At 67.1% G+C, this 57,671-nt stretch carries 46 protein-coding genes, 3 tRNA genes and 2 pseudogenes (2 of these 51 running past the window's edge); 34 read left to right on the top strand and 17 right to left on the bottom strand.

Features of this window, described 5'->3' with window-relative positions:
• On the bottom strand, positions 1-329 hold the 5' portion of the coding sequence (locus AC5P78_RS11645) for a GFA family protein (RefSeq protein WP_005408774.1). The gene continues 154 nt to the left of window position 1, outside the view; only the first 329 of its 483 coding nucleotides appear in the window; it begins with the start codon at positions 327-329; its stop codon lies beyond the left edge, outside the window.
• Between the two features lie 94 nt (positions 330-423).
• A pseudogene (gene rnr / locus AC5P78_RS11640) lies at positions 424-2,652 on the bottom strand (ribonuclease R); the annotation flags it as partial.
• A gap of 359 nt (positions 2,653-3,011) precedes the next feature.
• Between rnr and AC5P78_RS11635 the strand changes: the two are divergent.
• Both AC5P78_RS11635 and AC5P78_RS11630 read left to right on the top strand, forming a co-directional pair.
• Positions 3,012-3,096 (top strand) — tRNA-Leu (locus tag AC5P78_RS11635).
• A 204-nt stretch (positions 3,097-3,300) separates the two neighbouring features.
• Positions 3,301-3,385, top strand: a tRNA-Leu gene (locus tag AC5P78_RS11630).
• Between the two features lie 56 nt (positions 3,386-3,441).
• Here the strand turns inward: AC5P78_RS11630 and AC5P78_RS11625 are convergent.
• Positions 3,442-4,188: a sulfite exporter TauE/SafE family protein gene (locus AC5P78_RS11625; RefSeq protein ID WP_033834104.1), complete on the bottom strand. Its 747-nt coding sequence runs from the start codon at positions 4,186-4,188 to the stop codon at positions 3,442-3,444.
• Between the two features lie 99 nt (positions 4,189-4,287).
• Between AC5P78_RS11625 and AC5P78_RS11620 the strand changes: the two genes are divergently transcribed.
• The 3 genes from AC5P78_RS11620 to AC5P78_RS11610 all read left to right on the top strand — a co-directional run bounded on the left by AC5P78_RS11620 (position 4,288) and on the right by AC5P78_RS11610 (position 5,925).
• The gene (locus tag AC5P78_RS11620; RefSeq protein ID WP_111197981.1) at positions 4,288-5,187 is read left to right on the top strand and encodes a LysR family transcriptional regulator; all 900 of its coding nucleotides are present in this window, start codon (positions 4,288-4,290) and stop codon (positions 5,185-5,187) included.
• Positions 5,188-5,237: 50 nt separating this feature from the next.
• Positions 5,238-5,322, top strand: a tRNA-Leu gene (locus AC5P78_RS11615).
• A 324-nt stretch (positions 5,323-5,646) separates the two neighbouring features.
• Positions 5,647-5,925 (top strand): hypothetical protein, encoded by a 279-nt coding sequence (locus AC5P78_RS11610; protein WP_049395927.1) that lies wholly within the window; start codon positions 5,647-5,649, stop codon positions 5,923-5,925.
• Between the two features lie 111 nt (positions 5,926-6,036).
• On the opposite strand, the gene emrB is transcribed toward AC5P78_RS11610, so the two are convergent.
• Genes emrB through emrR form a run of 4 tightly spaced genes read right to left on the bottom strand, consistent with a single transcriptional unit; the run spans position 6,037 to position 10,757 of the window.
• The gene (emrB, locus tag AC5P78_RS11605; protein ID WP_005408769.1) at positions 6,037-7,623 is read right to left on the bottom strand and encodes a multidrug efflux MFS transporter permease subunit EmrB; all 1,587 of its coding nucleotides are present in this window, start codon (positions 7,621-7,623) and stop codon (positions 6,037-6,039) included.
• Positions 7,624-7,630: 7 nt separating this feature from the next.
• Positions 7,631-8,812: a multidrug efflux MFS transporter periplasmic adaptor subunit EmrA gene (emrA, locus tag AC5P78_RS11600; RefSeq protein WP_005408768.1), complete on the bottom strand. Its 1,182-nt coding sequence runs from the start codon at positions 8,810-8,812 to the stop codon at positions 7,631-7,633.
• A gap of 11 nt (positions 8,813-8,823) precedes the next feature.
• On the bottom strand, positions 8,824-10,317 hold the full coding sequence (gene emrC, locus AC5P78_RS11595) for a multidrug efflux transporter outer membrane subunit EmrC (RefSeq protein WP_033834101.1): 1,494 nt from the start codon (positions 10,315-10,317) through the stop codon (positions 8,824-8,826).
• Positions 10,314-10,757: a multidrug efflux system transcriptional regulator EmrR gene (emrR, locus tag AC5P78_RS11590; RefSeq protein WP_099523437.1), complete on the bottom strand. Its 444-nt coding sequence runs from the start codon at positions 10,755-10,757 to the stop codon at positions 10,314-10,316. The genes emrC and emrR overlap by 4 nt, the downstream gene beginning before the upstream one ends.
• 172 nt (positions 10,758-10,929) lie before the next feature.
• Between emrR and AC5P78_RS11585 the strand changes: the two genes are divergently transcribed.
• Positions 10,930-11,811, top strand: coding sequence for a helix-turn-helix domain-containing protein (locus AC5P78_RS11585; RefSeq protein ID WP_005408765.1), 882 nt, complete (start codon positions 10,930-10,932; stop codon positions 11,809-11,811).
• 59 nt (positions 11,812-11,870) lie between these two features.
• A complete protein-coding gene (gene parC / locus AC5P78_RS11580) occupies positions 11,871-14,114 on the top strand; it encodes a DNA topoisomerase IV subunit A (RefSeq protein ID WP_005408764.1) in 2,244 nt (747 codons plus the stop codon).
• Positions 14,115-14,530: 416 nt separating this feature from the next.
• Here the strand turns inward: parC and bfr are convergent, their stop codons facing one another.
• Positions 14,531-15,019 carry a bacterioferritin gene (bfr, locus tag AC5P78_RS11575; protein WP_005408763.1) on the bottom strand — a complete coding sequence of 163 codons (489 nt, stop codon included), beginning with the start codon at positions 15,017-15,019 and terminating at the stop codon, positions 14,531-14,533.
• A 123-nt stretch (positions 15,020-15,142) separates the two neighbouring features.
• On the opposite strand from bfr, the gene AC5P78_RS11570 reads away from it, so the two are divergent.
• A complete protein-coding gene (locus tag AC5P78_RS11570) occupies positions 15,143-17,470 on the top strand; it encodes a penicillin acylase family protein (RefSeq protein ID WP_414498564.1) in 2,328 nt (775 codons plus the stop codon).
• A gap of 82 nt (positions 17,471-17,552) precedes the next feature.
• Here the strand turns inward: AC5P78_RS11570 and AC5P78_RS11565 are convergent, their stop codons facing one another.
• The 8 genes and pseudogenes from AC5P78_RS11565 to map all read right to left on the bottom strand — a co-directional run bounded on the left by AC5P78_RS11565 (position 17,553) and on the right by map (position 27,730).
• Positions 17,553-18,941: a cation:proton antiporter domain-containing protein gene (locus AC5P78_RS11565; protein WP_099527850.1), complete on the bottom strand. Its 1,389-nt coding sequence runs from the start codon at positions 18,939-18,941 to the stop codon at positions 17,553-17,555.
• 99 nt (positions 18,942-19,040) lie between these two features.
• A complete protein-coding gene (gene asnB / locus AC5P78_RS11560) occupies positions 19,041-20,732 on the bottom strand; it encodes an asparagine synthase B (RefSeq protein ID WP_099527849.1) in 1,692 nt (563 codons plus the stop codon).
• 534 nt (positions 20,733-21,266) lie between these two features.
• Entirely contained in the window at positions 21,267-22,394 is a 1,128-nt protein-coding gene (dapE, locus tag AC5P78_RS11555; protein WP_111189014.1) for a succinyl-diaminopimelate desuccinylase, read from the bottom strand.
• Positions 22,391-22,762, bottom strand: a complete 372-nt coding sequence (locus AC5P78_RS11550) for an arsenate reductase (protein WP_005412750.1) — start codon at positions 22,760-22,762, stop codon at positions 22,391-22,393. Before AC5P78_RS11550 ends, dapE begins: the two co-directional genes overlap by 4 nt.
• A gap of 31 nt (positions 22,763-22,793) precedes the next feature.
• A pseudogene (locus AC5P78_RS11545) lies at positions 22,794-23,057 on the bottom strand (hypothetical protein); the annotation flags it as partial.
• A 139-nt stretch (positions 23,058-23,196) separates the two neighbouring features.
• Entirely contained in the window at positions 23,197-24,258 is a 1,062-nt protein-coding gene (dapD, locus tag AC5P78_RS11540; protein WP_138969726.1) for a 2,3,4,5-tetrahydropyridine-2,6-dicarboxylate N-succinyltransferase, read from the bottom strand.
• Entirely contained in the window at positions 24,258-26,867 is a 2,610-nt protein-coding gene (locus AC5P78_RS11535) for a [protein-PII] uridylyltransferase (protein ID WP_462364133.1), read from the bottom strand. The genes dapD and AC5P78_RS11535 overlap by 1 nt, the downstream gene beginning before the upstream one ends.
• Positions 26,868-26,887: 20 nt before the next feature.
• A complete protein-coding gene (map, locus tag AC5P78_RS11530) occupies positions 26,888-27,730 on the bottom strand; it encodes a type I methionyl aminopeptidase (RefSeq protein ID WP_005408754.1) in 843 nt (280 codons plus the stop codon).
• A 173-nt stretch (positions 27,731-27,903) separates the two neighbouring features.
• Here map and AC5P78_RS11525 point away from each other — a divergent pair, with 173 nt between their 5' ends.
• The 24 genes from AC5P78_RS11525 to AC5P78_RS11410 all read left to right on the top strand — a co-directional run bounded on the left by AC5P78_RS11525 (position 27,904) and on the right by AC5P78_RS11410 (position 56,164).
• On the top strand, positions 27,904-28,434 hold the full coding sequence (locus AC5P78_RS11525; RefSeq protein ID WP_005412747.1) for a Csu type fimbrial protein: 531 nt from the start codon (positions 27,904-27,906) through the stop codon (positions 28,432-28,434).
• The gene (locus tag AC5P78_RS11520; protein ID WP_414498565.1) at positions 28,434-29,183 is read left to right on the top strand and encodes a fimbrial biogenesis chaperone; all 750 of its coding nucleotides are present in this window, start codon (positions 28,434-28,436) and stop codon (positions 29,181-29,183) included. Before AC5P78_RS11525 ends, AC5P78_RS11520 begins: the two co-directional genes overlap by 1 nt.
• A gap of 7 nt (positions 29,184-29,190) precedes the next feature.
• Positions 29,191-31,569: a fimbria/pilus outer membrane usher protein gene (locus AC5P78_RS11515; protein WP_414498566.1), complete on the top strand. Its 2,379-nt coding sequence runs from the start codon at positions 29,191-29,193 to the stop codon at positions 31,567-31,569.
• Positions 31,566-32,600 (top strand): Csu type fimbrial protein, encoded by a 1,035-nt coding sequence (locus AC5P78_RS11510; protein WP_033834090.1) that lies wholly within the window; start codon positions 31,566-31,568, stop codon positions 32,598-32,600. The genes AC5P78_RS11515 and AC5P78_RS11510 overlap by 4 nt, the downstream gene beginning before the upstream one ends.
• A gap of 203 nt (positions 32,601-32,803) precedes the next feature.
• The gene (locus AC5P78_RS11505; protein WP_012479612.1) at positions 32,804-33,049 is read left to right on the top strand and encodes a hypothetical protein; all 246 of its coding nucleotides are present in this window, start codon (positions 32,804-32,806) and stop codon (positions 33,047-33,049) included.
• A complete protein-coding gene (locus AC5P78_RS11500; RefSeq protein ID WP_414498567.1) occupies positions 33,049-33,747 on the top strand; it encodes a fimbrial biogenesis chaperone in 699 nt (232 codons plus the stop codon). The genes AC5P78_RS11505 and AC5P78_RS11500 overlap by 1 nt, the downstream gene beginning before the upstream one ends.
• A gap of 220 nt (positions 33,748-33,967) precedes the next feature.
• On the top strand, positions 33,968-34,774 hold the full coding sequence (gene rpsB / locus AC5P78_RS11495) for a 30S ribosomal protein S2 (RefSeq protein WP_005408748.1): 807 nt from the start codon (positions 33,968-33,970) through the stop codon (positions 34,772-34,774).
• A 125-nt stretch (positions 34,775-34,899) separates the two neighbouring features.
• Positions 34,900-35,775 (top strand): translation elongation factor Ts, encoded by an 876-nt coding sequence (gene tsf, locus AC5P78_RS11490; RefSeq protein WP_005408747.1) that lies wholly within the window; start codon positions 34,900-34,902, stop codon positions 35,773-35,775.
• 224 nt (positions 35,776-35,999) lie between these two features.
• A complete protein-coding gene (locus AC5P78_RS11485) occupies positions 36,000-37,538 on the top strand; it encodes a GGDEF domain-containing protein (RefSeq protein ID WP_005412741.1) in 1,539 nt (512 codons plus the stop codon).
• A 121-nt stretch (positions 37,539-37,659) separates the two neighbouring features.
• A complete protein-coding gene (gene pyrH / locus AC5P78_RS11480; RefSeq protein ID WP_005408745.1) occupies positions 37,660-38,388 on the top strand; it encodes a UMP kinase in 729 nt (242 codons plus the stop codon).
• A 96-nt stretch (positions 38,389-38,484) separates the two neighbouring features.
• Positions 38,485-39,039, top strand: a complete 555-nt coding sequence (frr, locus tag AC5P78_RS11475) for a ribosome recycling factor (protein WP_005408744.1) — start codon at positions 38,485-38,487, stop codon at positions 39,037-39,039.
• A gap of 5 nt (positions 39,040-39,044) precedes the next feature.
• Positions 39,045-39,812: a polyprenyl diphosphate synthase gene (uppS, locus tag AC5P78_RS11470; RefSeq protein WP_005408743.1), complete on the top strand. Its 768-nt coding sequence runs from the start codon at positions 39,045-39,047 to the stop codon at positions 39,810-39,812.
• On the top strand, positions 39,809-40,645 hold the full coding sequence (locus AC5P78_RS11465) for a phosphatidate cytidylyltransferase (RefSeq protein ID WP_005408742.1): 837 nt from the start codon (positions 39,809-39,811) through the stop codon (positions 40,643-40,645). Before uppS ends, AC5P78_RS11465 begins: the two co-directional genes overlap by 4 nt.
• Before the next feature lie 2 nt (positions 40,646-40,647).
• On the top strand, positions 40,648-41,838 hold the full coding sequence (locus AC5P78_RS11460; protein WP_005408741.1) for a 1-deoxy-D-xylulose-5-phosphate reductoisomerase: 1,191 nt from the start codon (positions 40,648-40,650) through the stop codon (positions 41,836-41,838).
• Between the two features lie 55 nt (positions 41,839-41,893).
• A complete protein-coding gene (gene rseP, locus AC5P78_RS11455; RefSeq protein ID WP_099562088.1) occupies positions 41,894-43,252 on the top strand; it encodes an RIP metalloprotease RseP in 1,359 nt (452 codons plus the stop codon).
• 74 nt (positions 43,253-43,326) lie between these two features.
• A complete protein-coding gene (gene bamA / locus AC5P78_RS11450) occupies positions 43,327-45,690 on the top strand; it encodes an outer membrane protein assembly factor BamA (RefSeq protein WP_024956313.1) in 2,364 nt (787 codons plus the stop codon).
• Positions 45,691-46,130: 440 nt separating this feature from the next.
• Positions 46,131-47,153 (top strand): UDP-3-O-(3-hydroxymyristoyl)glucosamine N-acyltransferase, encoded by a 1,023-nt coding sequence (gene lpxD / locus AC5P78_RS11445; protein WP_100438038.1) that lies wholly within the window; start codon positions 46,131-46,133, stop codon positions 47,151-47,153.
• Positions 47,150-47,608 (top strand): 3-hydroxyacyl-ACP dehydratase FabZ, encoded by a 459-nt coding sequence (gene fabZ / locus AC5P78_RS11440; protein ID WP_005408737.1) that lies wholly within the window; start codon positions 47,150-47,152, stop codon positions 47,606-47,608. Before lpxD ends, fabZ begins: the two co-directional genes overlap by 4 nt.
• Positions 47,609-47,624: 16 nt before the next feature.
• Positions 47,625-48,416, top strand: a complete 792-nt coding sequence (lpxA, locus tag AC5P78_RS11435) for an acyl-ACP--UDP-N-acetylglucosamine O-acyltransferase (protein WP_005412736.1) — start codon at positions 47,625-47,627, stop codon at positions 48,414-48,416.
• A 53-nt stretch (positions 48,417-48,469) separates the two neighbouring features.
• A complete protein-coding gene (gene lpxB / locus AC5P78_RS11430) occupies positions 48,470-49,672 on the top strand; it encodes a lipid-A-disaccharide synthase (RefSeq protein WP_043034888.1) in 1,203 nt (400 codons plus the stop codon).
• Positions 49,669-50,340: a ribonuclease HII gene (gene rnhB, locus AC5P78_RS11425; RefSeq protein WP_111197964.1), complete on the top strand. Its 672-nt coding sequence runs from the start codon at positions 49,669-49,671 to the stop codon at positions 50,338-50,340. Before lpxB ends, rnhB begins: the two co-directional genes overlap by 4 nt.
• Before the next feature lie 228 nt (positions 50,341-50,568).
• Positions 50,569-54,159 (top strand): DNA polymerase III subunit alpha, encoded by a 3,591-nt coding sequence (gene dnaE / locus AC5P78_RS11420; protein WP_005412734.1) that lies wholly within the window; start codon positions 50,569-50,571, stop codon positions 54,157-54,159.
• 62 nt (positions 54,160-54,221) lie between these two features.
• Positions 54,222-55,091, top strand: coding sequence for a hypothetical protein (locus AC5P78_RS11415; protein ID WP_414498350.1), 870 nt, complete (start codon positions 54,222-54,224; stop codon positions 55,089-55,091).
• Positions 55,092-55,204: 113 nt separating this feature from the next.
• Positions 55,205-56,164, top strand: a complete 960-nt coding sequence (locus AC5P78_RS11410) for an acetyl-CoA carboxylase carboxyltransferase subunit alpha (protein WP_005408731.1) — start codon at positions 55,205-55,207, stop codon at positions 56,162-56,164.
• A 173-nt stretch (positions 56,165-56,337) separates the two neighbouring features.
• Here AC5P78_RS11410 and AC5P78_RS11405 read toward each other — a convergent pair whose 3' ends face one another.
• The gene (locus AC5P78_RS11405) at positions 56,338-56,793 is read right to left on the bottom strand and encodes a CopD family protein (RefSeq protein WP_414498351.1); all 456 of its coding nucleotides are present in this window, start codon (positions 56,791-56,793) and stop codon (positions 56,338-56,340) included.
• A gap of 187 nt (positions 56,794-56,980) precedes the next feature.
• On the opposite strand from AC5P78_RS11405, the gene AC5P78_RS11400 reads away from it, so the two are divergent.
• Both AC5P78_RS11400 and AC5P78_RS11395 read left to right on the top strand, forming a co-directional pair.
• Positions 56,981-57,571 carry a class I SAM-dependent DNA methyltransferase gene (locus tag AC5P78_RS11400; RefSeq protein WP_414498352.1) on the top strand — a complete coding sequence of 197 codons (591 nt, stop codon included), beginning with the start codon at positions 56,981-56,983 and terminating at the stop codon, positions 57,569-57,571.
• 93 nt (positions 57,572-57,664) lie between these two features.
• Positions 57,665-57,671: the 5' end (the start) of a polyhydroxyalkanoate depolymerase gene (locus tag AC5P78_RS11395; RefSeq protein ID WP_005408728.1), read on the top strand. The gene runs 1,301 nt beyond the window's last position; only the first 7 of its 1,308 coding nucleotides appear in the window; the start codon lies at positions 57,665-57,667; its stop codon lies beyond the right edge, outside the window.

Raw genomic sequence — 57,671 nt, 5'->3', positions numbered from 1 at the left:
CCGTACTGGATCGTCGGCGGCAGGCGCTCGGGTTCGTCAAAGGCGCCGGCCGCCACCGCCACGCCGTCCGGCGCCTCGTAGCTCAGCGGCGTACCGCAGTCGGCACAGAAGCCCCGGCGCACCACGTTGGAGGACTGGAAATAGCGCGGCTGGCCACGGGTCCAGCTGAACTGCACGCCACGCACCGACACCAGCGGTGCGTAGTAGGCACCGAAGGCCTTCTGGCACATCCGGCAATGACAGATCGAACTGTCGGTCAGCGCGCCACGCACCTGGAAGCGGATCGCGCCGCACTGGCAGCCGCCACTGTATTCGGGTTGGCCTTGCATGCGATGTCTCCTGGTGGTGCCGGCCGCTGGCCGGCAACCCGTCGGTGCCGAGGGTGCCATGGATGCCGGCCAGCGGCCGGCACTACCACGGTCATCAGTATTTCTCTTTCTTCCGCTTGGCCGGCTTGCCACGCTCCGGCAGCGGCGGCAGGCCATCGCCTTCGTCCTCGCCCTTGTGTTCGACCAGGCGGAAGTCGATCTTGCGCTCTTCCATGCTGGCCTTCAGTACCAGGATCCGCACGCGGTCACCCAGCCGGTAGCTGCTGCCGCGGCGCTCGCCGGTCAGCGTCTTGCGCGTGGCGTCGAACTTGTAATAGTCCTGCGGCAGCTGGGTCACGTGCACCAGGCCCTGCACCTTCGACTCGTCCAGCTCCACGAACAGGCCGAAGCTGGTCACGCCGCTGATCACGCCATCGAACTGGCCACCCACGTGCTTTTCCATCCACGCCGCGCGGTAACGCTCGTCGACCTCGCGCTCGGCTTCATCGGCACGGCGCTCGCGCTCGGAGCACTGCAGCGCCAGCGCGGCCATTTCGCGCGCGTTGTAGGTGAACTTGTCCAGCGGCTTGCCGGACAGCGCGTGCTTGATCGCGCGGTGCACCAGCAGGTCGGGGTAACGGCGGATCGGCGAGGTGAAGTGCGCGTACGCCTCCAGCGCCAGGCCGAAGTGACCGTGGTTTTCCGGGCTGTAGATCGCCAGACTCTGGCTGCGCAGCAGCACCGATTCCAGCAGCGTGGCATCGGGGCGGTCGCGGATCTTCTTCAGCAGCTTGGTGTAATCGCCCGGGCGCACCTTCGACCACGGCGGCAGGCTCAGCTTGAACTCCTTGAGGAATTCCAGCAGGTCGGCGTACTTGGTTTCCGGCGGCTTCTCGTGGATGCGGTACGGGGCCGGCACATGGCGCGACAGCAGGTACTTCGCCGCCTCCACATTGGCCGCGATCATGCATTCCTCGATCAGCTTGTGCGCGTCATTGCGCACCAGCATGCCGGCCTGGGTCACTTCACCGCGGTTGTCCAGCACGAAGCGCACTTCGCTGCTTTCGAACTCGATGGCGCCACGCTTGGCACGCGCCTTGGACAGGACCTTGTACAGCTGGTGCAGGCGCTGCACCTGCGGCAGCAGGTCGCCCATCCAGGCCTTGGTATCGGCATCGTCCTCGCCCACCGCCTTCCACACCTGGGTGTAGGTCAGGCGCGCATGCGAGTTCATCACCGCTTCGTAGAAGCGCGAATGCGTGACCAGGCCGTCGCGGTCGATCTGCATGTCGCAGACGAAGCACATGCGGTCGACCTTCGGCATCAGCGAACAGATGCCGTTGGAGAGCGTCTCCGGCAGCATCGGCACCACGAAGCCCGGGAAGTACACCGAGGTGGCACGCTTCTGCGCCTCTTCGTCCAGTGGCGTGCCGGGCCGGACGTAGTTGGAGACATCGGCAATCGCCACCACCAGCCGGAAGCCATCGGCATTCGGCTCGCAGTACACCGCGTCGTCGAAGTCCTTGGCATCCTCGCCATCGATGGTGACCAGCGGCATGCTGCGCAGGTCCACGCGGTCGCCGATCATCGCCGGCTCAACCACCAGCGGCACCGAGGCGGCTTCGTCCAGCACTTCCTGCGGGAACTCGAATGGCAGTTCATGGCCGTGGATGGCGGTCTCCACCACCAGCGAAGCGGTCAGCTTGTCGCCGAGCACGGCGATGATGCGGCCGATCGGCGGGCGACGGCTGTCCGGCGCCTGGGTCAGTTCGCAGACCACCAACTGGCCGTCGCGCGCACCACCGGTCTGGTCCGGCGGCACCTGCACGTTGCGCTGCACGCGCTTGTCGTCGGGCACCACGTAGTTGATGCCCATCTCGATGCTGAAGCGACCGATCAGGCGGGTCATGCCGCGCTCCAGCACGCGGGCGATGCTGCCTTCGCGGCGGCCACGGTGGTCGATGCCGGTCACGCGGGCCAGCACCTTGTCGCCGTGCATGACCTTGCGCATTTCATACGGCGGCAGGAACAGGTCGTCGCCGCCCTCGACCGGGCGCAGGAAGCCGAACCCCTCCGGGTTGGCGATCACCACGCCGGTGACCAGGTTCAGGGTCTGGATCGGGGCGAAGCCGCCGCGGCGGTTCTGCACCAGCTGGCCGTCGCGGACCATGGCGCCGAGCCGGCGCGACAGTGCTTCGGCACGGTCCGGGGCGGTCAGGCCCAGGCGTGCGCCCAGTTCCTCTGCCGTCTGCGGCCCTTCGCAACGCTCCAGCAGGGCCAGGATGGCTTCGCGGCTCGCGATGGGCTGTTCGTACTTCTCTGCTTCGCGGGCGGCATAGGGATCGTCGATCACCTTGCCGGTCGGCGGCAACTTGCGGCCCGGGGCCGGGCCAGGTGCGTCGCTGCTGCGGACCTTGCGGCCACGCGGCGGTGCACCGCCTTCATTCAATTCAGGGAACCAGCCCGGCAACGGCTTGCCCGGCTTGGTGGCGCGGGCCGTGCCCGCCTTGGCGCCCTTCTTCGGGGCCTGGCTGCGGGAGGTGCTCCCGCCCTTGCTTGGTTTTTTGGTAGTCATCGCCCTACATGGTAGCCGTTGACGGCGTGCAGAACGGGTCAGTGGCCGTCTTGAAGGCCTTGCGTGAAAAATATTCAGGAAGTCGTTGACAGCCTGCGGATTCATCTTCACAATTGCGCCTCTGGAACGCCCAGGTGGCGGAATTGGTAGACGCACTAGTTTCAGGTACTAGCGGGTAAAACCGTGGAGGTTCGAGTCCTCTCCTGGGCACCAACAAAAAACTCCTCGCTTCGGCGGGGATTTTTTTTGCCTGCAATCCAGCAGCGGGGCCGAATGCCTTTCCGAAGGGAAGGGCTCCGACCCCAAGCGAGTGAGATGGGGTCAGCGCCCGCTCCGCACGCGAAACGGGATCCGACACCGGATCCAGAAAAAGTGTTGACACCCCCGTAACAACACCCCATAATTTCGCTCCTCGACGCCCAGGTGGCGGAATTGGTAGACGCACTAGTTTCAGGTACTAGCGGGTAAAACCGTGGAGGTTCGAGTCCTCTCCTGGGCACCACGTCGAGAATGAGAAAAACCCGCGAGAGCGGGTTTTTTCATGCCCGGAATCCGGCATCAGAGCAGCGGCCGCAGCACCAGTTCCAGCCCGAGCAGCAGCAGGAAACCCAGGAAGCAGCCCCGGAACACCCGCGCACTGATGCGCTGCCGGATCACCTGCCCCAGCCACATGCCCAGCAATGCCGGCAGCACCGCCAGCGCACTCAGCCCCAGCTGCTGGATGCCGAATGCGCCGTGCAGCACCAGACCGGCGGTCAGCGAAATCGTTGACACCGTGAACGCCAGCCCCAGCGCCTGCACCAGCTCCTCGCGCTGCAACCCCAGCGACTGCAGGTACGGCACCGCCGGCATCACGAACACGCCGGTGGCGCCGGTCACCACGCCCGACAACGCCCCCACCAGCGGCCCCAGCCAACGCTCGCGCCGCTGCTGCACGCGGAACACCGGCGCAAGCAACGCATAGGCGGCATAGACCACCAATGCCACGCCCAACGCAACGCGCGACCAAGTGCGATCGACCCGCACCAGCAGCGCCGCCGAGCCCAGCGTCACCACCACCACGGCCAGCATCATCGGCCACAGGCGCCGCACGATACGGTCCAGTGACGGCCCGGACAACAGCTGCCACGCATTGGTGACGAAAGTGGGAATGAACAGCATCGACGCTGCCGCCACCGGCGACAGCGTGCTGCCCAGCAGCCCCATCGCCACCGTCGGCAACCCCATGCCAGTCACACCCTTGACCACACCGGCCAGCACGAACACCGCCACCAGCAGCACGTAGAAGTACATTGATTCATTCATGCCTTCATTGGATCGGCCGGCCGCTCGGCGCACAATGCGGTGTTTCCGGCCTTGCCTTCGGCTGATCCGAAGGCGCAGCCGTTGCGATGAGGGCATCACATGCGGATGGATATCGCCGACCTGCGCCTGTTCCTGGCGATTGCCGAGGCGGGCAGCATCACGGCCGGCGCAGCGCAGGCAAACCTGGCACTGGCGTCGGCCAGCGAACGCCTGCGCACGATCGAAGCCGATGCCGGCACCGCGTTGGTGAACCGGCACCCCCGCGGCGTCAGCCTGACCGAAGCCGGCGCCGCCCTCGCCCACCATGCACGATTGATCCTGCAGCAGCAGGCGCAGCTGCGCGGTGAACTGCAGGCGTTCGCGCACGGCGCGCGCGGCACCCTGCATCTGTATGCCAACACCGCAGCACTGACCAACTACCTGCCTTCGCGGCTGGCACCGTGGCTGGCCGAACGCCCGCGCCTGCACGTGGAACTGCTGGAGCGCACCAGCCCCGAAGTCGTGCGTGCGATCAACGCTGGCCAGGCCGAAGCCGGCATCATCAGTGATGCGGTCGACGCTGCCGGCCTGCAGCAGCACGTGGTCGCCGAAGATCCACTGGTGATGCTGCTGCCCGCGGAACACCGCTTCGCATCGCGGCGCAGCGTGGCCTTCGCGGATGTTTCCGGCGAGACCTTCGTCGCGCTGGCCGACGGCAATGCACTGCAGGCCTACATCGAAGACCAGGCACGCGACATCGGGCGACGCCTGGACGTGCGCATCCGCATGAAGACGTTCGAAGGCGTGTGCATCATGGTCGGCCACGGCATTGGTGTCGGCATCGTGCCGCGTACCATCGCCCGCCAGCATCGACGCAATACGCGTACTGTTGCGGTTCCGCTTGCAGATGCTTGGGCACAGCGACGCCTGTGCGCCTGTTTCGCCGGATGGGCGCAGCTGTCACCGGCGATGCGCAGCCTGCTGCTTCACCTGGGCGTGCAGCCGCAGAAAAATGTGTGAAATGTTGTTGACACACTCTCTGCCGTCCCGCACAATTCATCTCCTGAGTCGCCCAGGTGGCGGAATTGGTAGACGCACTAGTTTCAGGTACTAGCGGGTAAAACCGTGGAGGTTCGAGTCCTCTCCTGGGCACCACGACTCAAGATGATCAAACCCGCGAAAGCGGGTTTTTTCGTTTCCGGGGTTTGGCGATCCTGGCATCGCAACCGCCACTCGGACTGTCGTATCTCGCACCGTCAGGGCGTCGTCTGCGGGTGCATACCTCCTCCCGGCGCGTCGTCACCGGACCTTGAACGGCCCCCTTTTGGGGCGCATTTCACGTTCCCCGTTCAATTCGTACTTTTCCTAGTCGAGATCCACCCGATTCCTTTTCGGTGGGAGGCAGATTTGCGGGAGCCGGTTGCAGGTGTATCGCCACGACCTGACCAGCGCCCCTCCTCTCCCCCAAAGGACGCACCAATGCAGCGCAGCATCATCTGCCCACACTGCCATACCGGCTCGAACCACGGCGTAAGCGTATGCGTGGGATGCCAGGCCGAGGTCCATTACGGCGCATCAAAGGAGGCCGTAATGCTTGTCTTTGTCGCCGCCATCATCTGCGGCGCACTTGTCGGCAGCCGATTTCAGGCCACTGCCGGCTGGCTCGCATGCGGCGCCGTACTTGCGGCGGGGATCTGGGCCATTTCCCGATTGTCTTCCGACCGGGTGGTGTTCAAACGCGTCTATCGCACGCGCTGAACCTGCGCCGTTGCACCACCCCGAGGGCAATGCCCGCGCGACCAGCGTCGCCCCAACAAAAACCCCGCCTCGCGGCGGGGTCAAAATACAGCACGGTGTTTCCAGGGAGTTTCAGTGTCCACCACCGGCGGCTGCACCCGCACCTGCGCCGAATGGCGGCTTGGCCAGCCACAGGAACGTAATGATCGCCAGGAAGATCCAGCCCAGCAGGAAGAAGATGTCGTTGAAGCCCATCTGCGATGCCTGGTGGTTGATCATGTTGTTCAGTACCGCTGCGCCGTGCTGCAGGTCGCCCTGCCCCATCGCCGTGACCTGGTCCTGCATGCCCGGCTGATAGGCCGAGATATGCTCGGTCAGGTCGGCATGGTGCACCTGGGTGCGCCGCGCCCACAGCCACGTCGTCAGCGACGCCGCGAAACTGCCACCCAGCGTACGCAGGAACGTGGCCAGGCCGGAGCCCGCCGCGATCTCGCGTCCATCCAGGTCCGACAGCAGGATCTGCAGCACCGGCATGAAGAACAGCGCGACGCCGATGCCCATGATCAGCTGTACGCCGGCCACGTGCATGTAGTCCACCTGCAGGTTGAAGTTCGAACGCAGGAAACTGGTCATCGACAACACGATGAACGCGACCGTGGCCAGCATGCGCATATCGAAGCGCGACGCATACTTGCCCACGAACGGGGTCATGATCACCGGCAGGATGCCGATCGGCGCCGTCGCCAGGCCCGCCCAGATCGCGGTGTAGCCCATGTCACGCTGCAGCCACTGCGGGATCAGCAGCGCCACGCTGAAGAACGCCGCGTAGGCCACCACCATCGCCAGCGTACCGGCGCGGAAGTTACGGTGCCGGAACAGCTTCAGGTCAACGATCGGATCCTTGTCGGTCAGCTCCCAGATCAGGAACACCGTCAGCGTCACCACCGCCACGCAGGCCAGCACCACGATCTTCATCGACGAGAACCAGTCCTCGTCGTTGCCCAGGTCGAGGACCAGCTGAAGCGCACCGACGCCGATCACCAGGGTGACCAGGCCGACGTAGTCCATCTTCGGCTTCTCGATCTGCTCCGGGCGCCCCTTCAGCTGGTTGCCCACCACCAGCGCAGCGAAGATGCCCAGCGGCACGTTGATCAGAAAGATCCACTCCCAGCTGTAGTTGTCGGTGATCCAGCCACCGAGGATCGGGCCACAGATCGGCGCAACCACCGTGATCATCGCCAGCAGTGCCAATGCCTGCCCGCGTTTCTCGCGCGGATAGATCGAGACCAGCAGCGACTGCGTGATCGGGTACATCGGGCCGGCCACGAACCCCTGCAGCGCACGCGACAGCACCAGCATGCCCATGCTCTGCGCCAGGCCGCACAGCAGCGAGGTGATGACGAAGGCCAGCGTGGCCCAGACGAACAGCTTGCGTTCGCCGAAACGGCGGCTGAGCCAGCCGGTCAGCGGCAGCGCGATGGCCGTGCTGACCGCGAACGAGGTGATGACCCAGGTCGCCTGCTGCGAACTGGCGCCGAGATTGCCGGCGATGGTCGGCAGCGAGACGTTGGCGATGGTGGTGTCGAGCACCTGCATGAACGAGGCCATCGCCAGGCCCACAGTGCACAGTGCGACGCTGGGCGGCAGGAACCCGGAGGCCGCACCCGGCGCCGCCGGTGCGCCCGGAGCGCCGGGCGCGGCTGGAGCTTGTGCGGACATGGCGACCTCAGCCCACCTTCGCCTGCTGCTGCGGCAAGTTGCCCTGGATGATCGTGTGGATCACCTCGTCGGCATCATGCAGCTGCTTGGCATACACGTCGGTGTCGAACACCGTGCCCTTGGCCGGAGTGCTCGGCAGCACTTCGCCCTTCTGGTCGCGCAGGCTCACTTCAGCCTTCATGGACAGGCCGATGCGCAGCGGGTGTTCAGCCAGCTGCTTGGCATCGATGGCGATGCGCACCGGCACGCGCTGCACGATCTTGATCCAGTTGCCGCTGGCGTTCTGCGCCGGCAGCAGCGAGAAGGCCGAGCCGGTGCCCAGGCCCAGGCTCTGGATGCGGCCCTTGTACTTCACGTCACCGGCATACAGGTCCGACTTCAGCTCCACTTCCTGGCCCAGGCGCATGTGGCGCAGCTGGGTTTCCTTGAAGTTGGCCTCGACCCACATCTGCTCGGTCGGCACCACGGCCATCAGGGCATTGCCCGGCTGCACGCGCTGGCCGACCTGCACCGAACGACGGGCAACGTAGCCGGTGACCGGCGCGACGATGCCAGCGCGGGCGTTGTTGAGGAAGGCCTGGCGCAGCTGCGCGGCGGCGGCCTGCACATCCGGCTGGGTGGCAATGACGGTGTCGTCGACCAGCGCGCGGTTGCGCTCGACGGTCTCGCGCGAACCGGCCACGGCCGCTTCGGCGGCGGCCAGCTCGTCACGGGCGTGGGCCAGTTCTTCGTTGGAAATGGCGCCGGTGGCAGCCAGGTCCTTGCGGCGGGCGAAGTCTTCGCGCACGCGCTTCAGGGTCACCTGGCGGGCGTTCAGGTCCGCCTGCGCGCCTTCCACGCTGCGGTACAGGCCGCGGGTCTGGCGCACCGTCTTGGCCAGGTTGGCTTCGGCCTGCTGCAGTGCCACTGCGGTGTCGGACGGGTCCAGCTGCACCAGCAGCTGGCCGCGCTCCACACGCATGCCGTCATCGGCGTTGATGGCGACCACGGTACCGGCCACCAGCGGGGTGATCTGCACCTGGTTGCCCTGCACGTAGGCATCATCGGTCTCTTCGAACCAACGGCCGAACATGAAGTACCACAGCGCCAGTGCGGCAAGCAGCAGCACGACGATCACGAACAGGCCGCGCAGCAGGTTGCCGCGGCGGTTGGGGGCGGCCGGGGCCGCGGTGTCTTGGGTCTGGCTCATGGCGGGCGTCTTCAGGAATGCGAGGAATCGGAATGGGAGGCGATCGGTGCGCGGTCGGCGTCAGCGGGCTGGAAACCACCGCCCAGCGCCTTGCTCAGGCGCACCGAGGACTGCACCTGCTGCGACTGCAGGCCGGCCAGCTGCTGCTGCGACTGCAGCAGGGTGGACTGCGCGGTCAGCACGTCCAGGTAGCTGCCGATGCCGGCGCGGTAACGCTGCTGGGCCAGGTCGAAGGCCGAGCGTGCGGTATCCACCGCCTGCTGCTGCGAGTGCGCCTGCTGCGCCAGCGAGCGCACCGCGTTGACCTGGTCGGCGACGTCGCGCAGTGCGTCGAGCACGGCCTGGTTGTAGTTGGCCACCGCCAGGTCGTACTGCGCATCGGTGTTGGCCAGGTTGGCGCGCAGCTTGCCACCTTCGAAGATCGGCAGGCTCAGCGCCGGGCCGATGTAGGCGAAGGTGGAGCTGCTCTTCAGCAGGTCGCCCACGTTCGGAGCGACCACGCCGGCCAGCGCGGTCAGGTTGAAGCTCGGGTAGAACCTGGTCTTGGCAACCTTGATCTGCTTGTCGGCCGCTTCAACGCGCCAGCGTGCGGCAACGATGTCGGGGCGACGGCCCAGCAGTTCGCTGGGCAGCACGCCCGGCAGCTGCAGCGCCACCGGATTCAGCGGCTGCGGGCGCTGGATCGACAGGCCACGGTCCGGGCCCTTGCCGACCAGCGCGGCCAGTGCGGTGCGGGCCGCGTCGATCCGCTGCTGTGCGGCCTGCACCTGCTGCTGCGCGGCCGGTACGCGGGCCTCGGCCTGGCGCACCTGCAGATCGCTGTCGATGCCGGCGCGGCGGCGCTGGCGGGTCAGTTCCAGCGACTTCTGCGAACGGGCCAGCTCTTCCTCGGCCACATCATTGAGCTGCCATGCATAGGCGAGGTCGGCGTAGGCCTGGGTGATGCCGGTGGACAGGTTCAGGCGGGCCGCCTGCGCCTCGACAGTGGCGGCGTGCGCGCCGTCCACCGCCGCTTCCCAGGCGGCACGCTTGCCGCCCCACAGGTCCACGCCGTAGCTGAAGTCGAAGGCGACCTGGCTGCTGCCGGCGTAATGGCCACCGATCTCGCTGCCTGCCATCGACTCAGGCAGGCGCAGCCCGGTATAGCCACCGGACACCGACAGGCTGGGCAGCTCATCGGCACGTGCGGTGCCGACCTGGGCCTGGGCCTGGCGCAGGCGCGCGTCGGCGGCGTCCAGGCTCGGGTGGCCGGCCAGGCCCTCGGCGACCAGCGCGTCCAGCTGCGCATCGCCCAGCGCCTTCCACCAGTCCTGCGCCGGGAAGCCGGTGGCGCTGAGGTCGGTGTCGGCCAGAGTGCGTTCGCTGTGCAGGCTGTCCACGTCAAGCACGTGGCCCTGCGGGTTGAGACCACGACTGCTGGCGCAGGCGGCCAGGGCCAGGGCCAGCGCTGACACCAGCAGCGCGCGCCCGGACCGGCGGAGAGTGGAATGCGGGATCGGGTTCATGGGGTCGTCAGGGAATCGCGGATTCGGGTAAGGAGGGACAGCAGCAGCGTGCGCTCGTCGGCGGAAAGATCACGCAGGGCGTAATCCATCACCGCGTCGCCACGCAGCTTCAGCCGCGCCCACAGTGCGCGGCCTTCATCGGTCAGCACGATCTGCAGCGCACGCCGGTCCTGGGCATGCGGTTCGCGGCGGACGCAGCCCAGCGACTCCAGCTTGTCCAGCAGGCGGGTCACCGCACTGGGCACCTGGTCGATGGCCTGGGCCAGTTCGTTGGCCGTGCACGGGGCCATGTGCGAGAGCACCTTCAACCCGATGTAGTGGGTGAAGCCGATACCCAGGTCTTCTTCAGCCATGGACGCGTCAAGTTGCCGGACCAGGCCGTCGCGCACCTGGCGCAGCAGCAGGCCGAAACTGGGGGGAGTGGTTGCAGGACAGATCATGGGGGAGCATTCTCTTCCAAAAAAAATATTTCTCAATGGAAATATTCGATCTGGCATCGAATGCTGTGTTGCAGCAGTGGGCTGGATCAATGAAGGCGCCTACCTTAATGATCTGGTCAGGTGGCCCGGTAGTACAATTCAGCCAATGGATGACACATTTCAGCCAGCGGACATGATGAACAAGGCAGAAATTCCCGCTCCCAAGCGCCTGCTCAGGGACGACGCACTGGATTGGTTCGAGCGCAACGATGGCCCACCGGTGGTCGCTTTCCGCTTTGACAGCCCGCAGGGGCTGGTCCGGGAGGTGGACTGGCACCACCACCAGCGCGCCCAGCTGATCTGTGTCGAGCGTGGCCTGCTGACCACCCGCACCTCGCACGGGACGTGGTCGCTGGCGCCGGGTTCGGCCGGCTGGATGCCGCCGCTGGAGCCGCATACGGTGACCCTGGACGGTCCGCTGCGCGGCTGGGGCATGGCGCTGGCCGCGCCGGCCTGCGCCACCCTGCCCGCCGATCCCTGCGTACTGGGCCTGTCCAAGCTGGCGCAGGCGCTGGCCGACCGCATCTGCGAATGGCCGCTGGGCTATGACACCACGCCCGAGCGCCAGCACATCATCGAGGTGCTGCTGGACGAGATCCGCACCGCGCCGCGCCAGCGCATGCACCTGCCGATGCCGCACGACCGGCGCCTGCTGAAGATCGCCTCGCAGCTGCTGGCCGACCCGTCCGACGAGCGCAGCCTGGCCGAATGGGCGCATTGGGCCGGCCTGTCGCCGCGCAGCCTGACCCGTCACTTCCGCGACGAGACCACGCTCAGCTTCGCCCAGTGGCGGCAACAGGCCCGCCTGTCCGAAGCCCTGCGCCAGCTGACCGATGGTCGCAGCGTGGCCGACATCGCCCATGCACTGGGCTTCAGCAGCGCCAGTGCCTTCGTCACCGTGTTCCGCCGCCACTTCGGGCTGCCACCGGGGCGCTATCTGGCGCGGGCCGGGCATGGCCTCGAAACCGGGCTGGACCCTGCACGTGGCTTGGCATCCCCCGCCGCATCCGGATAATCACAGGATTGCGAGCGGCGACCGCCGTCGCCGCCTCCCGACATAGGTAACAACGCCGCATGACCGAACTTGCCCGCCCCGTGTTCCACGGATTCGAACAACTGCCGCTGCGCGAGTACGCCGAACGCGCCTACCTCGACTACTCGATGTACGTGGTCCTGGACCGCGCCCTGCCGTTCATCGGCGACGGCCTGAAGCCGGTGCAGCGCCGCATCATCTATTCGATGAGCGAGCTGGGCCTGAATGCTGCGTCCAAGCCGAAGAAGTCCGCGCGCACCGTCGGTGACGTCATCGGTAAGTACCACCCGCACGGCGACAGCGCGTGCTACGAGGCGCTGGTGCTGATGGCGCAGCCGTTCTCGTACCGCTACCCGCTGATCGAGGGCCAGGGCAACTTCGGCTCCAGCGATGACCCGAAGTCGTTCGCGGCGATGCGTTACACCGAATCCAAGCTGACCCCGATCGCCGAAGTACTGCTGGGCGAACTGGGCCAGGGCACCACCGACTGGGCACCGAACTTCGACGGCACCCTGCAGGAACCGACCTGGATGCCAGCGCGGCTGCCGCACCTGCTGCTGAACGGCACCACCGGCATCGCCGTGGGCATGGCCACCGACGTGCCGCCGCACAATCTCAACGAGATCGTCAGCGCACTGCTGCACCTGCTGGACAACCCCGATGCGACCGTGCGCGACCTGTGCGAGCACGTGCAGGGCCCGGACTACCCGTCCAGCGCCGAGATCATCACCGCCGCCAACGATCTGCGGAACATCTACGAGACCGGCAACGGCAGCGTGCGTGCGCGTGCGACCTTCAACAAGGAAGCCAACAACATCGTGGTGACGGCGCTGCCGTTCCAGGTGTCGCCGTCGAAGGTGATCGAGCAGATCGCCGCGCAGATGCGCGCCAAGAAGCTGCCGTGGCTGGAAGACATCCGCGACGAATCCGACCACGCCAACCCGGTGCGCGTGGTGCTGGTGCCACGTTCCAACCGCGTCGATGCCGACCAGCTGATGGGCCACCTGTTCGCGACCACCGACCTGGAGCGCAGCTACCGCGTCAACCTCAACGTGATCGGGCTGGACGGCCGTCCGCAGGTGAAGAACCTGAAGATGCTGCTCAGCGAATGGCTGACCTTCCGCAGCAACACCGTCACCCGCCGCCTGCAGCACCGCCTGCAGAAGGTCGAGCGCCGCCTGCACCTGCTGGAAGGCCTGCTGGTCGCCTTCCTCAACCTGGACGAGGTGATCCACATCATCCGTACCGAGGACGAACCGAAGGCGGCGCTGATCGCGCGCTTCGGCCTGTCCGAGGAACAGGCCGAGTACATCCTGGAAACCAAGCTGAAGCAGCTGGCCCGCCTGGAGGAGATGAAGATCCGCGGCGAGCAGGACGAGCTGGCCAAGGAACGCGAGAAGATCCTCGGCATCCTCGACAGCAAGGCCAAGCTGAAGAAGCTGATCCGCGACGAACTGACGGCCGACGCCAAGAAGTTCGGCGACGCGCGCCGTTCGCCGCTGGTGCAGCGCCAGGCCGCGCAGGCCATCGACGAGACCGAGCTGGTGCCGAGCGAGCCGATGACCGTGGTGCTGTCGGAAAAGGGCTGGATCCGTGCCGCCAAGGGCCACGACGTCGATGCGTCCGCCCTCTCCTACCGCGACGGTGATGCGCTGCAGGGCGCGGTGCGTGCGCGCAGCACCCAGCAGGTCGCGTTCCTCGACAGCGAGGGCCGCGCCTACTCGACGCCGGTGCACACCCTGCCCTCCGCGCGTGGCAACGGCGAGCCGCTGACCGGCCGCTTCTCGCCGGCAGCGGGTACCAGCTTCGTGACCCTGGCCAGTGCCGAGCCGGATGCCCGCTTCGTGCTGGCCTCCAGCCATGGCTACGGCTTCGTCACCCGCTTCGAGAACCTGATCGGTCGCAACAAGGCCGGCAAGGCGATGCTGAACCTGTCGTCCGGTTCGTCGGTGCTCACCCCGTCGATGGTCGCCAACGTGGCCACCGACCGCATCGTGGCGGTGACCAGTTCCGGCAACCTGCTGGCCATCGCCGCCAACGACCTGCCGGAACTGGACAAGGGCAAGGGCAACAAGATCATCGAGATCCCGAAGGCCAAGCTCGCCACTGAACGCGTGGTCGCCATCGTGGCGATCAGCCCGGGGCAGACCCTGCAGGTGCGCAGCGGCCAGCGCACGATGGGGCTGAAGTTCAACGAGCTCGACGCCTACCTCGGCGCCCGCGCCACCCGCGGCCACCTGCTGCCGCGCGGCTGGCAGAAGGTGGAAGGGCTGTCAGTGGAATAAGGGCTGGGCCCTGCCCCTGGTGGGTGTCAACCTTGGTTGAGGTGGGTGTCAACCTTGGTTGACACGCATTACCCCGGCAAACGCCAACCTCGGTTGGCGTTTTCGATCCCAATGGGGTCAGAGCCGTTTTCGTTGAAAACGGATCCGACCCCGGACACGAAAAAGCCGGGGCATTCCCCGGCTTTTTCGTTGTCGGCTGGCGGGCGATGGAGCAGCTGGCTGGCGAAGGCTGGCTGGCGGTGCTCCGGTGCTGGCGGGCGACAGAACGCTGTGCTGCTGGTAGAGCCGACCGCTGGTCGGCTGCTCTTTTGCTCCTGGTAGAGCCGACTGTCAGTCGGCTGCTCTACCGAAAAGCAGCCGACCAGCGGTCGGCTCTACCGGGTGGTCGCCGGGAATTGCCCGGCGCCACCTCCGGCTCAGTGCGCCGGGGCGCCGTTGCCGTCGATCTTGCTCAGCTGGTACAGCTCCAGGCCGATGCGCTTGATCAGGCCCAGCTGCTGCTCCAGCCACCAGGCGTGGTCTTCCTCGGTGTCCTTCAGCTGGGCCAACAGGATGTCGCGGCTCACGTAGTCACCCTTCTCCTCGCACAGCTTCATGCCGGCGGCGAGATTGTTCCGAACCGCGTATTCAGTGTCGAGATCCTTCTGCAGCATCTCTTCCACGGTCTTGCCCGGCTCGGTGGCATGCGGGCGCATGTCCGGGTCGCCGCCCAGGAACAGGATCCGGCGCAGCAGCGCATCGGCGTGCTGGGTTTCCTCTTCCATCTCGTGGTTCAGGCGTTCGTACAGCGCGAACAGGCCCTGGTCCTCGTAGCGGCGGGAATGGATGAAGTACTGGTCGCGGGCAGCAAGCTCGCCGCGCAGCAGTTCCTTCAGGCAGGCGATGACGTCCGGGTTGCCTTTCATGGGGGGCTCCTGTGAATCGATGCGGCATAGGGTGCCGCATTTCAAAATACGGTGATCTAATCGGAATCAGTCGCAGTTGCGCCTGCGGCTACAATCGGCCCACGAGTTCGGAAAGGACGTGCGATGCGACGTACATGGCGTTGGGTGCTGGGCGTGTTGGTCGCCATCGTGCTGGTCACCGCACTGGTCCTGTGGCTGCTGCTGCGCGGCAGCCTGGCCGACCTGGACGGCGAGCATGCGCTGCCCGGCCTGGCCAGGCCGGTCACCATCGAGCGCGATGCGCTGGGCGTGGTCACCATCACCGCCACCAGCCAGGCTGACGCGATGCGCGCATTGGGCCGCGTGCATGCGCAGGAACGCTATTTCGAGATGGACCTGATGCGCCGCAGCGCCGCCGGCGAACTGTCCGCACTGTTTGGCCCGAAGGCGATCGATGCCGACAAGCGCATGCGCGTGCATCGGCTGCGCGCGCGCACCGAGGCGAACATGCAGGCTGCGCTGGGCGACAACGTCGACGCCGTGAGCGCCTATGTCGGTGGGGTCAATGAGGGCCTGGCCGGCCTCTCCGTGCGGCCATGGGCCTACCTGCTGCTGCGGCAGTCGCCGCAACCGTGGCAGGCCAGCGACAGCGTGCTGACCGGGCTGGCCATGTACGCCGACCTGCAGGACCCCGGCAACCAGACCGAGCTTGCACTGAGCCGCATCCGCGCAGTGGTGCCGCCGGCGCTGTACGCATTGATCGCCCACGACGGCACCGAATGGGATGCACCGCTGTTCGGCGAACCCACCGGCAACGCCGCCCTGCCCGATGCCAGCCAGCTCGACCTGCGCACATTGAAGGGAAAATCCGCCACCGCGCAGGAAGAGGTCGATGCCGTCGGCAGCAACAACTTCGCGGTGGCCGGTGCGCTTACCGCGGACGGTCGCGCGATCGTCGCCGACGACATGCACCTGGGCCTGCGCGCGCCGGGCCTGTGGTTCCGCGTGCGCCTGCGCTACCCCGATCCACAGGCCGCTGGCGGCCAGGTCGACGTCACCGGCTTCTCGCTGCCTGGCCTGCCGGCGGTGATCGTCGGCAGCAATGGCCACGTCGCCTGGGGCTTCACCAACAGTTACATAGACACCGCCGATTACCGCACTGAACCAGCCAACGCCACGGTGACCGTGCATGAAGAACGCATCGCCGTGGCCGGCCAGGGCGATGTGCGGTTCCCGGTACGCGAAACCGCCTGGGGGCCGGTCCTGCATACCCACGCCGATGGCAGCGGCGACGCGCTGCGCTGGGTCGCCCAGCTGCCCGGCGCGGTGCGCCTGGACTTCGGTGACCTGGCCCGCGCCGGTGACCTGGACACTGCCCTGCAGTTCGCCGACCACGCCGGCATCCCCGCACAGAACCTGGTGGTCGGCGACCGCAGCGGACGCATCGCCTGGCGCCTGATCGGCGCCCGCCCCGACCGCGGTCCGGGCTGTGCACCGGCCGGCTTCACCGCCGCCAACAACCAGGACTGCGCCCCCTGGCCGATCCGCAGCGACGCCTCGCCGGCATTGATCGACCCACCCAACCATCGCCTGTGGACCGCCAACGGCCGCGTCCTCGACGGCGAGGCACTGGTCAATGTCGGCAACGGTGGTTATGACCTTGGCGCCCGCGCGCGGCAGATCCGCGATCTGCTCGCCATCCAGGACCGTTTCGACGAGCACGATCTGCTGGCGATCCAGCTCGACGATCGCGCGGTGTTCCTGCAGCGCTGGTGGGCCCTGCTGCACGACGTCATCGAGCGCAGTGACGACCCTGCACTGAAGCGTTTGAAGGAAGTCAGCCATCAATGGGGCGGTCGTGCCGCGGCCAGTTCGGTCAGCTACCGGGTAGTACGTGAATTCCGCACCCAGGTGATGGAGACGTTGTCCGATGCACTGCTGGCACCGGCCAATGCGCAGCTGGGTGATGACTACCTCGACCCGCGACTGGCGCAGCTGGAAGGCGTGGCCTGGCCGATGCTGCAACAGCGTCCGGCCCATCTGCTGCCACCGGCCTTCGACAGCTGGGATGCGCTGCTGATCGACGCGGCACGCCGTACCGAGAGCGAGCTGGCCAAGCAGGGACCGCTGTCCAAGCGCACCTGGGGCGAACGCAACACTGCGGCGATCTGCCACCCCATCGCACGGGCGCTGCCGGGCATCGCCAAGCGCTGGCTGTGCATGCCCGCCGACCAGCTGCCCGGCGACCGTGACATGCCACGCGTGCAGACGCCGAACTTCGGTGCTTCCGAGCGCATGGTGGTCTCGCCCGGCCACGAGGCCGACGGCATCGTGCACATGCCGGGCGGCCAGAGCGGCCATCCACTGTCACCCTACTGGGGCGCCGGCCACGAGGACTGGGTGCATGGACGGCCGACGCCCTTCCTGCCCGGCAAGGCACAGCACGTGATGACACTAGTGCCGGCGCGGTAGTGCCGGCCATTGGCCGGCATCCATGCAGGTGTGTCCAGCATCATGAGGTTGCCGGCCAGCGGCCGGCACCACCGTTCAACGCTCAAGCCCTGCGACGCTCGATCAGGTTCAGCAGCGGCCCGGTCATCGCCGTGGTCACCAGCGCCATGACCACCAGCACCGCGAACAGGCGGTCGCCGAGCAGGCCCAGCTCGTAACCCAGGTTGAGCACGATCAGCTCCATCAGGCCACGGGTGTTCATCAGCGCGCCCAACCGCCACGCCTCGCGCGTGGGCATGCCGGCACTGCGTGCAGCACTGAAGGTGCCCAGCAGCTTGCCGGCCGTTGCCACCACAATCACCACCCCGCACAACACGATGTCGCTGGCCTGCAGCGCATCGGCGCGCAGGCGCAGGCCGGTCATGGCGAAGAACAACGGCAGCAGCAGGGTCACCGCAAACGGTTCGACGCGGGCCATCAACAGGTCGCGCAGCTGCGCGTTGGACGATACCGCGACGCCCGCCGCGAAGGCACCGAACAGCGCGTGGATGCCCAGCATTTCGGTGATCAGGGCACTACCCAGCGACAGCAGCAGGATGCCGAGCAGCCATCGCCCTTCACGACCCGGTGCGATCTGCTGGCGGGTGAACCACGGCTTCACCAGCCCCAGCATCAGCGCCACGAAGGCGACCACGCACAGCAGGTTGAGGCTGGCCGGCAGCCATCCGCTGGCCTGTGCAGCCGCCACGATCAGCGCCAGCAGGCACCATGCGGTGGCATCGCCCAATGCCGCGCAGGCGATGGCGGTCTGCCCCAGCGGCGTCTGCGTGATGCCGCGGTCGGCAAGGATGCGCAGCAGCACGGGGAAGGCGGTGATGCTCATCGAGATGCCAACGAAAAGCGCGAATGCAGTGAAGCCCACGCCCTGCGGGCCGTGCTGCGGATACAGCCAGATCGCCAACGCGACGCCGAGCACGAACGGCACCGCGATGCCGGCATGGCTGACCGTGAAGGCGAAACGCCGGCGGCCACGCAGTGCCGCCAGGTCCAGCTCGGCACCGGCCACCAGCAGGAACATCAGCACGCCCAGCTGGCTGAGCATGCCCAGCGGGCCCAGCGAACTGGCCGGGAACAGGGCACCATGCAACTGCGGCAGCAGACTGCCGAGCACCAGCGGGCCCATCATCAGGCCGGCCGCCATCTCGCCAATCACCGCCGGCTGGCCCAGCCGCTTCAGCAATGCACCCGCCCCCTTGGCCACCAGCAGCAGCACCAGCAGCTGCAGCAGGAACAGGCCCAGCGGTGACGCCAGATGCTGCGCCCAGCTGCCTTCGGCAGCAACCGTGGCACGGGCGACCATCTCGGGCGCCGTCGGCCCGGCATACCGCGCCAGCAGCACGCCGGCCAGCAACGGCACCCCGGCCCACGCCAGATAACGCCATCCCCATTTCGTGGGCGGCGCGTTGCCGCCTGCCTGTACGTCCATGAACATTCCCCAATGCGCAGGGGGCGATCATACAAAAAGGGGACGGAGGGGATTAAGTCGTTTGTGCCACTTACGACTTAATCCCCTCCGTCCCCATTTTGGGGCTTAGGCCAGTGCCTGCTCGTGCACGCCGGCGATCGCGCGTCCGGAAGGGTCGGCAGCGGCGGCGAAGCTGGCGTCCCAGGCAATGGCCGCCGGCGACGAGCAGGCGATGGACTTGCCGCCCGGCACGGTCTCGGCGGCCGCGCGGCTCGGGAAGAACTGCTCGAACAGGTGGCGGTAGTAATACGCCTCCTTGGTCTGCGGCGGGTTGTGCAGGAAGCGCTTGTCGGCCGCCGCCAGCACGCGGTCACTCACCTGCGCCTCGGCATGCGCCTTCAGGCCGTCGATCCATCCATAGCCTACGCCATCGCTGAACTGCTCCTTCTGCCGCCACAGGATGCTGTCCGGCAGGTAGCCGTCGAATGCCTCGCGCAGCACCGCCTTCTCGATGCGGCGGCCGCCAAAGCCGGCACCGACCATCTTGTGCGCGGCATCGAAGCGCATCGCCACATCAAGGAACTCACGATCGAGGAACGGCACACGCGGCTCCACGCCCCAGGCCATCATCGACTTGTTGGCACGCAGGCAGTCGTAGTTGTGCAGCGCGTCGAGCTTGCGCACCAGCTCGTCGTGGAATTCACGCGCATCCGGCGCCTTGTGGAAGTACAGGTAGCCACCGAAGATCTCGTCGCTGCCCTCGCCGGAAAGCACCATCTTCACGCCCATCGCCTTGATCCGTCGTGCCAGCAGGAACATCGGCGTCGATGCACGGATGGTGGTGACGTCGTAGGTCTCGATGTGGCGGATCACTTCCGGCAGTGCATCAAGGCCTTCCTCGAAGGTGTATTCGAAGCCGTGATGCACGGTACCCAGCGCTTCGGCGGCGATCGCAGCGGCGGCCAGATCAGGCGAGCCCTTCAAGCCGATCGCGAACGAGTGCAGGCGCGGCCACCAGGCTTCGGTCTGCCCGCCATCCTCGATGCGGCGACGTGCATAGCGCGCGGCTACCGCCGCCACCAGCGACGAGTCCAGGCCACCGGACAGCAGCACGCCGTACGGCACGTCGCTCATCAACTGGCGTTCCACTGCATGCTCGAAGGCCTGGCGCAGTTCGGCCAGATCGGCCTGGCGACCCTGCACGTCGGCGTAGTCACGCCACGGTTGCTGGTAGTAGCGCACCAGTTCACCGCTGGCACTGTCGAAATAGTGGCCCGGCGGGAACTGCGCGACATCGGCACAGGTATCGACCAGCGCCTTCATTTCCGAGGCCACGCGCAAGCGCCCCTGGGCGTCGTGGCCCCAGTACAGCGGCACCACACCGACCGGGTCGCGCGCCACCAGCACGCGTCCACTGTCACGGTCCCACAGCGCGAAGGCGAAGATGCCGTTGAGCTGTTCCAGCCACTGCGCCGGCGCGCCGCCCTGGCGGTACAGCGCGTTGATCACCTCGCAGTCCGAGCCGGTCTGGAAGTCGTAGGTGGTGGTCAGCGCCGCCTTCAACGCCTGGTGGTTGTAGATCTCGCCGTTCACCGCCAGCGCCAGCTGGCCATCGGCCGACAGCAGCGGTTGCGAACCACCGGCCGGATCGACGATGGCCAGCCGTTCATGGACCAGCAGCGCACCTTCGTCGAGGTACACGCCGCTCCAGTCCGGGCCACGGTGGCGCTGGCGTTGCGACAGTTCCAGCGCGTGGCGGCGCAGGGTGGGAAGATCGTCACCGGCCTGCAGGCCGAAGATTCCGAAGATCGAACACATGGGGGAGCTCCTGTTGGGGAATTTCACGGGTGGGAAGGTTCGACCGGCCATCCAGGCCCGGGCAGGCTGCGCCCGGGCACAAAAAAACCCGCATCGGCTGATGCGGGTTTTCTGGTGTCCGGGCGTGTGTTGCTGTCTATCTACCCAGGGCGCAGTCCCGCATCGGCCGCGCACGATTATTCGCGCGCAGATTATTGCGGTTGTTGTTGTTGACGGCGGTGGCCAGGCGGATCGACATGGCATTGACCCTACCCCGGTTTCCAGCGCGGCGCAACAGTTGCGTCGGCAACCGAGGCACCGGGGCACTGGTTGCCCTGCCCTGCCTGGGCCTGGCGGCCTACCAGACCCTCACCCGCCTTCGGCCCTGCCAGCGGCGGCCGGCTTGTTCGCCAGGCCCCAGACGCAGCGCTTCTACATGGCCGCGCCAAGCTACTGGGAAAAGGCGATCATGCCGCCGTTACTCATCTTTTCGGACCAGGGCCCGGCTGCAGTCCTGCGGAAGGTGTGCCGACCGACGATCGGCATCCACCATCCTCACACCAGCAGCCGTTCCACCAGCCGCTGGTACAGCCCCGGCAACGCTTCCAGATCGTCCACGCGCACGTTCTCGTCCACCTGGTGGATGCTGGCATTGACCGGGCCTACTTCGATGCATTGCGCGCCCAATGGCGCGATGAAGCGTGCATCGGAGGTGCCGCCGCCGGTGCTTTCTTCTGGCGCGCGGCCGATGTGCTCGGCCAGCACCGCACGGGCGATGGCGCGCAGCGTGCCTTCCGGGGTGTAGAACGGCTCGCCGCTGCGATGCCACTTCAGCGTGTACTGCAGGCCATGCCGTTCCAGCAGTGCGGTGATCTCCGCCTCCAGCTTCGGCGCATCCCAGTGCGGGTTGTAGCGGATGTTGAAATCCACGTCGAGCTCACCGGGAATCACGTTGTTGGCACCGGTGCCGGCGTGGATGTTGGAGATCTGCAGGCTGGTCGGCGGGAAACTCTCGTAGCCTTCGTCCCAGCGCCGCGCGCATAGTTCTGCCAGGGCCGGCGCCGCCTGGTGAATCGGGTTGCGTGCCTTTTCCGGATACGCCACGTGGCCCTGCACGCCTTGGACGCGCAGTTTGGCCGACAGGCTGCCGCGACGTCCCACGCGCAGCAGATCGCCCAGCGTCGCGGTCGACGACGGCTCACCGGTGATGCACCAGTCGATGCGCTGCCCGCGTGCGGCGAACAGGCGTGCAACGTGGCGCACGCCATCGATGGCATCGCCCTCCTCGTCGCTGGTCAGCAGTACCGCCAGCGTGCCGGGATGGTCGGGATGGTCGGCGACGAACTGCTCGGCGGCCACCACGAACGCCGCCACGCTGCCTTTCATGTCGGCGGCACCGCGCCCATACAGCACGCCATCGCGGATCTGTGGGGTGAACGGGTCGCTGGTCCAGGACTCGCGCGGGCCGGTGGGCACCACGTCAGTGTGGCCCAGCAGAACCAGCACCGGCGCGCCCTGGCCATGGGTCGCCCACAGATTGTCAACGTCGCCCAGGCGCAGATGATCGCACTGGAATCCGGCCTGCTTCAGCCGCGCCGCCAACAGCGCCTGGCAACCAGCATCGTCCGGCGTTACCGAAGGTCGCGCAATCAGCTCGCAGGTCAGGTCGAGGACCGCGCTCATGCGTCGCCCACGCCGAAGCGTGCCTTGAAACCATTGTCACTGAAACCCTGGCTGGCCTTGCCATCGGCGGTGACCACCAGTGGGCGCTTGATCAGCTGCGGATACTCGCGCAGCAGCAGCTTCCATTCGGCCTCGGAGTCCGCAGCCTTGCGGTTGTCCGGCAGCTGCCGCCAGGTGGTGGAGGACTTGTTGACCATCGCCGCCAGCCCCCCCAGCTGCGCGGCCCATTCCAGCAGCATTTCCGGGCTGGGTTTGTTCTCGCGGTAGTCGACGAAGGTGTACGGCACGCCGAAGCGGTCCAGCCACTTGGTCGCCTTCTTGCAGGTATCGCAGTTCTTCAAACCGTAGACAGTGGTGCTCATGGCCATCTGTGATGCTGGAAAACAGAGGGCCAGAATCTCACAACAGGCGCTCGGACACGACCCGGAACGGCACTCTCGGCAAGCGGAAGGCCAGGCCCGATGCAAGCGCCACGCCCATCGCCTGCAGGCGCGGGCACTGCAGCTCGCGTTCCAGGCGCAGCGGCTGCAGGTTGTCGAGGTCTACCGGCAGCGCGACGCGGGTGCTGGCCCAGCGACAGTCGCAGGTGCGGGCGATGGCCTCGTCCTGGCAGGTGAGGAAACGCAGGAGGGCCTGATGGCCACCGAAGGCGGCGCCGGCATCGGCCAGCGCCGCGACAGTGCGCGGCGCAGCCGGGTCCAGCGCATGGCGTGCAGCAGGCGCGGCAGCATCCGCCCCAACAGGGTGTCGGACGGATGCCGGTAGATCGCGGACTGCGCCAGATCCTCCGGCGCAGCCACCTTCAGTCGGCCAGGCCGCGCAGCAGGTCGTTGACGCTGGTCTTGCTGCGGGTCCTGGCATCAACCTGCTTGACGATCACCGCGCAGTACAGCGAATGCGTACCGTCCTTGCTCGGCAGCGAGCCGGACACCACCACGCTGTACGGCGGGATGTAGCCGTAGGTGATCTCGCCGGTGGCACGGTTGTAGATGCGGGTGCTCTGGCTGAGGAACACGCCCATGCCGATGACGCTGTGGTGTCCGACCACCACGCCTTCCACCACTTCCGAACGCGCACCGATGAAGCAGTGGTCTTCAATGATGGTCGGGCTGGCCTGCAGGGGTTCCAGCACGCCGCCAATGCCGGCACCGCCGGACAGGTGGCAGTGCTGGCCGATCTGCGCGCACGAACCCACGGTGGCCCAGGTATCGACCATGGTGCCTTCACCGACATAGGCACCGATGTTGGTGAAGCTCGGCATCAGCACGACGTCCTTGCCGAAGTACGTACCGCGGCGGGCAATGGCGCCCGGCACCACGCGCACGCCACCACGGCGGAACTTCGCTTCGTCATAACCGGCAAAACGCGATTCGACCTTGTCCCAGAACGGCGCCGGACGTGCGTCGACCACGGCCATGTCGTTGACGCGGAAGTACAACAGCACGGCCTTCTTCAGCCACTCGTTGACCTTCCAGCCACCGTGGCCGTCCGGTTCGGCAACGCGGAATTCGCCGCTTTCCAGGCCATCGATCACACGGTTGACCAGCGGCCTGGTCGAGCCTTCCAGTTCGTGAAGGGTCAGCGTGGCGCGGCGTTCGAAGGCACTTTCGATGCCGAACTTCAGTTCTTCCACGCCCGGCGCGGCCGGCTTGCGCAGCGACTTGCGGGCGATGGTTTCGGCGCGTGCGGCTTCTGCGCTCTTGGCCGGGGCCTTCTTCGGTGCCGCCACCTTCTTCGCCGGCGCCTTCACCACCGCGGCTTTGTTCGGCGCGGCAGCCTTCTTCGCGGCCGGCACGGCGGCAGTTTTCTTGGCCGCTGCGCTCTTGGCGGTGGCAGCAGTCTTCTTAACAGGCTTGGTGGCCATCAGGCGGGGTCTCCGGCGTTTCGATCAGGGTCCAGGCAGGCCAGCATCGCGTCATGCAGCTGCTGCCGGGCAGGTTCAGTCAGGGGGAGGTCGTGTTCGTCACTGATCACGAAGGTGTCTTCGGCGCGTTCGCCGAATGTGGCAATGCGTGCATCATGCACGCGCAGGCCCTGGTTGCGCAGCACGAACGCCACGTCGGCCAGCAGGCCGGGGCGGTCGGGTGCGACCAGGGCAAAACGGGTTGCGCCCGGTTCATCGCGGAACTCGATGCGCGGCGCGAAGCGGAAATGGCGCAGCTGGCGTGGCACCACCCGACGCGACGGGCGCAGGCGCGACAGGTCACCACTGAGTGCCTCGCGCAGCGCGGCCTCCAGGTTGGCGCTGCTGCCATCGGCGAAGCTGTCGGCCGGGTTCACTTCGAAGGTATCAAAAATGGTGTCGGCCGGGCCATCCAGCACGCGCGCGCGATGGATCCCGTAGCCCTTGCGGTCCAGGGTCATCACGATGGCGGCAAACAGGCCGTCGCGGTCCGGCGAATGCACGAACACTTCCAGTGCCGGGTCGTCGACACTGATGCGGCGCACCTTCACCAGCGTCTGGCCCTGTTTCACCGGTACCAGCGCCGCGGCCTGCCAGGCCAGCTGCTCAGGGCGCAGGCGAATGAAGCCCTCATCCGGCATCACGGCGAACTGGCGGTCGATGGTGGCGTCGTCGTAACCCTGCTCGCGCACCAGTGCGCGCACGCTGTCACGCGCCTCGGCCACGCGCTCGGCCGCCGGTACCGGGTGCTCGAGCCCTTCGCGCAGCGCGCGCCGGGTGGCGAAATACAGATCGGCCAGCAGGCGGTCCTTCCACGCGTTCCACAGTTTCGGGCTGGTGCCGGCGATATCAGCGCAGGTCAGCAGGTACAGATAGTCGAGGCGGTCGCGGCTGCCCACCAGGGTGGCGAAGCGATGGATCACCACCGGGTCGGCGATGTCCTGCTTCTGCGCGGTCACCGACATGCGCAGGTGCTGTTCGACCAGCCACGCCACCAGTTCGGTATCGGACGTGCTCAGCGCATGCGCCTGGCAGAACGCGCGCGCATCGACCGCGCCCAGTTCGGAATGGTCGCCGCCGCGGCCCTTGGCAATGTCATGGAACAGGCCGGCCAGCAGCAGCAGCTCCGGCTTGCGCAGGCGCGGCCAGACTTCATGGGCGATCGAGAAGCGTTCGTCGGCACGGCTGCTGGCGAACAGGCCGATGTTGCGCAGGACCATCAGCGTGTGCTGGTCGACGGTATAGACATGGAACAGGTCGAACTGCATGCGCCCGCTGACCTGGGCGAACGCGGGAATCCACTGGCCGAGCACGCCCAGCCGCGCCATGCGCGAAAGCGTATCGACCGGGCGTTGACCACGCAGCAGGGTCATGAACTGCTCGCGCGCGTCGGCGTCGGCCTGGTCGTAGGCCGGCAGCAGCGGCAGCGATTCGGCCAGCGCGCGCGCGGTCAGCGAATGCAGGCCGCGCACCTGCGGGTTGTTGGCCCAGCTGGAGAACAGCGCGAACACCTGGCCGATATCGCCACGCGGCCAGTCGGCATCATTGGCCGCCAGGTAGCCGCGTCGCAGGGAAAAACCCACGGTCAGCGGTTCCGGCTGCGCCTCGCCATCGAACTGTTCCTCGAAGCGCTGCAGCAGGCGGTCACTGATCCGGCGCACCACCAGCGCGGCGCGGTAGAAGCCCTGCATCATCTTTTCGACACCGAGATTCTCGGCATCGTCTTCGAAGCCCAGGCGCGCGGCCAGGGTCTTCTGGTAATCGAAACGCAGGCGCTCTTCCGGGCGACGTGCTACCAGGTGCAGGCCAAAGCGTAGACGCGCCAGCACCGCACGCTCGCGCTTCAGCGCGGCCGCTTCGTCGGCACCCAGGTGGCCCAGGCCGACCAGCGCTTCCAGGTCGCGCACGCCGAAGGCGCGCAGCGCCATCCAGCCCAGCGTGTTGAGATCGCGCAGGCCGCCGGGGCCATCCTTGAGATCCGGCTCCAGGTTGTCGGCGGTGTCACCGAAACGCTGGTGGCGGTTGCGCAGCTCTTCCAGCTTGGCCAGGAAGAAGGCACGTGCAGGCCACAGCTCCCGGTCGTCGATGGCCTCGCGCAGCGCGCGTCGGGCAGCGTCCTCAGCCAGGATCGGACGCGCCTCGATCAGCGCGGTCAACACGGTCTGGTCGGCAGCAGCCTCGCGGCACTGCGCGGCACTGCGCACCGCATGGCTGACTGCCAGCCCGCAATCCCACAGCAGCGCGAACAGGCGCGCCAGTGCGGATTCGTGCGCCAATTGTGCCGGTGGATCGCCGAACACCAGCAGGTCGATGTCCGAGCGCGGGAACAGTTCACCGCGCCCATAACCACCCACTGCGAACAGCGACAGGCCGCTGTCGACCGGCAGGCAGCGCTGCCAGGCCAGGCGGATCAGATGGTCGGCGGCACGCGCGCGCAGCGCCAGCAGGCGCTCGATGTTGTCGCCCTGGTCGAAGCGGCGGTACAGGCGCGCGTCGGCCTGCTGCAGCGCCTGGCGCGCGGCAGCAGCCCAATCCGGGTCGTTGAGCGACGCGGCCGGCGTGTCCAGCAGCGAACTCGCCGGCAGCATCCTCAGGAGACCTGCGACTCGCCCGGCGACAGGGTCAGCACGTCGACGCCGGTCTCGGTGACCGCGATCATGTGCTCCCACTGCGCCGACAGCTTGCGGTCCTTGGTCACCACGGTCCAGCCATCCGGCAGCACCTTGTTGTAGCGGGTGCCCTCGTTGATCATCGGCTCGATGGTGAAGGTCATGCCGGGCTGCAGCACCAGGCCCTGGCCCGGGCGGCCGTAATGCACCACCTGCGGCTCGTCGTGGTAGACCTTGCCGATGCCGTGGCCGCAGTACTCGCGCACCACGCTGAAACGCTCGCCTTCGGCATAGCTCTGGATGGCATGGCCGATGTCACCCAGGGTTGCGCCCGGACGCACCGCACGGATGCCGCGCCACATCGCTTCGTAGGTGGTTTCCACCAGGCGGCGGGCCATCACCGACGGCGTGCCGACGAAGTACATGCGGCTGGTGTCGCCGTGCCAGCCGTCCTTGATGACGGTGACGTCGATATTGATGATGTCGCCATCCTTCAGCACCTTCCCTTCGCTGGGAATACCGTGGCAGATGACGTTGTTGACCGAGGTGCACACGGTCTTCGGGAAGCCGCGGTAGCCGACGTTGGCCGGAATCGCGCCCTGCACGTTCACGATGTGGTCGTGGCAGATGCGGTCCAGCTCCTCGGTGGTGACACCGGGCTTGACGTGGGGGGTGACGATGTCGAGCACTTCGCTGGCCAGGCGGCCGGCGATGCGCATCATCTCGATTTCCTGCGGGGTTTTCAGATTCACGCTCATGGCGCCCATTATCGCCGATCCCGCTGCAATCTGAACGAACGCCACCCAACTGGCGATCCGGGGCATGCACGGTTCCGGCAAGGAAAGTGAAAGCGTGACGATCTCCACCCTTTCGCACGCCTGTTTATCACGGATTACAGACACTTACCCGCAGAAGCTGGCCACGACCGTTGTCAAAGCGGCCCCGAACCTGCCGCCTTCGCCTTGTTCAACAGACCTTCGGGTCAGGGAGGTTGTCCATGCGATCCACGTTCCGCTCACCGCTCGCCTGGGTCCTGACCGGACTGTTGCTGGCCGGCCCCGCACTGGCCGCCGACACCACGACCTTCAACGTGACCCTGGTGGTCACCAAGGCCTGCACCATCACGGCGGCGGCGGCCACCAACGTTGACTTCGGCACGGCGGCCTCGACCACGGCGACCCCCACCCTGGGCCAGGGCACGGTGACCGCCCAATGCTCGGCCCTGACCCCGTACACGATTTCGCTGAACGCGGGCGCCAATGCCAGCACCGCCAACGACGTCACCACCCGCCGGATGAAGAACACCAACGCCGCGGTGACCGCCAACAACTTCGTTGGCTACCAGCTCTACCAGGACGCCGCACATACCCTGGTCTGGGGTGCGACCTCGGGCACCAACACCCAGGCCGGCATCGGCACTGGCCTGGCCGTGCCCTACATCGTCTACGGCCAGATCCTGAACCTGAGCACCAACAACCCGGCCACCGGCAACTACCTGGATACGGTCACCGCCACGATCACCTATTGATGGAGCACACCCGCATGGCCGGACCCCGCCCGTGGCGCGCCACCGGCGTGGCGCTGCTCGCCCTCTCCCTGCTGGCCGCAGCCCCTGCCGGTGCCACCAGCCTCCAGGTCGCCCCCACCAGCCTGCAGCTTGAGGCCCGCCAGCGCGCTGGCGAACTGTGGCTGACCAACAGTGGCACCTCGCCGGTCAGGCTGCAGGTGCGGGTCTTCCGCTGGGTACAGCAGGATGGCCAGGAACAACTGCTGCCCACCGAGGAACTGCTGGCCACCCCTCCGATGCAGGAACTGGGCGCGGGCCAGCAGCAGCTGGTACGGGTCATGCGCCCGAACCACGAACCGCCTGCGGCACAGCAGTACTACCGGCTGATCGTCGACGAGGTGCCTGATCTGGCGACCCGCGCCAACGGCATGCAGTTCGTGCTGCGCTATTCGATTCCGGTGTTCGTGCAACCCTCGGGCGGCAAGCTGGCGCCGCGCCTGCAGGCCAGCCTGGTCCGGCTGAAGGACGGACGCAACGGCGTGGAGGTGGCCAACACCGGCAACAGCTATGCACAGATCGCCGACCTGGCGCTGGGCAGCGTCCAGCGCCCGCGCATCGTGCACCCCGGTCTGCTGGGCTATGTACTGCCCGGGCAGGTGATGCGCTGGCCGATCGAGCGCACGGCCATCGACCGCGACAACGACCAGATCACGGCCAAGCTCAATGGCGAGTCGGAACAGACGCCGCTGTCGCCACCACCGGCTCGCTGAGGCGTTGATGGGCGCGCTGTTTGCTGCCCTGGCTCCTGCGGCGACCGAAGCCGCCGATGTGTCCGGCGTGGCTGCCGCCGGGGCTGCGGACGTCTCCGGGGTGTCGGCCGACGCGATCCTGCCCGCCCCCACGCCCCTGACCGCCAGCCAGACCCTGTACCTGGACGTCTCGCTCAACAGCACGCCCCGCGGCCTGCTGCCGTTCACTGAAACCCGTGGCCGGCTGCAGGCCAGTCCGGAAGTGCTGCGCCAGCTCGGCTTCAGCGCCCGCGGCGATGCGCCGGTCTATCTGGACCAGATCAGCGGGGCCGTTGTGCGCTACGACGCGCATATGCAGACCCTGGCCCTGGACGTGCCGCTGGACCAGCTGACCCTGCCGACCACCGTGCTCAGCCAGCCGCAGACCCGGGCACCGGCCAGCACCGCCTCGCCCGGCCTGCTGCTGAACTACGACCTGTATGGCAGCCGGGTCGACATGCTCGGCAACCTCAGCCTCAGCTCGGAGCTGCGCCTGTTCGGGATCGGCAACGGCACCGTCGAGAACACAGCGATCAGCCGGCGCTACCAGCAGCCCGGCGACCGTCGCTGGCGCGGTGAGAGCGTGCGCCTGGATACGCGCTGGAGCCTGGATTTCCCCGGCAGGGCGATGACGCTGGAGGTCGGCGATTTCTACAGCGGCTTCGTCGACTGGACCCGTCCGGTGCGCCTGGGCGGCCTGCAGATCGGCCGCAACTACGGCCTGCAGCCGTATCGCGTACTCACCCCCACGCCCAGCTTCCTCGGCCAGGCGGTGGTGCCGTCCACGGTCGAGCTGTACGTCGATGGCCTGCGCCAGTACAGCGGGCAGGTGCCGGTCGGTCCGTTCCAGCTGGCCGCGCAACCCGGCATCAGCGGCACCGGCAGCGCACAGGTGGTGGTGACCGATGCATTCGGGCGCATGCAGACGCTGGATTTCAGTTTCTATGGCACCCAGCAGCTGCTGGCCAAGGGCCTGTCGGACTGGTCGGCCGGCGTTGGCCGCCTGCGTGAGGATTTCGGCCAGCGTTCCTTCGCCTACGACGATCGCACCGTGGCCAGTGCCAGCTGGCGAGGCGGTATCAGCGACACATTTACCGGCGAAGCACATGCCGAAGGCGGCGGCGGCCTGGCCCACGCCGGCATCGGCGGCTGGTGGCTGCTCGGCGGCGCGGGCGTGTTCCACGCCGCCTATGCGCACAGTGACTATCACGGCCTGCAGGGCGGGCAATGGGCACTGGGCTACAGCTGGAACAACCGCCGACTCAACTTCAATCTGCGCAGCGTGCGCAGCCATGGCGATTACCGCGACCTGGGCGCACTGCAGGGCAACCTGCCGCCGAGCATCAGTGAACAGGCCACGGTCGGCGCCGATCTGCTGCGGCTGGGCACGCTCAGCGCCAGCTACCTGCGCCTGCGCTATCCCGACGGAGACGACAACCGCTACGCCAGTCTGTTCTGGTCACGCACCTGGAGCCAGCGGTGGTCGGCCTACCTGTCGGTGAACCAGAACCTGGACAAGAGCGATGACCGCAGCATCTACCTGTCGGTCACCGCCAGCCTGGGCAACAACCGCCAGGCCAGCCTCTCCAGCCAGCGCAACGGCGACAGCCAGAGCTGGGTAGCGGACGTGACCCAGCCGGTACCCGGCGACGGCAGCGCCGGCGGCGTCGGTTGGCGCGCGCAGGTGCGCCATGGCGAGGACGGCAATGGCGGCCTGGCCGAAGTCGGCATCCTCAATGACGTCGGTCGCTACTCATTCGGCGCCTCGCGCCAGGGCGGCCTGAACTATGCCTACGCCAGCGCCAGTGGCAGCCTGGTGTGGATGGGCGGGCATGCCTTCGCCACCCGCGAAGTCTCCGACGCGTTCGCAGTCATCAGCACCAACGGCGTGGGCGGCGTGCCGGTGCGGCTGGAAAACCGGCTGATCGGCGTGACCGATGATCGCGGCCTGCTGCTGGTCAGCCCACTGCTGTCCTGGCAGCGCAATCGCGTCTCCATCGACACCCTGGACCTGCCCGAGGACATGCGCGCCGATCGCATCGAAGACTGGGTGACACCCCGCCAACGCGCCGGCACCCGCGTGACCTTCGCGCTGCGTTCGCGGCCGTCGTTGAACCTGACCCTGCACGGCATGGACGGGCAACCGCTGGAGGTCGGCAGCGAGGTGCAGCTGCCGGACGGGCGACAGGCGCTGGTGGGCTATGACGGGCTGCTGTACCTGGAAGACGTGTCCGCCGGCAGCGTGCTGTACATCACCACCAGCCGCGGGCAATGCAGGGTGAAGGTACCGGACGTGCCCAAGGTGGTGGCTTCCGGCGCGCGGCCGAAGCCGGCACCGCTGGCGTGCATCCCGGAGGTAGCGCCATGAGGACGTTGCTGCTCGGCCTGCTGCTGGTCGCCGGCCTGCTGGCGGCGGCACCGGCCCGCGCCGTCGCGGTGTGCGCCGCCGTCGCCGACCCGACGCTGCCGTTTGGCAACGTCAACAGCAATGCCCCCGGTGCAACCACAGGCACGCTCAACATCACCGTGACCTGCACCACTGCCGCGCTGAGCGTGCTGGCCACTACCGGCGTGCGGGTCTGCGTGGGCATCGGCGCCGGCAGCGGCGGCGGCAGCAGCTCCAGCTGGCGGACGATGAAGACCAGCACCAGCGACAGCATGAACTTCCAGCTCTACAACACCTCCAACTTCAGCCAGGTGACCGGGTTGACCCCGCGCGGCTCGCCGCCGGCGCAGGAGCTGACCTTGACCTACAACGTGCCCCTGACCGGCGGCAGCGGCACGCAGACCACGCAGCTGTCCGCACAGATCCCCGCCAATCAGATCCTGGCGTCAGGCGCCTACAGCAGCACCTTCAACGGCGCCAACGTGGTGCTGACCTGGGCCTGGAACGAGGTCCTGCTCGGCAATGCCACGGTGCCCGCCAACTGCAACGGCGGCGCCACCGGCACCAACAGCATCAGCAACGCCTTCAGCTTCACCGCCACCGCCAACGTGTTGCCGCAGTGCGGCAGCTACGTCACCACCAACATGGACTTCGGCAACGTCACCGGCGGCATTCCCGCCAACATCGACCGGACCGCCACCCTGACCCTGACCTGCCTGAAGAACACGGCCTACCAGGTCAGCCTCAACAACGGCCAGAACAATCCCACCGCCACCAGCACGCGGCGCATGGCCACCACCATCGGCGGCAGCACCTACTACCTCACCTACGAGCTGTACCGCGATGCCGCGCGCAGCCTGCGCTGGGGCAACACCCTCAACGTCGATACCGTTGGCGGCACCGGAAGTGGCAGCGCGCAGCAGCTCACGATCCATGGCCGGGTGCCGCCGGTCACCGGCCAGCCCCCGGCCGGCATCTACAACGATGTGGTGCAGGTGACGATCACTTATTGACCTGTGTGCCGACCAACGGTCGGCACCCACCAGGCAGGTTTCGGACGATCGACGCCCACCGGGGCGGTTTCGGCAGATCCACGTCATGCGTGGATGCGCGCATCATTCCTGTGCCAGGAGCAGTCGACTGACAGTCGACGCTACAGATTCGGCCGATCCAGCCGATACCGCGCAGCGAGATCTTTCAGCACGGTGGTTGCCAGGTGGCTCGCGCATTTCTGATCGGGGCGATACTGTTCGCCAGCACATCGGCGTGGGCCGAACCCGGCCCCAGCAACCTGCAGATCCGCCTGACCGTGGTCGAAGCCTGCCGCGATGACCCAGGCAGCACCCACTGCCCCGCACCCCACCAGCGCAGCGACACACCGCAACTTCCGCCCCAGGTCCGCGAGCTCGCGCCTCCCGCCGACGACGAAGACACGACGTCCGCCGTGACCGTCATCTACTGATGCGGGCACTTCTGACCCTGCTGGCGATGCTGCTGGCGTTGCCTGCCGCGGCATTGGACCTGTTGCCGACCACACTGCAGCTGCCCGCCGAAGGTGGCCAGGGCGAACTTTGGCTCTTCAACCCCGGCCCCGGCCGCTGGCAGGGCCGGGTACAGATCCTGTCGTGGGACCAGCAGACCGACGCCGACGTGCTGCGTCCCACCGACCAGGTGCTCGCCAGCCCCACCCTGCTCGACATCCCGCCCGGCGTCCGACAGCGCATATGGCTGCTGCCACGCCAGCCGGCATCCGCTGTCGGCGAACAGGCCTATCGGGTCGTCCTGGCCCCCACTACGCCAGGGCTGCAGCGCTATTCGCTGCCGTTGTTCCGCGGGCACGCCACGCCAATGGCCCAATCGCGGCTGCATGCAGGGATCGAACCCGGCCAGTCACATACCTTCCTGCGACTGAGCAACACCGGTACCCTGCACGCACGCCTGAACGATCTCGCCTACATCACCAGCGGCGGTCAGCGCACCCTGCTGCTGCCCGGCCTGGCCGGGTATCTGCTGGCCGGCCATGAGCGCCGCTGGGCCCTGCCCGCCCGCGCTGATGGCTACGCCGGCGGTCATTTCCAGGCCCGGCTGCAGGATGGCCGCGTGATCGATCTGGTCGCTCCAGGCCCGGCAATTGCAGCCAGCGCACCGAGCGGGCTATAATCGACCGGATTCCTGCCGCCTGCGTGCGCGGGAACCCGTCCACACCGGACGTCACCGGTGAATCCACACCTGCTGCCCCCATCCGTGCCGGGGTGCTCCGCAAGGAGTTCGGCCACGGAGGCAACAGGGAAGCCCAACCCCGGAACCGATCGCGCTTCCACGCGTCCCGCATACCTATCCCCGCGGGCGGAATCGCTGGTTCCATATCAGGAGTATTGCAATGCCCCAGGTCACCATGCGTCAGATGCTGGAAGCCGGCGTCCACTTCGGCCACCAGACCCGCTACTGGAACCCCAAGATGGCTCCGTACATCTTCGGCGCCCGCGGCAAGATCCACATCATCAACCTGGAAAAGACCGTCCCGCTGTTCAACGACGCGATGAACTTCATCTCGTCGGTTGCCCAGAAGCGCGGCACCGTCCTGTTCCTGGGCACCAAGCGCAGCGCCCGCGAAACCATCAAGGAAGAAGCCGAGCGTTGCGGCATGCCGTTCATGAACCAGCGCTGGCTGGGCGGCACCCTGACCAACTTCCGCACTGTCAAGCAGTCGGTTGCCCGCCTGAAGGAACTGGAAGCCGGTGAAACCGACGGCACCTTCGAGAAGCTGGTCAAGCACGAAGTGCTGGGCCTGCGTCGCGAGCGCGACAAGCTGGAAGCCTCGCTGGGCGGCATCAAGGACATGAACCGCCTGCCGGACGCCATCTTCGTGATCGACATCGGCCACGAAGACATCGCGATCAAGGAAGCCAAGAAGCTGGGCATCCCGGTCATCGCCGTGGTCGACACCAACTACAACCCGGAACTGGTGGACTACGCCATCCCGGGCAACGACGACGCCATCCGCGCTGTGCAGCTGTACGCCCGCGCCGCTGCCGACGCCGTGCTGGAAGGCAAGGCTGCTGCTCCGCACGCTGCTTCGGTGCGTGAGGAAGAGTTCGCTGAAGCCGCTGCTGAAGGCGAAGAGAAGCCGGCCCGCCGCGCTCCGGCCAAGAAGGCTGCCAAGAAGGGCGACGACGCCCAGGCCTGATCCAGGCCCGGGGTGGACGCCCGGCGTCCACCCTCCCTGCGCGCAGCCTTTGGCGCGTGACAGGACCGTGTCACACGGGCCGGCCACCATGCCGGCCCAACCCCTTTCTTTCGTGAGGTAATCCCGTGGAAATCACTGCTTCCCTGGTCAAGGAACTGCGCGAGCGCACCGGCGCCGGCATGATGGAATGCAAGAAGGCGCTCACCGAAGCCAACGGCGACATCGACGCTGCTGCTGAAGCCATGCGCAAGTCCGGCGCTGCCAAGGCCGACAAGAAGGCTGACCGCGTGGCCGCCGAAGGCCGTCTGGGCCTGGCCCAGGATGGCGGCAAGGCCGTGCTGGTCGAAGTCAACTCGGAAACCGACTTCGTCGCCAACGATGACAACTTCAAGTCCTTCGTCAATGCCGTTGCCGCTGCCGCCCTGGCATCGGGCGCCACCGACGTTGAAGCCGTGAAGGCTGCCAAGCTGGCCGATGGCCGCACCGTTGAAGAAGCCCGCGCCACCGCCGTGCAGACCCTGGGTGAGAACATCCAGATCCGTCGCATGGTGAATGTCGACACCACCGGCAACATCGGTGCGTATGTCCACACCAACGGCAAGGTCGGCGTGCTGGTCGATCTGATCGGCGGCGACGTCGAGCTGGCCCGTGGCCTGGCCATGCACGTGGCTGCGCTGAAGCCGCCGCACAACAAGGCTGCGGACGTTCCGGCCGACTTCGTCGAGAAGGAAAAGGAAATCGAGCTGGCCAAGATGTCCGAAAAGGACAAGGCCAAGCCGGCCGACATCCTGGAAAAGATCATCAGCGGCAAGATCAACAAGATCGTCAGCGACGTGACCCTGTACGGCCAGACCTACGTGCTGGGCGACACCACCGTCGAGCAGGTGGTCAAGGCCGCTGGCGCCGATGTTGCTGGCTTCAAGCTGCTGATCGTCGGCGAAGGCATCGAGAAGGTGGTGGAAGACTACGCCGCCGAAGTTGCCAAGGCGATGCAGGTCTGATTCCAGCCTTCCGGCTGTGAAGCAACCAGAAGGAGCCGCGGGAGACCGCGGCTCTTTTTTTATGCCGGCGGCCCTGTGGGGTGCGCACAGCGGCACCTTTGCGTTGCGCGCGAATCAAGCCGATACTCGGCACAGGGAATCAACAGTCATTTAGCAGGAACGAAAATCGCGGACTGTGATGCATTCCTAGGTATTCTTGTCCCAATGGAATTGAACGACCCGACATGCCTCCCGAGCTGACAGCTGCCCTGGCGCTCTGCCGCAACCTGCCCTCGCCACCCGGTATTGCCCTGCGCATCATCGAACTGGCACAGGACCCGGAAGCGGATATCGCCACCGCCGCCGACATCATCGCCATCGACATGGCGCTGAGCGCTCGCATGCTGCGCATCGCCAATTCGCCGCTGTACGCCAGCCGCCGCCGGATCGAGAACCTCGGCCAGGCACTGACCATGCTCGGCCTGAATGCCACGATCAGCCTGGCCCTCGGCTTCACCGTCACCCAGGGGCTGACCGGCGGCACCGGCGCCGACCACGACCTGCGCCAACGCGCCTGGAAGCGCAGCATCCTCAGCGCGCTGGCCGCCAGCCAGCTGGGCCAGGCCCGCGGCCTGCGCCGGCTGGAAGAACTGATGCTGGCCGGCCTGCTGCAGGACCTGGGCGTACTGTGCCTGGCCCAGGCCGAATCGGAGCGCTACCTGCCGCTGCTGCGCGAAGCACGCGACAACATCGACCTGGTCGCGCGCGAGCGCGACGAACTGGGCTGCAGCCACGCCGAGGTCGGCGCCTGGGTGGCCGAGCAGTGGGGCCTGCCGCGCTACCTGGTGGAGAGCATCAGCCACAGCGAAGACCTGGACGCCGCGGAATCGCCGTTCCAGGCCTGCGTGCAGCTGTCCGGTGCCGTGGCCGACATCTGGCTGGACGATGACGCCGATGCCGCCCGCGAGCGCGCCCTGCAGCAGGTGCATGACCGCCTTGAACTGGACAGCGCCCGTTTCGACCAGGTCCTGACCCGCATCAGCGAGGCCCTGCCGGACATCGCCAGCCTGTTCGAGGCCGGCCTGAATTCCCCCTCGCGGGTGCGCGAACTGATCGACCACGCGCAGGAGCTGGCCACCCTGCGCAACCTGCGCGAACTGCAGGATGCCGACCAGGCCCGTCGCCGCGCCGACGAATTCGAAGCCCGGGCCAAGCGCCTGGCCGACCAGGCCCATCGAGATGCCCTCACCGGCGTGCTCAACCGGCGCCAGCTGGAAGCCGTGCTGGAGCAGGAATTCCTGCGCGCCGGTCGCCAGGGCTGGCCGCTGTCGGTGGCCTTCATCGACCTGGACGACTTCAAGAAGATCAACGACGCCCATGGCCACCTGACCGGCGACGAGGTGCTGCGGGCCTTTGCCGGCAAACTGCAGGGCCAGCTGCGCCACAGCGACACCGTGGCCCGCTTCGGCGGCGAGGAGTTCGTCGCGCTGCTGCCGAACACCAGCGAAACGGTAGCACTGGACGTGATCCGCCGGGTACTGGCCAACATCGTTGCCACGCCGATGGCCGAACTGGAAGGCGGCCCGCTGTTCGTCACCTTCTCCGCCGGCGTGGCCACCCAGGGCGGCTACGAACGCTTCGCCGACGTGCAGGACCTGCTGCGCGCCGCCGACGACGTGCTGTACCGCTCCAAGAACCTCGGCCGCAACCGGGTGATCGCGCGCTCCCCCGGCGCCCTCGGCCACGACGAGCTGTCAGCGACCGCGGGCGCCGAGCTGGGCTGAACCGGAAGCCCCGGATGACCGGGGCGAACGCCAGGATTTTACGCCGCAGTGCACAAAACACTATGGCCCGACGCCGCATGCGCGTAGAATCGCCCGCGATTTCCACGCACCCGAGGTCCCCATGTCCAAGCTCGCCTATCGCCGCATCCTTCTGAAACTGTCCGGGGAGGCGCTGATGGGAGATGAGGACTACGGCATCGACCCGAAGATCATCAACCGCCTGGCCCGTGAGGTCATCGAAGCCCAGCAGGCCGGTGCCGAAGTAGCCCTGGTGATCGGCGGCGGCAACATCTTCCGCGGCGCTGGCCTGGCCGCAGGCGGCATGGACCGGGTCACCGGCGACCAGATGGGCATGCTGGCCACGGTCATCAACGCCCTGGCCATGCAGGACGCCCTGGAGAAGCTGGGCGCCAAGGCGCGCGTGATGAGCGCGATCAAGATCAACGACGTGTGTGAGGACTACATCCGCCGCCGCGCCATCCGCCACCTGGAAAAGGGCCGCCTGGTGATCTTCGCCGCCGGCGTCGGCAGCCCGTTCTTCACCACCGACTCCGGCGCCGCCCTGCGCGCGATCGAGATCGGTGCCGACCTGCTGCTGAAGGCCACCAAGGTCGATGGCGTGTACGACAAGGACCCGAACAAGCACAGCGATGCGGTCCGCTTCGACAGCCTGAGCTATGACGAAGTGATCCGCCGCGGCCTGGAAGTGATGGATACCGCCGCCTTCGCCCTGGCCCGCGACAGCGACCTGCCGATGCGCGTGTTCGACATGGGCCAGCCGGGCGAGCTGCTGAAGATCCTCAACGGCGAGAACATCGGCACCCTGGTCCAGGGCCGCGATCCGGCCTGAGCCTGAGCGCGCGGCGACAACCGGGCCGATTCAGGCCCGGCAGCGTCCCGTATTCGCCTATAATCGCCCGATTCCAGATACATCCAGGACCGGGCGATGCTCAACGACATCAAGAACAACGCGCAGACGCGCATGGCCAAGAGCATCGACGCTCTGAAGCACACCCTCACCTCCATCCGGACCGGGCGTGCCACGCCGGCCCTGCTGGACCGCGTGACGGTCAATGCCTACGGCAACGCCAGCACCCCGCTGAACCAGGTTGCCTCGATCTCCAACGCCGATGCGCACTCGCTGCTGGTCACCCCGTTCGACAAGGGCATGATCAAGGAGATCGAGAAGGGTCTCTACAACGCCGAGTTCACCCCGAACACGCTGGGCACCGCGATCCGCATCAACATGCCGCCGCCGACCGAAGAGCGCCGCAAGGAGCTGGTCAAGCAGGTGCAGAAGGAAGGCGAAGGCGCCAAGATCGCGATCCGCAACATCCGTCAGGACGCGAACAAGGAAATCGCCAAGCTGGTCAAGGACAAGGCGATCAGCGAGGACGAGAAGAAGCGCGGTGAGGACGACATCCAGAAGTTGACCGACACCAACATCAAGGACGTCGACAAGGTCGTTGCCGACAAGGAAAAAGAACTGCTGTCGGTCTGAAGTCGATGCCTTCAGTCCCGCCTCCGTTGCCGGCCACCCTGCCCCGCCACGTCGCCATCATCATGGATGGCAACGGGCGCTGGGCACAGCAGCGCCGCCGCCCGCGCGTGATCGGCCATCGTGCCGGCGCGCGCGCGGTCAACCGCACCATCGAGCGCTGCCTTGAACTGGGCATTCCGGCGCTGACCCTGTTCGCGTTTTCCAGCGAGAACTGGGGCCGGCCGCAGGAAGAAGTCGACGCCCTGATGAAGCTGTTCCTCGGCGCGCTCGACCGCGAAGTGGACGAACTGCACCGACGCGGCGTGCGCGTACGCTTCATCGGCGAACGCGAGCGCTTTGGTGCCGGACTGGTCAGCCGCATGCAGCTGGCCGAGCAGCGGACCGCCGACAACACCACCCTGACCCTGTCGATCGCCGCCAGCTACGGCGGTCGCCAGGACATCGCCCGTGCCGCGCGCGCACTGGCCGCTGAAGTCGCCGCAGGACGCCTGCTGCCCGAACAGATCGACGAATCGCTGCTGGGCAGCCAGGTCGCCCTGGCCGACCTGCCGCCGCCGGATCTGTTCATCCGCACCGGTGGCGACACCCGCATCAGCAACTTCCTGCTGTGGCAACTGGCCTACACCGAGCTGTGGTTCACCGAGGCGCTGTGGCCGGACTTCGATGCCGCCCTGCTGCAGCAGGCGCTGGATGCCTATGGCAGCCGCGAGCGTCGTTTCGGCCTGACCAGCGCCCAGATCGCCGCACTGGCCACCGAGACCTCCAGCCCATGACCAAGACCCGAGTCCTCGCCGCGCTGATCATGGCGCCGCTCGCCATTGCCGCGATCCTGCTGCTGCCGACGCAATGGCTGGCCGCCGCCGCCGCCGCCGTGCTGCTGATCGGCCTGTGGGAATGGCTGAAGCTGGCCGGCATCGAAGACACCCTCGCGCGCACCGTGCTGCTGGTGCTGAACCTGCTGCTGATGGTGCTGCTGGTGTGGGCCGATGGCAGCACGCTGGTGCTGTTCCAGATCACCACACTGGCAGGTGTTGCCTGGTGGCTGGCGGCGCTGGCCTGGCTGCGCTTCTTCAACTTTGGCGCCCAGCCGACGGCCCCCTCCCGGATCGTGAAGATGCTGGCCGGCACCCTGGCCATCGTTCCTGCCTGGGCAGCGCTGGTACTGATCCACGCTGGCGGTGACCCGCCAGGCAAGCAGGGCCACCTGTGGCTGCTGGCGGCACTGGCACTGGTCTGGGCAGCTGATTCGGGCGCCTATTTCGCCGGCCGTCACTTCGGCAAGCACAAGCTGGCGCCGCGGATCAGCCCCAACAAGACCTGGGAAGGCCTGTTCGGCGGCCTGCTGGCCGGTGTCGCCGTGGCCCTCGGACTGGGCTGGCTGGCCGGCATCGACATCGCGCACCTGCCGGGCCTGCTGATCACCTCGGTGGTGGCCGTATTCGCGTCGGTGCTGGGTGACCTGTTCGAAAGCCTGATCAAGCGCCACGCCGGTGCCAAGGACTCGGGCAACCTGATTCCGGGCCATGGTGGCGTGCTCGACCGCGTCGACGGCGTCCTCGCCGCCGTGCCGGTGTTCGCGCTGGGCAAGGAAATCTTCGGGTTCTGACCATGAATGCTGTCGCAGACCTGCGCCGGGTCGCCGTATACGGCGCCACCGGCTCGATCGGTGCCTCCACGCTGGACGTGATCGCCCGCCACCCGCAGCGCTACCAGGCCACGGTGCTGGCCGCCGGCCGCCAGGTGCAGGCACTGCTGGCCCTGTGCCGCCAGCACAAGCCCGCGCACGCGGTCATCGCCGACGAAGCGCTGTTCACCGAACTGCGCGACGGCCTGCGCGATGCGGGGCTGTCGACCGAGGCCCACGCCGGTCATGCCGCACTGGACCAGCTGGCAGCAAGCGATGCCTGCGACACGGTCGTCGCGGCCATTGTCGGTGCTGCAGGGCTGTCCTCGACCCTCGCCGCCGCTGCGGCCGGCAAGCGCATCCTGCTGGCCAACAAGGAATCGCTGGTACTGGCCGGCGAGCTGCTGACCCGCACCGCCGAGCGCGCCGGCGCCGAGATCATTCCGATCGACAGCGAGCACAGCGCGATCTTCCAGTGCCTGCGTTCGCGCGACGCCAGCATCGACGGCGCCGGCGTGCGCCGGATCCTGCTGACCGCGTCGGGCGGCCCGTTCCGCGGCCGCAGCCGCGCCGAGCTGGCCGAGGTCACCCCGGCCCAGGCCGTGGCTCACCCGAAGTGGTCGATGGGCCCGAAGATCTCGGTCGATTCGGCGACGTTGATGAACAAGGGCCTGGAAGTCATCGAGGCGCACCATCTGTTCTCGGTGCCCGGCGAGCGCATCGAGGTGCTGGTGCACCCGCAGAGCCTGGTCCATTCGCTGGTCGAATTCGTCGACGGCTCGACCCTGGCCCAGATGGGCCTGCCGGACATGCGCACCACCCTGGCGGTCGGCCTGGGCTGGCCGCAGCGCATCGAATCGGGCGTGGCCGGGCTGGACCTGCTGGCGCAGGGCCGGCTGGATTTCGAGGCGCCTGACACCGACGCCTTCCCCTGCCTGGCGCTGGCCTGGCAGGCCATGCAGGCCGGCGGTACTGCCCCGGCGGTGCTGAACGCCGCCAATGAAGAGGCGGTTTCAGCATTTCTTCAGGGCCGGATCGGTTTCCTGACCATCCCGGAGCTGGTTGCTAACGCTCTTTCAACACTGCCGACCCAGCCAGCCGATACACTGGAGGTCCTGTTGTCCGCCGACCAGCGGGCACGCCAGCTCACCCTGAACGCCATCGACGCCGCCTGAACGACCGCCTCGCCCAGCATGACGCCGCCGCCCCTGCCCGCCACTGTGAGCCTGCATGACTGACTTCCTCGGATCGGTCTGGTGGATGATTGTCAGCCTCGGGCTGCTGGTCACGTTCCACGAGTTCGGGCATTACTGGGTCGGCCGCCTCTGCGGGGTCAAGATCCTGCGCTTCTCGGTCGGCTTCGGCCGTCCGCTGTGGTCGCGCCGCGACAGGCACGGCACCGAGTTCGCCATTGCCGCCATCCCGCTGGGTGGCTACGTGAAGTTCCTCGACGAACGTGAGGTCGAGGTCCATCCCCACGAGCGCGGCCAGGCCTTCAACCACAAGACCGTGTGGCAGCGCATCGCCATTGTTGCTGCAGGGCCGATCGCCAATCTGCTGCTGTGCATCCTGCTGCTGTGGGCGATGTTCGTGATCGGCAAGCAGGACTACTCGCCGACGATCGGCCGGGTTGACGGCATCGCCGCCAGCGCCGGACTGCTCAGCGGTGACCGCCTTCTGCGGGTGGATGAGCGCCAGGTCGCCACCCTGGGCGAGGCCAGCATGGCGCTGACCGCCGCCGCGATGGATCGCCGCGACGTCACGCTTGAGGTACTCGACCCTGCGGACCAGGTGCGCGTGCGCACCCTGCCGCTGTCGCAGCTGCCCGCCGGCTTCGATGAACGACGGGTACCGATCCTGGCCGGCCTGTACTGGCAATCGTGGCTGCAGCCGGCGCTGGTCGACTCGCTCACCGCCGATTCGGTGGTCACCGGGCTGCTGCAGCCGGGCGACCTGATCGTGGCGATCGACGGCCAGCGCATCGACAGCGTCGACCAGGTGATCGGCGAGATCCAGGCCCTCGGCCGTGCCGGAGGCCCCGGCATGATCGAGGTCCTGCGAGGCGGTGAACGCCTTGCACTGGAAGTCACGCCCCGCCAGGGCAAGGATGGCAAGGGCAACCCGGTCTGGCAGATCGGCGTCGGCTTCCCCACCACCTACAGCCCCTCCTACGACACCCTGCTGCGCTATGGGCCGCTGGATGCAGTGACCGTCGCCGTACGTGAAACCGGCCGGCTTGCCGCCGATTCGCTGGGCATGATGGCCCGCATCGTCACCGGCAAAGCCTCGCTGCAGAACGTTTCCGGGCCGGTCACCATCGCCCGCGTGGCCAATGTCTCGGCCAAACGCGGCCTCGACTGGTTCCTGCAGTTCCTTGCCCTGCTGTCACTCAGCCTGTGCATCATCAACCTGTTGCCGATCCCGATCTTGGACGGCGGGCACCTGCTGTATTACCTTATCGAGTTGGTCAAGGGCAGCCCGCTGAGCGAGCGTGCCATCGCCGCCGGCCAATACATCGGCTTGGCGTTGCTGGCCGGGCTGATGGGGTTGGCGTTCTACAACGACATCCTCGGCCTGGTCCCGCGATGAACTTTTCCACGTTGTTGCCGTCTACAGCGTCGGCATCCCGCACCAATGAAATCGACCTTCCTACCGGACGTGACATGACGCGACTCCCCAATCGCCGCCTGCTGGCCCTCGCCCTCGCCGCCGTCACCGGCGCTCCCGCCCTGGCCCAGGCAGCCGAGCCCTTCACTGTCAGCGACATCCGCGTCGATGGCCTGCAGCGCATCAGCTCGGGCACGGTGTTCACCTACCTGCCGGTGGAACGGGGCGAGACGATCACCGACAACAAGGTCGGCGAGACCATCCGCGCGCTGTACAAGACCGGCTTCTTCGAAGACGTGCAGCTGGACCGCCAGGGCAGCATCCTGGTGGTGACCGTCAAGGAACGCCCGGCGATCAACAAGCTGACCGTGACCGGCAACAAGGACATCAAGTCCGAGCAGCTGCTCAAGGGCCTGTCCGACATCGGCCTGACCGAGGGTGGCACCTTCGACCGCCTGAGCCTGGACCGCGTGACCCAGGAACTGCGCCGCCAGTACAACGACCGCGGCAAGTACACCGTCGAGATCACCCCGACCGTGAGCCCGCTGGACCGCAACCGCGTGGACATCGCGATCGCCATCAAGGAAGGCAAGGCGGCCAAGATCCGCCACGTCAACCTGGTCGGCACCGAGAAGTTCGAGAGCAAGGACATCCTGGAGACCTGGGAGTCCAAGGAGCACAACTGGGCGTCGTGGTACCGCCGTGACGACCAGTACTCCAAGGAAAAGCTGTCCGGCGACCTGGAAAAGCTCAACTCGTGGTACCTGGACCGCGGCTACGTCGACTTCAGCATCGATTCCACCCAGGTTTCGATCAGCCCCGACAAGCGCGACATGTTCCTCACCGCGGGCGTGACCGAGGGTGCGCAGTACAAGATCTCCGAGATCAAGGTCAGCGGCGACACCATCCTTCCGCAGGAGGACGTCGAGCGCATGGTGATCCAGAAGCCGGGCGACACGTTCTCGCGTGCCCTGCTGGAATTCAGCTCGGACACCATCACCAACTCGCTGTCCAACATCGGCTACGCGTTCGCCAAGGTGAACCCGATCCCGACCACCAACCGTGCCGAACAGACGGTAGGGATCAACATGCAGGTCGTGCCCGGCCCGCGCGTGTCGGTGCGCCGCATCCTGTTCCGTGGCAACACCCGCACCTCCGACGAAGTGATGCGTCGCGAAATGCGCCAGTTCGAGAACAGCTGGTACTCGCAGGCCGCGATCGACCGCTCCAAGATCCGCCTGCAGCGCCTGGGCTACTTCGAGTCGGTGGACGTCGAGACCCCGGCCGTCAGCGGCAGCAACGACCAGGTCGACGTCGTCTACAACGTCAAGGAAACCACCTCCGGCAGCTTCGTGTTCGGCCTGGGCTATTCGCAGTCCTACGGCATGACCACCTCGGTGCAGCTGTCGCAGAACAACTTCCTCGGCGGCGGCAACCGCGTGTCGGTCGAAGCCTCGCGCAGCAGCTACCTGCAGCGCTACGGCTTCAGCTACACCAACCCGTACTTCACCGACGACGGCGTTTCGCTGGGCTACAACCTGTCCTGGCGTGAACTGGACTACTCCGACTTCAACACCGCGCAGTACAACAGCACCAATGGTTCTGCGCAGGTGGTATTCGGCGTGCCGCTGACCGAGACCGACACCGTCTCGCTGATGTTCGGCATCGACAGCAACCAGATCACGACCTACCGTGGCTCGACCCCGGCCTCGATCATCGATTACATCGATGCGGTCGGTTCGCGCACCTTCCATGCCTGGCGTACCGAGCTGGGCTGGGCGCGCGACTCGCGCAACGATTACTTCATGCCGACCCGCGGTACCTACCAGCGCGTCGGTCTGGAAACCACGCTGCCGGGCTCGACCATCGAGTACTACAAGCTGAACTACCAGATCAGCAAGTACTGGCCGATCATGCCGTCGCTGGTGATCAACACCCGCGCCGAAGTGGGCTACGGCGATGCCTACGGCAAGGACTACACCCGTACGATCACCGACGCCGACGGCAAAACCCGTACCGTCACCGCCAGCGGCCTGCCGTTCTTCGAGAACTTCTACGCCGGTGGTACCAACTCGGTACGTGGCTTCGAGGACAACACCCTCGGTCCGCGCGAAGTAACCCAGGGTTATCCGGAAGGCCAGCCGCTGGGTGGTTCGCTGAAGACCGTCGGTTCGGTCGAAGCCTACTTCCCGCGCCTGTTCGACAGCCCATCGGCCCGCGTGTCGGCCTTTGTCGACTTCGGTAACGTCTACAACGGCACCAAGAACTTCAAGGCCAACGAACTGCGCGTCTCCACCGGTGTGGCCCTGCTGTGGCGCGCCCCGGTCGGCCCGATCTCGATCAGCTACGCGTTCCCGCTGAAGAAGGAAGACGGCGACAAGATCGAACGCCTGCAATTTACCTTCGGCGGTCAGTTCTAAGAACTGACCACCGAAGGTGCGCCGCGGCTTGCTGTGCAAGCAGCGGGTCCCGACCTACCTCCTATCCCCCGCGCCATTGGCGCGCCCCCCTTAACAGAAGGGGGGCTCTCCACCAGACGGGGCGCGAAGCGCCGGGCATTGCCCGGCGTTTTCGTTTAGTCCGGATGCGGGAAGCGCGCACCCCGCTTTTGATTTTTTCTGTTTTTCCGTGGCTGGCACTCGCGCCAGGCCGTCGGAGGTCGGACGGGGTGGGGCTGCGGGGGTGTGAGCCGCATGGATGCGGCGACCAAGGCTACATGGACGTACTTGCGCCGCCCCCCGCAGTCCCGCCCCGTCCGACCCAGCCCATGACACTGGCTCTGCCGGCCGCGAGGGGCCCTGCCGTTGGCTGCATATGCCCCCCGCATGACCGCAATGGCGTCACACGTTAAACTCCCGCCGTGAATACTCCCACCTACACCGCCCAGCAACTCGCCGAGCAGTTCGGCCTGCAGGTCCATGGCGACCCCGCCACCGCCATCCACGGCGTGGCCACCCTCGCCCACGCCGGTCCTGGCCAGCTGACCTTCCTCGCCAATCCACGCTACCGCGCCCAGCTGGCCGACAGCCAGGCCTCGCTGGTCGTGCTGCGCGCCGACGACGCCGAAGCCGCCCCCGGCGCCGCGCTCGTGGTCAAGGACCCGTACACCACCTTCGCCAAGATCGCCGCGCTGTTCGACATCGCGCCCACGCGCCCACCGGGCATCCACCCCAGCGCCGTCATTGATCCCAGCGCCCAGGTCGCCGCGAGCGCCCACATCGGCCCCTTCGTCTCCATCGGCGCGCGCAGCGTGGTCGGCGAGAACTGCATCATCGGCACCGGCAGCGTGATCGGCGAAGACTGCAGCCTGGACAGCGGCTGCGAACTGATCGCCCGGGTCACCCTGGTCACCCGGGTCAAGCTCGGCAAGCGCGTGCGCGTGCACCCCGGTGCCGTGCTCGGTGCCGATGGCTTCGGCCTGGCGATGGACGCCGGCAAGTGGATCAAGGTGCCGCAGCTCGGCGGCGTGCGCATCGGCGACGATTGCGAAATCGGCGCCAACACCTGCGTCGACCGTGGTGCACTGGAAGACACCGTGCTGGACGAAGACGTGCGGCTGGACAACCTGGTACAGATCGCGCACAACGTGCAGATCGGTGCGCACTCGGCCATCGCCGGCTGCACCGGCGTCGCCGGCAGCGCCAGGATCGGCCGCTACTGCCTGCTCGGCGGCCACGTCGGCGTGGTCGGCCACCTCGAGATCTGCGACAAGGTCGTGATCACCGGCAAGTCGGTGGTCCGCAATTCCATCCATGAGCCGGGCGAGTACTCGTCCGGCACCCCGTTGACCGACAACCGCACGTGGCGCAAGAACGCCGCGCGCTTCAAGCAGCTGGACGCATTGGCTCGCCGCGTCCTGGCCGCTGGCAAGGAGAAAGAATGAACGACACGCTGCAGCTTCCGATCGACGTCTGCCAGATCCAGGAACTGCTCCCGCACCGCTACCCGTTCCTGCTGGTGGACCGGGTGCTTGAGCTCGACATCGACGCCAAGCGCATCCTGGCGCAGAAGAACGTCAGCATCAACGAGCCGTTCTTCCAGGGTCACTTCCCGGGCCGCCCGATCATGCCCGGCGTGCTGATCATCGAAGCGCTGGCCCAGGCCGGTGGCGTGATGACCCAGCTGACGCTTGGCCGCGATGCGCAGTCCAAGCTGTTCTACATGGTCAAGGTGGAAAACGCCCGCTTCAACAAGCAGGTCGTGCCCGGCGACGTGCTGATGCTGGATGTGCAGATGAAGCGCCTGATCCGCAACATGGGCTGGTACTACGGCGAGGCCAAGGTCAACGGTGAAGTCGTTGCCTCGGCCGAGGTCATGTGCGCCGGTGCCAAGGGCTGATCCACGGGAGGCAGCAATGACTGACAACGCACCACGGATCCACCCGACTGCCGTCATCGATCCGGCCGCGCGCCTGGCCGACGACGTCCAGGTCGGCGCGTTCACCCTGATCGGTGCCGATGTGGAAATCGGCGCCGGCACAGTGGTCGGCCCCCATTGCAGCATCCACGGCCCGACCAGGATCGGCCGTGACAACCGCTTCATCGGTCACGCCGCGATCGGTGGCGAGCCGCAGGACAAGAAGTTTGCCGGCGAACGCACCGAACTGGTGATCGGCGACCGCAACGTGTTCCGCGAGTTCGTCACCCTGAACCGTGGCACCGGCGGCGGCGGCGGCATCACCACGATCGGCAACGACAACTGGATGCTGGCCTACACGCACGTGGCGCACGACTGCCATGTCGGCAACTTCTGCGTGTTCTCCAACAACACCACCCTGGCCGGCCACGTGACCGTGGGCGACTACGTGATCATCAGCGGCTTCGCCGGTGCCCACCAGTTCTGCCGCATCGGTGCCCACGCCTTCCTCGGCATGGGCGCGCTGACCAACGGCGACGTTCCGCCGTTCACCATGGTCGGCACCGATTCGCTGGGCCGCCCGCGCGGCATCAACAGCGAAGGGCTGAAGCGTCGTGGCTTCGACGCCGAGCGCATCTCCGCCATCAAGCGCGCCTACCGCACCCTGTACGTGGCGGGCCTGCCGCTGGCCGAAGCCAAGGTGCAGCTGACCGAACAGGCACGCGACAGCGATGACGTGAAGGCCATGCTGGACTTCATCGAGCACGCTGAGAGGCCCTTGCTGCGATGAGCAGCACGACCGGCCAGGCGCCGGCCGGCGCCGCCGTGATTCCGCTGGCCTCGATGGCCGGCAGCGTCCCCGCGCAGCGGGTGCTCAGCGAGCGCCCGTTGCGGATCGCTCTGGTGGCCGGTGAGGCCTCCGGTGACCTGCTGGGTGCGGGCCTGGTGCGCGAGCTGAAGGCACGCTTTCCGAATGCCGAATTCGCCGGCATCGGTGGCGATGCCATGCGCAGCGCCGGCTGCCTGACCTGGCACGATGCCAGCGAGCTGGCGGTGATGGGCCTGACCGAAGTGCTGCGCCACCTGCCACGCCTGCTGAAACTGCGTTCCGCGTTCCGCCAGCGTGCACTGGAATGGCAGCCGGACGTGTTCATCGGCATCGACGCGCCCGACTTCAACCTGGGCATCGAACGCTGGCTGAAGCAGCGCGGCGTGCGCACCGTGCACTACGTCAGCCCCTCCGTCTGGGCCTGGCGCGAGAAGCGCGCCGAGAAGATCGGCAGCAGCGCCGACCTGGTGCTGTGCCTGTTCCCGATGGAACCCCCGATCTATGCCAGGCACGGCATCGACGCGCGCTTCGTTGGCCATCCGATGGCCGATGACATCCCCCTGCAGGGCAACCGCGAGGAAGCGCGCGCCGCGCTTGGCCTGCCGACCTCGGCCAAGGTGCTGGCGGTGCTGCCGGGCAGCCGCCTGGGCGAAATCTCGCGCCTCGGTGAACCGTTCTTCGAGGCCGCCTGGCAGGTCTCCGAGCGCATCCCCGGCCTGCACGTGGTAGTGCCTGCCGCCAACCCGGCCTGCAAGCGCCTGATCGAAGAGCAGCTGTCACGCTCGGCGCTGCCGGTAGCCTTCTCGCATGTACTCGACGGTGAGGCGCGCAACGCGATGATCGCCGCCGATGTGGTGGTGCTGGCCTCGGGCACCGCGACGCTGGAGGCGATGCTGGTCAAGCGGCCGATGGTGGTCGGTTACCGCGTCAACGAGCTGACCTACCGCCTGGTCAAGGCGCTGGGCCTGATCAAGGTCGACCGCTTTGCCCTGCCCAACATCCTGGCGGGCCAGGACCTGGCACCGGAACTGATGCAGCACGACTGCACGCCGGACAAGCTGGCGGCGGCCATCCAGCAATGGTTCGACCACCCGCAGCGGGTGACCGACCTGCAGGACACCTATGCCCGCCTGCATCAACGACTGCGCCGCAATGCCTCGGCCCGCGCGGCCGACGCTGTGGGCGAGCTGTTGATGCGCGACCAGGCCCAGGCATGAGCCGCCGCCACGCCGCAGCGGCCAGCCTGGCCCTGTTCGACGGTGCTGCCGTGGTCGAGCCGGAGCGTCTGGTCGCCGGCGTCGACGAAGCCGGCCGCGGTCCGCTGGCCGGACCGGTCGCGGTGGCGGCGGTGGTGTTCGACCCGGCACGGCCACGCATCAACGGCCTGGACGATTCCAAGCAACTCACCGCAGCCCGCCGCGAGCAACTGCATGACCGCATCATCGAACGTGCCCTGGCCTGGCACGTGGTGCTGGTGGACGTGGACACCATCGACCGCCTGAACATCTACCAGGCCACCCTGCAGGGCATGCGTGACGTCGTTGCAGCGGTCGCCCACGTGGCCGGCTTCGCCCGCATCGACGGCAACGTGGTGCCCAAGGGCCTGGTACTGCCGGCGCAGGCACTGGTCGGCGGTGATGGCATCGACCGCGCGATCATGGCCGCCTCGATCCTGGCCAAGGTCTCGCGCGACCGCTACATGCAGGACGTGCATGCCCGCCACCCGCAATACGGCTTCGAGCAGCACAAGGGCTACGGCACCCCGGCCCATCTGGCCGCCCTGCGCGAGCACGGCCCCTGCATGGAGCACCGGCGCAGCTTCGCCCCGGTGCGCGAGTGCCTGGAAAACCCGGCAGCTGTGACCGCAGACGTCGCAATCGCCTGAATCGCCTGAACGGTCGCTGCACCCGGCTGCGAAAGCAGGGTCAGGCGGGGCCCGCGGTTCGCCTGCGAACCGTGGGGAGCGATAGCGCGGATGCGATATCGCATGCCGTCAAGAGCTTGTCGCGCCCTCCAGCCCTCGCTACCCTGACCGGGCACTCCAGCGCTTCCCGACCCCGGCGACGATTCCCCCGTCAGCACCCGGGGCCCGCGCGCTCCAACCTGGTCCGGCATGTCCAACTCCCGCTTCGTACATCTCCACGTCCACACCGAGTTCTCGCTGGCGGACTCCACCATCCGTGTGCCGGCCAAGCCGGACCAGGCGGACCCGAAGAAGGCCAAGCAGGCCAACCTGCTGTCACGCTCGGTCGAACTCGGCCTGCCCGCGCTGGCGGTGACCGACCTCAACAACCTGTTCGCCCTGGTCAAGTTCTACAAGGCGGCCGAAGGCGTGGGCATCAAGCCTATCGCCGGCGCCGACGTGCTGATCGCCGAGGAAGGGCAGGATCCGTGGCGGATGACCCTGCTGTGCCGCGACCGCGAGGGCTACCTGAGCCTGTCGCGGCTGCTGACCCGCGCGTGGATGGAAGGCCATCGCCCCGAAGGCGGCGTGGCCATCCATCCGGACTGGCTGAAGGCCGGCAACGCCAACCTGTTCGCGCTGGCCGGCCGGCAGAGCCTGGCCGGGCGCCTGGCGCTGGACGGCAAGCATGAACTGGCCGAGCAGCAGCTGGCCGATTGGCAGCGCGTGTTCGGCGATGGCCTGCACCTGGAGCTGACCCGCACCGGCCGCGAGGGCGAGGAAACCTTCAACCAGTTCGCGCTGATGGCCGCCGGCCAGCGTGGCCTGCCGGTGGTGGCCAGCAATGATGTGCGCTTCCTGGCGCCCACCGATTTCAGCGCGCACGAAGCGCGCGTGTGCATTTCCACCGGCCGCGTGCTGGACGACCCCAAGCGCCCGCGCGAGTACAGCGACCAGCAGTACCTGAAATCGGCCGAAGAGATGTGTGCGCTGTTCGCCGACATTCCCGATGCCATCGACAACACGCTGGCGCTGGCCGAGCGCTGCAACATCGAGATGCGGCTGGGCACCTACTTCCTGCCCAATTACCCGGTGCCCGACGACGAGACCCTGGACACCTGGATCCAGAAGATGTCGCGCGACGGCCTGGAAGAGCGCCTGGAGAAGAATCCGCTGGCGCCGGGCAAGACCCGCGAAGATTATTTCGAGCGCCTGGAGTTCGAGCTCAACACCATCATCAAGATGGGTTTCCCCGGCTACTTCCTGATCGTGGCCGACTTCATCCAGTGGGGCAAGAACCAGGGCATCCCGATCGGCCCGGGCCGTGGTTCGGGTGCCGGTTCGCTGGTGGCGTGGGCGCTGAAGATCACCGATCTGGACCCACTGCCGTACAACCTGCTGTTCGAGCGCTTCCTGAACCCGGAACGCGTGTCGATGCCCGACTTCGACATCGACTTCTGCATGGACCGCCGCGACGAGGTGATCGACTACGTCGCGCGCAAGTACGGGCGCGAGCGCGTCAGCCAGATCATCACCTACGGCACCATGGCCGCCAAGGCGGTGGTGCGCGACTCCGGCCGCGTGCTCGGCTTCCCGTACGGCCTGGTCGACGGTGTTTCCAAGCTGATCCCGAACATCCTCGGCATCCACCTGAAGGATGCACTGGGCAAGGGCAAGGAAGGCCCCAGCTCGGAAATGGCGTCGCCGGAACTGATCCAGCGCTACGAGACCGAGGACGATGTCCGCGACCTGATCGACCTGGCGCTGCAGCTGGAAGACCTGACCCGCAACGCCGGCAAGCACGCTGGTGGCGTGGTGATCGGGCCCGAACCGCTGAGCGAGTTCTGCCCGCTGTACGCCGAACACGACGAGAACGGTCTCGGCAAGAACCCCGTCACCCAGTTCGACAAGAACGACGTGGAAGAAGTGGGCCTGGTGAAGTTCGACTTCCTCGGCCTGCGCACGCTGACCATCATCGACTGGGCGGTGAAGGCGATCAACAAGCGCCATGAGCGCGCCGGCATCCCGCCGGTGGACATCGCCGCGATTCCGCTGGACGACACGCCCACCTACAAGGACATCTTCGCCAACGGCAATACGGGCGCAGTGTTCCAGTTCGAATCCTCGGGCATGCGCCGCCTGCTGAAGGACGCGCGCCCCGATCGTTTCGAAGACCTGATCGCGCTGGTGTCGTTGTACCGCCCCGGCCCGATGGACCTGATTCCCTCCTTCAATGCGCGTAAGCACGGCCAGGAAGAAATCATCTATCCCGATCCGCGCACCGAAGCGATCCTGAAAGACACCTACGGCATCATGGTGTACCAGGAGCAGGTGATGCAGATGGCGCAGATCGTCGGCGGCTACTCGCTGGGCGGCGCCGACCTGCTGCGCCGTGCGATGGGCAAGAAGGTGCCGGCCGAAATGGCCAAGCACCGCGAGATCTTCCGCGAAGGCGCGGCCAAGGACGGCGTGGACGAAGCCAAGGCCGACGCGATCTTCGACCTGATGGAGAAGTTCGCCGGCTACGGCTTCAACAAGTCGCACGCCGCCGCCTACGCGCTGGTCAGTTACCAGACCGCATGGCTGAAACGCCATTACCCGGCCGAGTTCATGGCGGCCACGCTGTCGTCCGATCTGGACAACACCGACAAGGTGGTCGGCTTCCTCGACGAGGTGCGCAACCTCGGCCTGACCGTGCTGCCGCCCAAGGTGAACCAGTCGGCCTTCATGTTCGAAGCGGTGACCCCGGACACCATCCAGTACGGCCTCGGTGCGATCAAGGGCGTCGGCCAGGGTGCCTGCGAGGCGGTGGTCGAGGAGCGACTGAAGGGCGGCCCGTTCAAGGACCTGCTCGACTTCTGCACCCGCGTCGGCTCGGCCAAGCTCAACCGGCGCACGCTGGAAGCGATGATCAACTGTGGTGCGTTGGACGAGCTTGGCCGCAACCGTGCCTCGCTGATGCTGCAGCTGCCGGAGGTGATCAAGGCTACCGACCAGATGGCCCGCGAGCGCGCTTCGGGACAGAACTCGCTGTTCGGTGGCCCGGACCCGAGCGCGACCACGATCCAGCTGGACCTGCCCGAAGCCGAAGAATGGCCGCTGCTGCAGCGCCTCAACGGCGAGCGCGACACGCTGGGCTTCTATCTCAGTGGCCACCCGTTCGATCCATGGCGCGACGATGTACGCGATCTGGTCGGCAACGACCTGGGTTCGGTGGAGAAGATCTGGAGCGCCAACAGCGGTGGTGGCGGCGGCGGCGAAAAGCGCTGGCGCCCGGAAGTACAGACCGTGCTGGCCGGCCAGGTGGTCGGTGTGCGTCGCAAGGGCGAGAGCCAGATCTTCATCCAGCTGGAAGATGGCCGCGGCCGCGTCGAGTGCAGCGCGTTCTCCGACGCGATGGCCGAGTTCGGGCACCTGATGACCAAGGACCGCATCCTGGTGGTCAAGGGCGGCTTGCGCGAGGACGAGTTCAACGGCGGCTACGCACTGCGCATCCGCCAGTGCTGGGACTTCGACGAAGTCTGCGCCAACTACGCCACGCGACTGTCGCTGCGCCTGGACCTGCGCCAGCAGCGCCCGGTCTGGGAGCGCGTCAATGCGCTGCTGGACCGCCATCGCCCGGGGCGCACGCCGCTGCGCCTGGACCTGCTGCTGAAGGGCCCGCACGGCGGCGTCGCCGGCATGCTCGATGTGTCCGGGCAGAGCGCGGTGCGCATCGATTCCAAGTTGATGGAGGCGCTGCGCGCCGACCCCGCCGTACGCACGCTGAAAGTGCGCTACAGCCCACCGTGGGCCAGCTGAGGCTGGCTCTGGTTTTCCTGACCCTCCTGCTTTCCCGTTCCAAGTATCAAGGACGATTGCCGATGAAGACCCTGCTGTTCCCGCTCGTTGCCGCTCTGGCCCTGGCCGCCTGTTCGCCCTCGAAGGTCGAGTTCCAGATCGACAACCCGACCGACGCGCCGCTGGCACTGAGCATCGACGGCAAGGACCTGCCGGTGGCCGCACAGGGCTCGCGCCCGATCTCGCTCGCTGTCGGTGAGCACCGCCTGCACACCGACAAGCTCGGCGACGTGCGCTTCATCGTCTACGTCGACGGTCGTGGCGGCCTGATCAATCCGACCCTCAGCGAGTACGTGATCGCCCGCGAGGTCTATGTCACCGACGAGAGCAAGCTGAAGAACTTCGGCGTCGGCAACAAGGGCATCGAACTTGGCGGGGTCGACTTCGAAGGCCCGTTCGAAAAGAGCCACGACCTGTTCATCGACAAAACCTGGACCTACGGCGTGCGCGAGCCCTTCCCGAAGGAAAAGGTGGTGGCCCACGTCGACGCCAGCGGCGGCCAGATCGTGGCCAAGGTGTTCACCGCCACGGACTTCATCGCTTACGTGGAAGAAGGGATGGGCGATCCCGGCGCGTTCAAGCGCGAGCAGCCGGCTGGCTACGTGGCCCCGGCGTTCAGCCTGGAACCGGCCCCGGCCAGCCTGCCGGCGCTGGTGCCGGCCTTCGAGGCGCACGCCGCGCCGCTGCGCGAGGTCTATGCGCGCTGGCTGAAGGCTACCACCGCCGATGAACAGAAGGCGCTGCGCAAGCAGGACTTCGCCGCGCAGATGGCCTTCACCTCGGCCACCGCCACGCTGGGCAGCGGGCTGGGCCGTGATGCCAACGAGGCCTACAACGACTTCGTTTCCCAGCGCAGCCAGCTGATGGGCCGCAGCGCCCTGGTGGTGCCCTGAGCTGACTGGCGCGCCCCGCCCGGCTGCGCTACCGTCGCCTTCCAGACGAAGGCGTACGGGTGGTTTGCGCGCATTCGGCTAGAATTCCCCTCTTCTTTACACGACGGCTTCCGATGAATCCGAACTACCTCGACTTCGAGCAACCCATCGCCGACCTGGAAGCCAAGATCCAGGAACTGCGCAACGCCAGTGCCGGGCCGGCGGTCAATGTCGAGGCGGAAGTGCACGCGCTGCAGGACAAGCTGCGCATGCGCACCGCGCAGATCTTCCGCAACCTGACCTCGTGGCAGGTGCTGCAGCTGGCCCGTCATCCGTCGCGCCCGTACACCGCCGACTACCTCCGCGTCATGTTCGATGAGTTCCAGGAGCTGGCCGGCGACCGTGCCTTCGCCGATGACAAGGCGATCATGGGTGGTCTGGCCCGCATCAACGGCCGTGCAGTGATGGTGATCGGCCACCAGAAGGGCCGTGACACCAAGGAGAAGATCAAGCGCAACTTCGGCATGCCCAAGCCGGAGGGCTACCGCAAGGCCCTGCGCCTGATGAAGATGGCCGAGCGCTTCGGCCTGCCGGTGCTGACCCTGATCGACACCGCTGGCGCCTGGCCGGGCATCGACGCCGAATCGCGCGGCCAGTCCGAAGCGATCGCGCGCAACCTGATCGAGATGGCCGAACTGAAGGTGCCGATCATCTGCACCGTGATCGGCGAAGGCGGCTCCGGCGGCGCGCTGGCGCTGGGCGTGGGCGACCGCACCGTGATGCTGGAATACGCGGTGTACTCGACCATCACCCCGGAAGGCTGCGCCTCGATCCTGTGGAAGGACGCCGGCAAGGCCAAGGACGCGGCCGAACAGCTGGGCCTGACCGCCCCGCGCCTGAAGAGCCTGGGCCTGGTCGACAAGGTCGTGCGCGAGCCCACCGGCGGCGCCCACCGCAACCCGACGCAGATGGCCAAGCGCCTGAAGGCGGTGCTGCTGAACGAGCTGGATGCGCTGGACAAGCTGTCCACCGAACAGCTGCTGGAACAGCGCTACGCGCGCCTGCGCAGCTACGGCACGTACGAAGCAGCCTGAAGTAGTGCCGGCCGCTGGCCAGCATGCAGGTAGGCCTGGTAGTGCCGGCCGCTGGCCGGCAACACGCAGGTGATTGCAGAAACGAAAGCGCCGGGCGTTTGCCCGGCGCTTTCGTTTGCGCCCTGACGGCATCCACGCATGGCGTGGATCTACCGGGTGCAGATGACCCCGCCTCAGAACGGCTTGGCCAGCACCAGCCATACGATCGGAATGAAGGCCAGCAGCGGGATCTCGTTGATCCAGCGCAGCGCGCGCGACGACGGCAGCGCCCTGCCCTTGGCCACGCCCTTGAGCAGGCGGCCGATCCAGCCGAAGTACACCAGCAGCACCACCACCAGTCCCAGCTTGGCATGCAGCCAGCCGGCGCCACCAGGCGCGACCATGGTCGGGAAATCGGGGATGACCTTGTAGCCCAGCCACAGCACCAGGCCCAGCAGGAATGCCAGGCCGAACATCGAGTGGCCGAAGCGGTACAGGCGCTGGCCCATCAGCTGCAGGCGCTCGGTCACCGCCGGCTGGCCCGCAGTCTCGGCCAGGTTCACCAGGATGCGCGGCAGGTAGAACACCGTGGCCATCCACGCCACCACGAACACGATGTGGAAAGTCTTGACCCAGTAGTAGCTCTGCATGCGCTCGCTCCGGCGGCTGGCGTAGATGGGTACCCATTGTCGCAGTAGAGCCATCCCATGGGTGGCTGCCGCGTCCAATCGCCGCAGCATGGCAGCCACCCATGGCGTGGCTCTACTGCAGGTCCGCCACACCCGGGGGCGCAACACCGTACGATAGGCGCCGTTTTCCCCGATCGCGCACCGCCCCATGGACAAGACCTACGACGCCGCCTATTTCCAACGCTGGTACCGCCGTGCCGACATCGGCGGCAGCGCCCGCCTGGCGCGAAAGGTCGCCCTGGCCGTGGCCAGTGCCGAGTACTACCTGGAACGACCGATCCGCAGCGTGCTGGACATCGGCTGCGGCGAAGGCGCCTGGCGCGCACCGCTGCTGAAGCTGCGTCCGAAGGTCGAATACCTCGGCTTCGACAGCAGCGAGTACGCTGTGCGCCGCTACGGCAGGACCCGCAACCTGCACATGGCCCGCTTCGGCGATTTCGCCTGGCTGCGGCCCTGTGCCCCGGTCGACCTGCTGGTCTGCTCGGACGTGATGCACTACGTGCCCGACCGCGAGCTGCGCGCCGGACTGGCCGGCGTGGCAGAGCTGACGGGCGGCGTGGCCTTCCTGGAGACCTTCGCCGCCGAGGACGCGTTCGAAGGCGACCACGACGGCTTCCAGGCGCGCCCAGCGCGCTGGTACCGCCGCACGCTGGCCCGGCATGGCCTGCAGCCGGTGGGGTCGCACTGCTGGCTCGGCCCCGCCCTGGCAGACGATGCGGCCGCGCTGGAACGGATGTGAATCCAGATTCATTATTTTCAGCCGACTTAACCTGCGGGACACCCGGATGGGATATGCTGCGCGGCAACATATGACCATACATATTCGGTCGTCATGCTCT

It is taken from the genome of Stenotrophomonas sp. YJH_SMC_133, from assembly GCF_059370655.1.
The sequence above is the reverse complement of the archived record's forward strand: the minus strand, read 5'-3'. Positions and strand labels throughout refer to the sequence as shown.

What these genes read in the sequence shown, in the direction of transcription:
- AC5P78_RS11625 (WP_033834104.1), bottom strand. Translation starts at nt 4,188, where the DNA reads ATGAATGAATCAATGTACTTCTACGTGCTGCTGGTGGCGGTGTTCGTG.
- AC5P78_RS11620 (WP_111197981.1), top strand. Translation starts at nt 4,288, where the DNA reads ATGCGGATGGATATCGCCGACCTGCGCCTGTTCCTGGCGATTGCCGAG.
- AC5P78_RS11610 (WP_049395927.1), top strand. Translation starts at nt 5,647, where the DNA reads ATGCAGCGCAGCATCATCTGCCCACACTGCCATACCGGCTCGAACCAC.
- emrB (WP_005408769.1), bottom strand. Translation starts at nt 7,623, where the DNA reads ATGTCCGCACAAGCTCCAGCCGCGCCCGGCGCTCCGGGCGCACCGGCG.
- emrA (WP_005408768.1), bottom strand. Translation starts at nt 8,812, where the DNA reads ATGAGCCAGACCCAAGACACCGCGGCCCCGGCCGCCCCCAACCGCCGC.
- emrC (WP_033834101.1), bottom strand. Translation starts at nt 10,317, where the DNA reads ATGAACCCGATCCCGCATTCCACTCTCCGCCGGTCCGGGCGCGCGCTG.
- emrR (WP_099523437.1), bottom strand. Translation starts at nt 10,757, where the DNA reads ATGATCTGTCCTGCAACCACTCCCCCCAGTTTCGGCCTGCTGCTGCGC.
- AC5P78_RS11585 (WP_005408765.1), top strand. Translation starts at nt 10,930, where the DNA reads ATGATGAACAAGGCAGAAATTCCCGCTCCCAAGCGCCTGCTCAGGGAC.
- parC (WP_005408764.1), top strand. Translation starts at nt 11,871, where the DNA reads ATGACCGAACTTGCCCGCCCCGTGTTCCACGGATTCGAACAACTGCCG.
- bfr (WP_005408763.1), bottom strand. Translation starts at nt 15,019, where the DNA reads ATGAAAGGCAACCCGGACGTCATCGCCTGCCTGAAGGAACTGCTGCGC.
- AC5P78_RS11570 (WP_414498564.1), top strand. Translation starts at nt 15,143, where the DNA reads ATGCGACGTACATGGCGTTGGGTGCTGGGCGTGTTGGTCGCCATCGTG.
- AC5P78_RS11565 (WP_099527850.1), bottom strand. Translation starts at nt 18,941, where the DNA reads ATGTTCATGGACGTACAGGCAGGCGGCAACGCGCCGCCCACGAAATGG.
- asnB (WP_099527849.1), bottom strand. Translation starts at nt 20,732, where the DNA reads ATGTGTTCGATCTTCGGAATCTTCGGCCTGCAGGCCGGTGACGATCTT.
- dapE (WP_111189014.1), bottom strand. Translation starts at nt 22,394, where the DNA reads ATGAGCGCGGTCCTCGACCTGACCTGCGAGCTGATTGCGCGACCTTCG.
- AC5P78_RS11550 (WP_005412750.1), bottom strand. Translation starts at nt 22,762, where the DNA reads ATGGCCATGAGCACCACTGTCTACGGTTTGAAGAACTGCGATACCTGC.
- dapD (WP_138969726.1), bottom strand. Translation starts at nt 24,258, where the DNA reads ATGGCCACCAAGCCTGTTAAGAAGACTGCTGCCACCGCCAAGAGCGCA.
- map (WP_005408754.1), bottom strand. Translation starts at nt 27,730, where the DNA reads ATGCCCCGGATCGCCAGTTGGGTGGCGTTCGTTCAGATTGCAGCGGGA.
- AC5P78_RS11525 (WP_005412747.1), top strand. Translation starts at nt 27,904, where the DNA reads ATGCGATCCACGTTCCGCTCACCGCTCGCCTGGGTCCTGACCGGACTG.
- AC5P78_RS11520 (WP_414498565.1), top strand. Translation starts at nt 28,434, where the DNA reads ATGGAGCACACCCGCATGGCCGGACCCCGCCCGTGGCGCGCCACCGGC.
- AC5P78_RS11515 (WP_414498566.1), top strand. Translation starts at nt 29,191, where the DNA reads ATGGGCGCGCTGTTTGCTGCCCTGGCTCCTGCGGCGACCGAAGCCGCC.
- AC5P78_RS11510 (WP_033834090.1), top strand. Translation starts at nt 31,566, where the DNA reads ATGAGGACGTTGCTGCTCGGCCTGCTGCTGGTCGCCGGCCTGCTGGCG.
- AC5P78_RS11500 (WP_414498567.1), top strand. Translation starts at nt 33,049, where the DNA reads ATGCGGGCACTTCTGACCCTGCTGGCGATGCTGCTGGCGTTGCCTGCC.
- rpsB (WP_005408748.1), top strand. Translation starts at nt 33,968, where the DNA reads ATGCCCCAGGTCACCATGCGTCAGATGCTGGAAGCCGGCGTCCACTTC.
- AC5P78_RS11485 (WP_005412741.1), top strand. Translation starts at nt 36,000, where the DNA reads ATGCCTCCCGAGCTGACAGCTGCCCTGGCGCTCTGCCGCAACCTGCCC.
- pyrH (WP_005408745.1), top strand. Translation starts at nt 37,660, where the DNA reads ATGTCCAAGCTCGCCTATCGCCGCATCCTTCTGAAACTGTCCGGGGAG.
- frr (WP_005408744.1), top strand. Translation starts at nt 38,485, where the DNA reads ATGCTCAACGACATCAAGAACAACGCGCAGACGCGCATGGCCAAGAGC.
- uppS (WP_005408743.1), top strand. Translation starts at nt 39,045, where the DNA reads ATGCCTTCAGTCCCGCCTCCGTTGCCGGCCACCCTGCCCCGCCACGTC.
- AC5P78_RS11465 (WP_005408742.1), top strand. Translation starts at nt 39,809, where the DNA reads ATGACCAAGACCCGAGTCCTCGCCGCGCTGATCATGGCGCCGCTCGCC.
- AC5P78_RS11460 (WP_005408741.1), top strand. Translation starts at nt 40,648, where the DNA reads ATGAATGCTGTCGCAGACCTGCGCCGGGTCGCCGTATACGGCGCCACC.
- rseP (WP_099562088.1), top strand. Translation starts at nt 41,894, where the DNA reads ATGACTGACTTCCTCGGATCGGTCTGGTGGATGATTGTCAGCCTCGGG.
- bamA (WP_024956313.1), top strand. Translation starts at nt 43,327, where the DNA reads ATGACGCGACTCCCCAATCGCCGCCTGCTGGCCCTCGCCCTCGCCGCC.
- fabZ (WP_005408737.1), top strand. Translation starts at nt 47,150, where the DNA reads ATGAACGACACGCTGCAGCTTCCGATCGACGTCTGCCAGATCCAGGAA.
- lpxA (WP_005412736.1), top strand. Translation starts at nt 47,625, where the DNA reads ATGACTGACAACGCACCACGGATCCACCCGACTGCCGTCATCGATCCG.
- lpxB (WP_043034888.1), top strand. Translation starts at nt 48,470, where the DNA reads ATGGCCGGCAGCGTCCCCGCGCAGCGGGTGCTCAGCGAGCGCCCGTTG.
- rnhB (WP_111197964.1), top strand. Translation starts at nt 49,669, where the DNA reads ATGAGCCGCCGCCACGCCGCAGCGGCCAGCCTGGCCCTGTTCGACGGT.
- dnaE (WP_005412734.1), top strand. Translation starts at nt 50,569, where the DNA reads ATGTCCAACTCCCGCTTCGTACATCTCCACGTCCACACCGAGTTCTCG.
- AC5P78_RS11415 (WP_414498350.1), top strand. Translation starts at nt 54,222, where the DNA reads ATGAAGACCCTGCTGTTCCCGCTCGTTGCCGCTCTGGCCCTGGCCGCC.
- AC5P78_RS11410 (WP_005408731.1), top strand. Translation starts at nt 55,205, where the DNA reads ATGAATCCGAACTACCTCGACTTCGAGCAACCCATCGCCGACCTGGAA.
- AC5P78_RS11405 (WP_414498351.1), bottom strand. Translation starts at nt 56,793, where the DNA reads ATGCAGAGCTACTACTGGGTCAAGACTTTCCACATCGTGTTCGTGGTG.
- AC5P78_RS11400 (WP_414498352.1), top strand. Translation starts at nt 56,981, where the DNA reads ATGGACAAGACCTACGACGCCGCCTATTTCCAACGCTGGTACCGCCGT.